At 60.9% G+C, this 57126-nt stretch carries 58 protein-coding genes (2 of these 58 running past the window's edge); 26 read left to right on the forward strand and 32 right to left on the reverse strand.

What is annotated here, in order from left to right; all coding sequences use genetic code 11:
• Both K6301_RS16495 and K6301_RS16500 read left to right on the forward strand, forming a co-directional pair.
• Nucleotides 1-692: the 3' portion of an NAD(P)/FAD-dependent oxidoreductase gene (locus tag K6301_RS16495; protein ID WP_247221593.1), read on the forward strand. It extends 598 nt beyond the left edge of the window; 692 of the gene's 1290 nt are visible here — the last part of the coding sequence; its start codon lies off the left edge, out of view; it ends in the stop codon at nt 690-692.
• Nucleotides 693-739: 47 nt separating this feature from the next.
• Nucleotides 740-1417: a DUF1028 domain-containing protein gene (locus K6301_RS16500; RefSeq protein ID WP_247221594.1), complete on the forward strand. Its 678-nt coding sequence runs from the start codon at nt 740-742 to the stop codon at nt 1415-1417.
• Between the two features lie 69 nt (nt 1418-1486).
• On the opposite strand, the gene purU is transcribed toward K6301_RS16500, so the two are convergent.
• The 7 genes from purU to K6301_RS16535 all read right to left on the reverse strand — a co-directional run bounded on the left by purU (nt 1487) and on the right by K6301_RS16535 (nt 8585).
• A complete protein-coding gene (gene purU, locus K6301_RS16505; RefSeq protein ID WP_247221595.1) occupies nt 1487-2371 on the reverse strand; it encodes a formyltetrahydrofolate deformylase in 885 nt (294 codons plus the stop codon).
• A gap of 78 nt (nt 2372-2449) precedes the next feature.
• Entirely contained in the window at nt 2450-3757 is a 1308-nt protein-coding gene (gene glnT, locus K6301_RS16510) for a type III glutamate--ammonia ligase (RefSeq protein ID WP_247221596.1), read from the reverse strand.
• A gap of 87 nt (nt 3758-3844) precedes the next feature.
• Nucleotides 3845-5173: an FMN-binding glutamate synthase family protein gene (locus K6301_RS16515; protein WP_247221597.1), complete on the reverse strand. Its 1329-nt coding sequence runs from the start codon at nt 5171-5173 to the stop codon at nt 3845-3847.
• 14 nt (nt 5174-5187) lie between these two features.
• Entirely contained in the window at nt 5188-5874 is a 687-nt protein-coding gene (locus K6301_RS16520) for a GXGXG domain-containing protein (RefSeq protein WP_247221598.1), read from the reverse strand.
• Between the two features lie 24 nt (nt 5875-5898).
• Complete coding sequence (locus K6301_RS16525; protein WP_247221599.1) at nt 5899-6804, reverse strand: class II glutamine amidotransferase; 906 nt, start codon at nt 6802-6804, stop codon at nt 5899-5901.
• A 90-nt stretch (nt 6805-6894) separates the two neighbouring features.
• Nucleotides 6895-7563 (reverse strand): helix-turn-helix domain-containing protein, encoded by a 669-nt coding sequence (locus tag K6301_RS16530; RefSeq protein ID WP_247221600.1) that lies wholly within the window; start codon nt 7561-7563, stop codon nt 6895-6897.
• A gap of 47 nt (nt 7564-7610) precedes the next feature.
• Complete coding sequence (locus tag K6301_RS16535; RefSeq protein WP_247221601.1) at nt 7611-8585, reverse strand: GlxA family transcriptional regulator; 975 nt, start codon at nt 8583-8585, stop codon at nt 7611-7613.
• Between the two features lie 90 nt (nt 8586-8675).
• On the opposite strand from K6301_RS16535, the gene K6301_RS16540 reads away from it, so the two are divergent.
• The 13 genes from K6301_RS16540 to K6301_RS16600 all read left to right on the forward strand — a co-directional run bounded on the left by K6301_RS16540 (nt 8676) and on the right by K6301_RS16600 (nt 21745).
• A complete protein-coding gene (locus K6301_RS16540) occupies nt 8676-9926 on the forward strand; it encodes a sarcosine oxidase subunit beta family protein (protein ID WP_247221602.1) in 1251 nt (416 codons plus the stop codon).
• 10 nt (nt 9927-9936) lie between these two features.
• Nucleotides 9937-10212: a sarcosine oxidase subunit delta gene (locus K6301_RS16545; protein WP_247221603.1), complete on the forward strand. Its 276-nt coding sequence runs from the start codon at nt 9937-9939 to the stop codon at nt 10210-10212.
• Entirely contained in the window at nt 10209-13172 is a 2964-nt protein-coding gene (locus K6301_RS16550) for a sarcosine oxidase subunit alpha (RefSeq protein WP_247221604.1), read from the forward strand. The genes K6301_RS16545 and K6301_RS16550 overlap by 4 nt, the downstream gene beginning before the upstream one ends.
• A 15-nt stretch (nt 13173-13187) precedes the next feature.
• A complete protein-coding gene (locus K6301_RS16555; RefSeq protein ID WP_247221606.1) occupies nt 13188-13715 on the forward strand; it encodes a sarcosine oxidase subunit gamma family protein in 528 nt (175 codons plus the stop codon).
• Between the two features lie 280 nt (nt 13716-13995).
• Nucleotides 13996-15144, forward strand: coding sequence for a transporter substrate-binding domain-containing protein (locus K6301_RS16560; protein ID WP_247221607.1), 1149 nt, complete (start codon nt 13996-13998; stop codon nt 15142-15144).
• A gap of 11 nt (nt 15145-15155) precedes the next feature.
• Nucleotides 15156-15776 carry an ANTAR domain-containing response regulator gene (locus K6301_RS16565; RefSeq protein ID WP_247221608.1) on the forward strand — a complete coding sequence of 207 codons (621 nt, stop codon included), beginning with the start codon at nt 15156-15158 and terminating at the stop codon, nt 15774-15776.
• A 216-nt stretch (nt 15777-15992) separates the two neighbouring features.
• Nucleotides 15993-16448 carry an urease accessory protein UreE gene (ureE, locus tag K6301_RS16570; RefSeq protein WP_247221609.1) on the forward strand — a complete coding sequence of 152 codons (456 nt, stop codon included), beginning with the start codon at nt 15993-15995 and terminating at the stop codon, nt 16446-16448.
• Nucleotides 16445-17128, forward strand: a complete 684-nt coding sequence (locus K6301_RS16575) for an urease accessory protein UreF (protein ID WP_247221610.1) — start codon at nt 16445-16447, stop codon at nt 17126-17128. Before ureE ends, K6301_RS16575 begins: the two co-directional genes overlap by 4 nt.
• A gap of 47 nt (nt 17129-17175) precedes the next feature.
• Complete coding sequence (locus tag K6301_RS16580) at nt 17176-17871, forward strand: urease subunit gamma (RefSeq protein WP_247221611.1); 696 nt, start codon at nt 17176-17178, stop codon at nt 17869-17871.
• Nucleotides 17872-17874: 3 nt separating this feature from the next.
• Nucleotides 17875-19587, forward strand: a complete 1713-nt coding sequence (gene ureC / locus K6301_RS16585; RefSeq protein WP_247221612.1) for an urease subunit alpha — start codon at nt 17875-17877, stop codon at nt 19585-19587.
• Between the two features lie 4 nt (nt 19588-19591).
• Nucleotides 19592-20239 carry an urease accessory protein UreG gene (gene ureG / locus K6301_RS16590; RefSeq protein ID WP_247221614.1) on the forward strand — a complete coding sequence of 216 codons (648 nt, stop codon included), beginning with the start codon at nt 19592-19594 and terminating at the stop codon, nt 20237-20239.
• A complete protein-coding gene (locus tag K6301_RS16595) occupies nt 20236-21111 on the forward strand; it encodes an urease accessory protein UreD (protein ID WP_247221615.1) in 876 nt (291 codons plus the stop codon). Before ureG ends, K6301_RS16595 begins: the two co-directional genes overlap by 4 nt.
• Nucleotides 21112-21154: 43 nt before the next feature.
• Entirely contained in the window at nt 21155-21745 is a 591-nt protein-coding gene (locus K6301_RS16600; RefSeq protein ID WP_247221616.1) for a HupE/UreJ family protein, read from the forward strand.
• Between the two features lie 41 nt (nt 21746-21786).
• Here the strand turns inward: K6301_RS16600 and K6301_RS16605 are convergent, their stop codons facing one another.
• From K6301_RS16605 to K6301_RS16655, 11 genes are all read right to left on the reverse strand, one after another.
• Complete coding sequence (locus K6301_RS16605) at nt 21787-24039, reverse strand: nitric oxide reductase activation protein NorD (protein ID WP_247221617.1); 2253 nt, start codon at nt 24037-24039, stop codon at nt 21787-21789.
• 29 nt (nt 24040-24068) lie between these two features.
• The gene (locus K6301_RS16610) at nt 24069-24866 is read right to left on the reverse strand and encodes a CbbQ/NirQ/NorQ/GpvN family protein (RefSeq protein WP_247221618.1); all 798 of its coding nucleotides are present in this window, start codon (nt 24864-24866) and stop codon (nt 24069-24071) included.
• Nucleotides 24867-24963: 97 nt separating this feature from the next.
• Nucleotides 24964-26004: an aliphatic amidase gene (locus K6301_RS16615; protein ID WP_247221619.1), complete on the reverse strand. Its 1041-nt coding sequence runs from the start codon at nt 26002-26004 to the stop codon at nt 24964-24966.
• 27 nt (nt 26005-26031) lie between these two features.
• A complete protein-coding gene (urtE, locus tag K6301_RS16620) occupies nt 26032-26724 on the reverse strand; it encodes an urea ABC transporter ATP-binding subunit UrtE (protein WP_247221620.1) in 693 nt (230 codons plus the stop codon).
• A complete protein-coding gene (gene urtD / locus K6301_RS16625) occupies nt 26724-27473 on the reverse strand; it encodes an urea ABC transporter ATP-binding protein UrtD (RefSeq protein ID WP_247221621.1) in 750 nt (249 codons plus the stop codon). The genes urtE and urtD overlap by 1 nt, the downstream gene beginning before the upstream one ends.
• A 10-nt stretch (nt 27474-27483) precedes the next feature.
• Entirely contained in the window at nt 27484-28632 is a 1149-nt protein-coding gene (gene urtC / locus K6301_RS16630; RefSeq protein ID WP_247221623.1) for an urea ABC transporter permease subunit UrtC, read from the reverse strand.
• Between the two features lie 3 nt (nt 28633-28635).
• Nucleotides 28636-29529 carry an urea ABC transporter permease subunit UrtB gene (gene urtB / locus K6301_RS16635; protein WP_247221625.1) on the reverse strand — a complete coding sequence of 298 codons (894 nt, stop codon included), beginning with the start codon at nt 29527-29529 and terminating at the stop codon, nt 28636-28638.
• A gap of 115 nt (nt 29530-29644) precedes the next feature.
• On the reverse strand, nt 29645-30898 hold the full coding sequence (locus tag K6301_RS16640) for a transporter substrate-binding domain-containing protein (protein WP_247221626.1): 1254 nt from the start codon (nt 30896-30898) through the stop codon (nt 29645-29647).
• 407 nt (nt 30899-31305) lie between these two features.
• Entirely contained in the window at nt 31306-32469 is a 1164-nt protein-coding gene (locus K6301_RS16645; protein WP_247221627.1) for a sensor histidine kinase, read from the reverse strand.
• 940 nt (nt 32470-33409) lie between these two features.
• Nucleotides 33410-34192: an IclR family transcriptional regulator gene (locus tag K6301_RS16650; protein WP_247221628.1), complete on the reverse strand. Its 783-nt coding sequence runs from the start codon at nt 34190-34192 to the stop codon at nt 33410-33412.
• A 3-nt stretch (nt 34193-34195) separates the two neighbouring features.
• The gene (locus K6301_RS16655; protein ID WP_247221629.1) at nt 34196-34972 is read right to left on the reverse strand and encodes an IclR family transcriptional regulator; all 777 of its coding nucleotides are present in this window, start codon (nt 34970-34972) and stop codon (nt 34196-34198) included.
• A gap of 119 nt (nt 34973-35091) precedes the next feature.
• On the opposite strand from K6301_RS16655, the gene K6301_RS16660 reads away from it, so the two are divergent.
• From K6301_RS16660 to K6301_RS16705, 10 genes are all read left to right on the forward strand, one after another.
• Complete coding sequence (locus K6301_RS16660) at nt 35092-36120, forward strand: alcohol dehydrogenase catalytic domain-containing protein (RefSeq protein WP_247221630.1); 1029 nt, start codon at nt 35092-35094, stop codon at nt 36118-36120.
• A gap of 23 nt (nt 36121-36143) precedes the next feature.
• Nucleotides 36144-36605, forward strand: a complete 462-nt coding sequence (locus K6301_RS16665) for a MaoC family dehydratase (protein WP_247221631.1) — start codon at nt 36144-36146, stop codon at nt 36603-36605.
• Nucleotides 36602-38131: an acyl CoA:acetate/3-ketoacid CoA transferase gene (locus tag K6301_RS16670; protein WP_247221632.1), complete on the forward strand. Its 1530-nt coding sequence runs from the start codon at nt 36602-36604 to the stop codon at nt 38129-38131. Before K6301_RS16665 ends, K6301_RS16670 begins: the two co-directional genes overlap by 4 nt.
• Nucleotides 38132-38332: 201 nt before the next feature.
• The gene (locus tag K6301_RS16675; protein ID WP_247221634.1) at nt 38333-39199 is read left to right on the forward strand and encodes a shikimate dehydrogenase family protein; all 867 of its coding nucleotides are present in this window, start codon (nt 38333-38335) and stop codon (nt 39197-39199) included.
• The gene (locus K6301_RS16680) at nt 39196-39864 is read left to right on the forward strand and encodes an amino acid ABC transporter permease (protein ID WP_247221636.1); all 669 of its coding nucleotides are present in this window, start codon (nt 39196-39198) and stop codon (nt 39862-39864) included. Before K6301_RS16675 ends, K6301_RS16680 begins: the two co-directional genes overlap by 4 nt.
• Nucleotides 39865-39877: 13 nt before the next feature.
• Nucleotides 39878-40525 carry an amino acid ABC transporter permease gene (locus K6301_RS16685; protein ID WP_425475441.1) on the forward strand — a complete coding sequence of 216 codons (648 nt, stop codon included), beginning with the start codon at nt 39878-39880 and terminating at the stop codon, nt 40523-40525.
• 44 nt (nt 40526-40569) lie between these two features.
• Nucleotides 40570-41436, forward strand: a complete 867-nt coding sequence (locus K6301_RS16690) for a transporter substrate-binding domain-containing protein (RefSeq protein ID WP_247221638.1) — start codon at nt 40570-40572, stop codon at nt 41434-41436.
• 53 nt (nt 41437-41489) lie between these two features.
• Nucleotides 41490-42278: an amino acid ABC transporter ATP-binding protein gene (locus tag K6301_RS16695; RefSeq protein ID WP_281505895.1), complete on the forward strand. Its 789-nt coding sequence runs from the start codon at nt 41490-41492 to the stop codon at nt 42276-42278.
• A 126-nt stretch (nt 42279-42404) separates the two neighbouring features.
• Nucleotides 42405-43391, forward strand: a complete 987-nt coding sequence (locus K6301_RS16700; protein ID WP_247221639.1) for an aldo/keto reductase — start codon at nt 42405-42407, stop codon at nt 43389-43391.
• 466 nt (nt 43392-43857) lie between these two features.
• Complete coding sequence (locus K6301_RS16705) at nt 43858-44058, forward strand: PhzF family phenazine biosynthesis protein (protein WP_247221640.1); 201 nt, start codon at nt 43858-43860, stop codon at nt 44056-44058.
• Between the two features lie 53 nt (nt 44059-44111).
• On the opposite strand, the gene K6301_RS16710 is transcribed toward K6301_RS16705, so the two are convergent.
• Together K6301_RS16710 and K6301_RS16715 are read right to left on the reverse strand one after the other, a co-directional pair.
• Entirely contained in the window at nt 44112-44924 is an 813-nt protein-coding gene (locus tag K6301_RS16710) for an alpha/beta fold hydrolase (protein WP_247222526.1), read from the reverse strand.
• 206 nt (nt 44925-45130) lie between these two features.
• On the reverse strand, nt 45131-46036 hold the full coding sequence (locus K6301_RS16715) for a LysR family transcriptional regulator (protein WP_247221641.1): 906 nt from the start codon (nt 46034-46036) through the stop codon (nt 45131-45133).
• Between the two features lie 299 nt (nt 46037-46335).
• Between K6301_RS16715 and K6301_RS16720 the strand changes: the two genes are divergently transcribed.
• Nucleotides 46336-47616: an SGNH/GDSL hydrolase family protein gene (locus K6301_RS16720; RefSeq protein WP_247221642.1), complete on the forward strand. Its 1281-nt coding sequence runs from the start codon at nt 46336-46338 to the stop codon at nt 47614-47616.
• Between the two features lie 262 nt (nt 47617-47878).
• Here the strand turns inward: K6301_RS16720 and K6301_RS16725 are convergent, their stop codons facing one another.
• The 12 genes from K6301_RS16725 to K6301_RS16780 form a co-directional block, all read right to left on the reverse strand.
• Nucleotides 47879-48604 carry a hypothetical protein gene (locus K6301_RS16725; RefSeq protein WP_247221644.1) on the reverse strand — a complete coding sequence of 242 codons (726 nt, stop codon included), beginning with the start codon at nt 48602-48604 and terminating at the stop codon, nt 47879-47881.
• Between the two features lie 184 nt (nt 48605-48788).
• Nucleotides 48789-49190: a hypothetical protein gene (locus tag K6301_RS16730; protein ID WP_247221645.1), complete on the reverse strand. Its 402-nt coding sequence runs from the start codon at nt 49188-49190 to the stop codon at nt 48789-48791.
• Nucleotides 49191-49426: 236 nt separating this feature from the next.
• A complete protein-coding gene (locus K6301_RS16735) occupies nt 49427-49930 on the reverse strand; it encodes an ABZJ_00895 family protein (RefSeq protein WP_247221646.1) in 504 nt (167 codons plus the stop codon).
• Nucleotides 49923-50399, reverse strand: a complete 477-nt coding sequence (locus K6301_RS16740) for a hypothetical protein (protein ID WP_247221647.1) — start codon at nt 50397-50399, stop codon at nt 49923-49925. Before K6301_RS16740 ends, K6301_RS16735 begins: the two co-directional genes overlap by 8 nt.
• Nucleotides 50400-50485: 86 nt before the next feature.
• A complete protein-coding gene (locus K6301_RS16745) occupies nt 50486-51016 on the reverse strand; it encodes a peptide deformylase (RefSeq protein WP_247221648.1) in 531 nt (176 codons plus the stop codon).
• Nucleotides 51016-51405, reverse strand: a complete 390-nt coding sequence (locus K6301_RS16750) for a DUF6867 family protein (RefSeq protein ID WP_247221649.1) — start codon at nt 51403-51405, stop codon at nt 51016-51018. The genes K6301_RS16745 and K6301_RS16750 overlap by 1 nt, the downstream gene beginning before the upstream one ends.
• Before the next feature lie 16 nt (nt 51406-51421).
• On the reverse strand, nt 51422-52147 hold the full coding sequence (locus tag K6301_RS16755) for an ABC transporter ATP-binding protein (protein WP_370340505.1): 726 nt from the start codon (nt 52145-52147) through the stop codon (nt 51422-51424).
• Nucleotides 52147-53040, reverse strand: coding sequence for an ABC transporter ATP-binding protein (locus tag K6301_RS16760; protein WP_247216948.1), 894 nt, complete (start codon nt 53038-53040; stop codon nt 52147-52149). The genes K6301_RS16755 and K6301_RS16760 overlap by 1 nt, the downstream gene beginning before the upstream one ends.
• The gene (gene livM, locus K6301_RS16765) at nt 53040-54425 is read right to left on the reverse strand and encodes a high-affinity branched-chain amino acid ABC transporter permease LivM (RefSeq protein ID WP_247216951.1); all 1386 of its coding nucleotides are present in this window, start codon (nt 54423-54425) and stop codon (nt 53040-53042) included. The genes K6301_RS16760 and livM overlap by 1 nt, the downstream gene beginning before the upstream one ends.
• Before the next feature lie 3 nt (nt 54426-54428).
• Nucleotides 54429-55331: a branched-chain amino acid ABC transporter permease gene (locus K6301_RS16770; protein ID WP_247216953.1), complete on the reverse strand. Its 903-nt coding sequence runs from the start codon at nt 55329-55331 to the stop codon at nt 54429-54431.
• A 71-nt stretch (nt 55332-55402) separates the two neighbouring features.
• Nucleotides 55403-56497 carry a branched-chain amino acid ABC transporter substrate-binding protein gene (locus K6301_RS16775; protein WP_247221650.1) on the reverse strand — a complete coding sequence of 365 codons (1095 nt, stop codon included), beginning with the start codon at nt 56495-56497 and terminating at the stop codon, nt 55403-55405.
• Nucleotides 56498-56663: 166 nt separating this feature from the next.
• Nucleotides 56664-57126: the 3' portion of a D-amino acid dehydrogenase gene (locus K6301_RS16780; protein ID WP_247221652.1), read on the reverse strand. 758 nt of this gene lie beyond the right edge of the window; only the last 463 of its 1221 coding nucleotides appear in the window; its start codon lies off the right edge, out of view; the stop codon is at nt 56664-56666.

Raw genomic sequence — 57126 nt, forward strand, 5'->3', positions numbered from 1 at the left:
TTTCCGAAGGCGCCGTCGTCTACGAAAACAGCCCCGCGATACGGTTCGTGCGCAACGGAGTCGACTGGATCGTCGAGACCACCGGGGGCCGCGTGCATGCACCAAAGATCGTTCTGGCGACGGCCGCCTATAGCGGCGATCTCTGGCAGGAGCTGACACGGTCTGTCGTGCCGGTGACATCCTACCAGGCGGCGACGGATCCGCTCGGCGCGCTGGCGGATGAGATACTGCCGAACGACGAAGCCGCGTCTGACACGCGCATGGACCTGCGTTACTTCCGCAAGGACCGTGAAGGACGGTTGGTTTCCGGGGGCGCGCTGACCATCCAGACCGGTGCCGCAAAGCGACTGCCGGCCATGGTGGGCAAGCGTTTGAAAGCAATGTTCTCACGCCTGCCGGAAAACCCGATGACATCCTTCTGGGACGGCCGCATTGCGATGACGATCGACCGCCTGCCGCGTCTGCATCGGCGTGGTGACGGGATTTATGCCTGGATAGGCTGCAACGGGCGCGGCCTGGCGCTTGCCTGTGCCATGGGGCCGGTTCTGGCCGATGCCGTCGAGGGCGTGCCGGACGAGCAACTCGCCGTGATGCCGTCCATGCCGCCAGGCGTGCCTTTTTATCCGGTCGTTTCCCGTTTCGCGCGTCTGATCCTGCCCTGGTACCGATTCAAGGACAGCCGCGAGATCTGAGCAAGCCTTTGCTCCAGAAGCATCCCAGAATAAAGCAAGGTGAGGTTATGACGTTTTCACTTTCCGCACTCGACCGGGAAACCGGTATGTTCGGCATCGCGGTGGCGAGCTCCAGTATCGCCGTCGGCAATCGCTGCCCGTGGGCGCGGGCGGGAACCGGGGTGATCGCCACCCAGCATCGCACCGATATCCGCTGCGGACCGCTCGGGCTCGATTTGCTCGGCAAGGGGTTTTCGGCAAGCGAGACGGTCGACATCCTCGTCGCTGGCAGCGAACATCCCAATCTTCGACAGTTCGCCGCAGTCGACAGGGACGGTCGGACCGCATTCTTCAATGGTCCCGATATCTCTTCCATCGCCACCGCGCATCAGGGCGACGGCTGTGTCTCGGTCGGCAATTTCATGGCCAACGACCAAGTCACGCACGCGATGGTGCGGGGCTACGAGACCGCGGCCGGCATGGCATTCGTGGAACGGCTGCTCGCTTCGCTCGATGCCGGTGTCGCCGCCGGGGGCGAGACGCAGCCGGCCATGGCCGCCGCGCTTCTTGTCGTCGACAAACACGCCTGGCCGCTGGTCGATCTGCGCGTCGATTTCGAACCCGAGCCTGCCACGAAGCTGCGCTCGCTGTGGCAATCCTACGAGCCGATCGTCGACCGGTTCATTACCCAGGTGCTGGAGCCGGCGACCCTCAAGCCGCTGATCAATTCAGCGCTTCAGGTCTGACGAAGACAAACCAACCGGCGGATCCGGAGGTCAAGGAACTGACCGTGACGCCGAAAGGAAGCGTGGCGCTCAGCCCATGCGCTCTGACGCGTAACTTCCCGGGCTGGGAGGGAACACGACCGTCCGGCTGCCGTTGATCAGAACGCGATGATGGATATGTGCATGAATTGCGCGGGCGAGAACCTGGGCTTCCACGTCGCGCCCGAGCGACACATAGTCCTCCGCGGACTGGGCATGTGTCACCCGCACCGTGTCCTGCTCGATGATCGGGCCTTCGTCGAGATCGGCCGTCACATAGTGTGCGGTCGCGCCGATGAGCTTCACACCGCGCTGGTAGGCCTGTTTGTAGGGATTCGCGCCTTTGAAGGACGGCAGGAACGAGTGGTGGATGTTGATGATGCGGCCCGACATCCGCTGACACATCTGATCGGACAGGACCTGCATGTAGCGCGCCAGCACGACGAGTTCCGTGCCGGTCGACTCCACGATGTCCATGATCCTTGCTTCCGCCTGCGGCTTGTTCTCCTTCGTCACGGGAATATGGTGAAAGGGAATGTCCTGATTGACCACGACTTTCTGGTAATCAAGATGGTTGGAGACCACGCCGACGAGATCGATGGGCAGGGCACCGATCCGTGAACGATAGAGGAGATCATTGAGGCAATGGCCGAAACGGGAAACCATCAGGAGCACCTTCATGCGCGTTTCCTGATTATAAAGCTCCGTTTCCATCGAGAACCGATCGGCAATCGGCTTCAGTCCCTCGCGCAAGTCCTCTTCCGTTTTTCCTTCCTCCGAAAGGAAGGAAATCCGCATGAAGAAACGGCCCGAGTTGAGATCGTCGAACTGTGAGCTGTCGACGATATTGCACGCCATATCCGCTAGGAAACCGGAAATCGCAGCGACGATGCCGCGCGTGGACGGGCAGGTGACAGTCAGGACGAAAGTCGTCAAATCGGATCTCCTCACGATGAGTGAAAGATCCCCGCGCCAGTCGACGCGGGGAAAGCGGCCACAAGGATGGTACGAGGACTAGATATCGAGCGTTGTTGCGTGTTCCCAACTCGTGAATTGGGCACAATAGGTGTTCCACTCGCTCGTCTTCAGCTTGAGGTAGGCGGCGGAAAACGCGGTGCCGAGTGCGGCCTGCAACGCTTCGTCCTTTTCGTATTCGCGCAGAGCGTCGAGCAGGTTGAGCGGCAGCTTCGGTGCATTCGTCACCGTGTGGCCGTCACGGTACATGTCTATGTCGTGGTGCGGCCCCGGATCGGCGTTGGAACGGAGGCCGGATAGGCCGGCAGCAATGATGATCGCCTGGAGGAGATAGGGGTTTACGGCCCCATCCGGCAGGCGCAGCTCGAAACGGCCGGGGCCGGGCACGCGCACCATATGCGTGCGGTTGTTGCCGGTCCAGGTGACGGTGTTCGGCGCCCAGGTCGCGCCGGAAATCGTGCGTGGCGCGTTGATGCGTTTGTAGGAGTTGACGGTCGGATTGGTGATCGCTGCCAGCGCCGAGGCATGTTTCATGATACCGCCGAGGAAGGTCTTTCCTTTGGCCGACAGCCCGAACGGCATGGCCTTGTCGGCAAAGGCATTCACTTTGCCGTCGAGATCCCAGACGGAAATATGAGCGTGGCACCCGTTGCCGGTCTTGCCCTGAAACGGTTTGGGCATGAACGTCGCGCGAAGGCCATGCTTTTCGGCGACCGACTTCACCATGAACTTGAAGAAGGAATGTTTGTCGGCGGTCTGGAGCACGTCGTCATATTCCCAGTTCATCTCGAACTGGCCGTTCGCATCCTCGTGGTCGTTCTGGTAGGGCTTCCAGCCGAGCTCCAGCATATAACCGCAGATCTCGGCGATGACGTCGTAGCGCCGCATCACCGCTTGCTGATCATAGCAGGGTTTTTCGGCGGTATCGAATTCGTCGGAAATCATCGATCCGTCGGGTGAAATCAGAAAGAACTCGGGTTCCACCCCGGTCTTGACGCGAAGACCTTGCTCGGCGGCTTCCGCAACGAGCCTCTTGAGCACGACGCGCGGCGCCTGCTCGACCGGCTCGCCGTCCATGATGCAATCGGCGGCAACCCATGCAACGTCCTTCTTCCAGGGTAGCTGGATGACGGACGACGGATCCGGTACGGCAAAGAGATCGGGATGGGCGGGCGTCAGGTCGAGCCAGGTCGCAAAACCGGCGAAGCCCGCGCCCTCTTGTTGCATGTCGGCGATGGCTTCGGCCGGCACGAGCTTGGCCCGCTGGCTGCCGAAGAGATCCGTGTAACTGATCATGAAAAATTTGACGCCGTTCTCCTTGGCGTAGCTTGCAAGGTCGAGTGTCACCGTGTTCCCCTTTTGGATTATCCAGACACTTTCATGAGGTGTCGCCGCCTGCCTTGGGAGGATCAGGCGGCGACGGGTAGAAACTGATTAGAACCCTCCCTTGCCCGGGATCCAGCTGGTGCCGGCCAGCGGCACCTGCGCCATGGCGGACGCCTCGATCGTGAGGGCAACGAGATCTTCAGGTTCAAGGTTATGCAAGTGGTTCTTGCCGCAGGCGCGCGCGATCGTCTGCGCTTCCAGCGTCATCACCTTCAGGTAGTTGGCAAGGCGACGGCCGGCGACAACCGGATCGAGCCGCTTCATCAATTCAGGATCCTGCGTCGTGATACCGGCAGGGTCCTTGCCTTCATGCCAGTCGTCATAGGCGCCAGCGGTTGTGCCCAGCTTCTGGTATTCCTCTTCCCAGTGCGGGTCATTGTCACCGATGGCCACGAGCGCGGCCGTGCCGATGGCCACGGCATCGGCGCCGAGCGCCAGCGCCTTGGCCACGTCGGCGCCCGAGCGGATGCCGCCCGAGATGATCAGCTGCACCTTGCGATGCATGCCGAGGTCCTGCAGCGCCTGGACGGCAGGACGGATGCAGGCAAGCGTCGGCATGCCGACATTCTCGATGAAGACGTCCTGGGTTGCCGCCGTGCCGCCCTGCATGCCATCGAGAACGACGACGTCGGCTCCGGCTTTCACGGCGAGCGCGGTATCGTAGTAGGGCCTGGCACCCCCGACCTTCACATAGATCGGCTTCTCCCAGTCGGTAATCTCGCGCAGTTCGAGGATCTTGATCTCCAGATCATCAGGACCGGTCCAGTCAGGATGGCGGCACGCCGAGCGCTGGTCGATACCCTTGGGAAGGTTGCGCATGTTGGCGACGCGGTCGGAGATCTTCTGGCCGAGCAGCATGCCGCCGCCGCCGGGCTTTGCGCCTTGGCCGACGACCACCTCAATGGCATCCGCGCGGCGCAGGTCTTTCGGATTCATGCCGTAGCGCGAGGGCAGGTATTGGTAGACGAGCGTCTGCGAATGGCCGCGTTCCTCATCCGTCATGCCGCCGTCGCCCGTCGTTGTCGACGTGCCGGCGATGGTTGCGCCGCGGCCAAGCGCCTCCTTGGCATTGCCCGAGAGCGCACCGAAGGACATGCCGGCAATGGTGATCGGCGTCTTCAACGTGATCGGCTTCCTGGCGAAGCGCGAACCGAGCACGACCGACGTGTCGCACTTCTCGCGATAGCCTTCCAGCGGATAGCGCGAGATCGAGGCGCCCAGAAACAGCAGGTCGTCGAAATGCGGCACCTTGCGCTTGGTGCCGGCGCCGCGAATGTCGTAGATGCCGGTTGCCGCCGCGCGGCGGATTTCCGCCAGCGTATAGTCGTCAAACGTCGCGGACTTGCGGGGAGGGGTGAGGGGGTTGTGATAGCTCATGGTTGTCCCTTGCCTCAATACGCGTCGGCATTGTCGATGTTGAAATTGTAGAGCTTGCGGGCGGAGCCGTAGCGCTTGAACTCTTCCGGCTTGACGCCGGTGACGCCGGCCTTCTCAAGCAGCTCTGCGAGCTTTTCCAAATGTTCCGGCCTCAGTTCCTTCTCGACGCAATCAGCCCCCAGGCTTTTGACGGTGCCGCGTACGAAGAGCTTTGCCTCGTAAAGCGAATCTCCCAAGGCATCGCCGGCATCGCCCAGCACGACGAGATGGCCCGATTGCCCCATGAAGGCCGACATATGACCGATGTTGCCGTGAACGACGATATCGATGCCCTTCATCGAGATGCCGCAGCGTGAGGCGGCATTACCCTTGATCACAAGCAGGCCGCCACGACCGGTGGCGCCGGCATACTGGCTGGCGTCGCCCTCGATGACGACGGTGCCGGACATCATGTTCTCCGCGACGCCGGGGCCGGCCGAGCCCTTGACGGTCACGGTGCCGCCGTCGTTCATGCCGGCGCAGTAATAGCCGACCGAGCCGCGGACTTCGACGCTGACGGGGCTGTCAATGCCAACTGCCACCGCGTGGCTGCCGCGCGGATTGACGATCTCGAAGGCGGTGTCATTTGCCCCTTTGGAAAGGGCGTGGAGGGCACTGTTCAGTTCGCGCAGGGGCGTTGTGGAAAGGTCAAATACAGGCATTTTAAGGCTTTCTCGGTTAGCCGATCACGCAGCTTTTTCGTGGTCCCAGAAGTACACGGTCGATGGCTCCGGCTCCCACACGCGGGCGTCCTCGATGCCCGGCAGGTTGACCAGCGCGCGGTACTCCGAACCGAAGGCAACATACTGGTCCGTCTCGGCCATCACGGCGGGCTTGCAGGCGATCGGATCGCGTACCACGCCGAAACCGGATTTCGTGCCGACGACGAAGGTGAAGAAGCCGTCCAGATCATCCAGCGCGCCTTCCAGCGCCTGGCCGAGATCCTTGCCCTTTGCCATCTCCGCCGTCAGGTAGGCGGCGGCCACTTCGGTGTCGTTCTGCGTTTCGAACGTCATGCCTTCGCGGATCAGTTCACGGCGCAGGTTGTTGTGGTTCGACAGGGATCCGTTGTGAACGAGGCACTGGTCGGCGCCGGTCGAGAAAGGGTGCGCGCCAAGCGTCGTCACAGCACTTTCCGTCGCCATGCGTGTATGGCCAATGCCATGGGTGCCACCCATCGAGCGCACGTCGAAACGGGCTACGACGTCCTTGGGCAAGCCGGTTTCCTTGTAGATCTCGATAGAGTCGCCTGCGCCCATAATCCGGATATCCGGACGGATCGATGCAATGGTCGCGCGCGTTGCGGCGATGGCATCGGCTGCCACTTCGATGACGGCATGCGTGCTCTTGACCGTCACCTTGGCATCGATGCCGGCGGATGCGAGCTCGTTGTCAAGAGCAAGGAAGTCCGTTTCGGGATGCGCTGACTGCAGCGTGACCTTGGCCCTTCCTTGTGCCGGCGTGCCGTAGATCGCGATACCGGCCGAATCCGGGCCGCGATCGGTCATTGTGATCAGCATATCCGAAAGCAGTGTTCCAAGCTGCGGTTCGAGGCTCTTGTCCTTCAGGAATAACCCAACAATGCCGCACATACGCGCCTCCATTTGTCTCGCTGACAAATGGCTACCACGCACATCACCCCATATCAACTGGCAGGAATAAATATTTCGTGTTAGGAAACTTTATCGTGCCGGTCGCGACTGTGTCGGGTAGCTGATAATCGAGATATAGCGTGCCGGAAGCTTCAGCAGTTCCTGAGGCCCATGCGGTGCGTCCGCGTCAAAGAAAAGGCTATCGCCTGCCTCCATCCTGAACACCTGGTCACCGTGGCGATAAGCGACCACCCCCTCCAGCATGTAGAGAAATTCCATGCCCTCGTGCTGGAAGGTCGGGAAGATGTCCGACTCGGTCGTGAGCGTGATGAGATAGGGTTCTACCGTCACGCCACTCGAATTGTTGTCGATATGGCCAAGCAGGCTGTACTGGTGGCCGGCGCGCGTGCCGCGGCGCTCGATGTTAACGCCTTCGCCGGCCTTGACGAAGGTGGCATTGCGCGGCTCTTCAAAGCCCCGGAAGAACGCGGTTAGGGGCACGCCGAGAGCCTTGGACAGAGACTGCAGGGTCGTCAGCGACGGTGAGATGTTGCCGTTTTCGATCTTCGAGAGCGCGCCGACCGACATGCCTGTCGCGGCAGCCAGATCGCCGCCGGTGATGCCGAGTTTCTTGCGATAGGCTCGGACCTCGTGACCAATCGCCATTTCCAGGTTCTTTTCGCGCGGTTCGCGTACCGCGTGCGGGTTCTGCGAAAGTGCATTCTGCGCCTTTTTCGAGATCTGCTTTTCGCTTGTCATGTCCCACCGCATTCTTCAGCCAAATATTCCCTACAGGAATACAGCGCTTATTCGTAGGAAAATCTTGCCCGTAGCGCCGTGGGTGTTTCGCCGAAACGTGCCTTGAAACTGGTCGACAGATGCGCAGCACCGGAAAAACCCGTGGCAAAGGCAATCTCCGCGACCGAAAGCGGGCTCTGCTCCAACAGGCGACGGGCATGGTCGAGACGGATATTGCGATAGGTTTGGAGGAAACCACCTGCCATGTGCACGGCAAACAGACGATCGAGATGGCGGACACTGATGCCCGCAAGTTTCGCCATGGCTGCACGATCGAGAGGAACTTCGATCGTAGCCTCCATTTTCTCAAGAACGGTCAAGAGGGCGGGGTGGTGCGTTCCGAACCGCTCGGGCAGGGACCCACGCTGTGGTGCGCCCGGTTCAGCCACGGCCGTATGCAGATACCAGTCACTGACCCGCCGCGAAAAGTGTGTGCCCATGCGTTCGCTGATCATGGCATGCATAAGATCGAGCGGCGCAATCCCGCCCGCGCAGGTGACCCTGTCCCCATCGATCACATATCGCGCGTGGCGCGGTGCAAGAGCGGGAAACGATTCCCTCAGCAGGCTGGCGTGTTCCCAGTGGATCGTAAAGTCTCGGTTGTCGAGAAGGCCCGCTGCCGCCAGAACATAGGCACCGCTCGAGATGCCGCCGATGCGAACACCTTTCCGTCCGAGACGCCGTAGAATGGGGTGGGCGTCCTCGACAGTACTCCAGTCCTTGGGGCCGCCCCCCGCGCAAACGAATACGGTGTGGCATGTCTCTCCCAGCGCGGCCAGTTCTGCGCATTCGACGGTCACGCCCGAGGAACTTGCGACCGGACGGCCGTGAAGCGAAAGCGGAAGGGCCTCATAGAGATCGAGCCCAGCGATGAGGTTTGCCGCCCGCAGCGGTTCCACGGCAGAGGCATAGGACATCAAGGCGAAGTTCTGCACGAGCAGAAATCCGATCCTTTGAGTTCTTTTGGTGTCGGCCGTGGTCATGGCCTGTTTCTATATCATTCTGTCCCTTTTTTGAAAGTACGATGTCGAAAGTGCGTTTACCCTCCGGCCTATGATCGTCGAGGCCTGACCATGCGCTATTCTGCTTTATCCATTCTCCTCAATGGGCTGACGGGCAACCGGTCCTGGCGCTCCGCCTGGAGGGATCCGCAACCCAAGACCCACTACGACGTGATTATTGTAGGCGGCGGTGGCCATGGGCTCGCGACGGCCTATTACCTGGCCAAAGAGTTCGGCATCACCAATGTCGCCGTGCTTGAAAAAGGCTATATCGGCTCCGGCAATGTCGGCCGTAACACGACGATCATCCGATCCAACTACCTGCTCGACGGCAACAATCCCTTCTACGAATTTTCCATGAAGCTCTGGGAAGGCCTGGAGCAAGACTTCAATTTCAACGCCATGGTGTCCCAGCGCGGCGTCGTCAATCTCTATCATTCCGACGCCCAGCGCGACGCCTATACGAGGCGTGGCAATGCGATGCGCCTGCATGGCGTGGATGCGGAGCTGCTCGATCGCGCCGCGATCAAGTCCATGCTGCCTTTCCTCGATTTCGACAACGCCCGCTTCCCGATCCAAGGCGGCCTTATCCAGCGCCGCGGCGGCACGGTGCGACACGATGGCGTTGCCTGGGGGTACGCGCGTGGCGCCGACAGCCGTGGCGTCGATATCATCCAGAATTGCGAGGTGACGGGTATTCGTCGCGAGAACGGCCGCGTCACCGGCGTCGAGACCACCCGCGGCTTCATCGGCTGCGGCAAGCTCGGCCTTGCGGCGGCTGGCAATTCCTCGCGCGTTGCCGAGATGGCGGGCATGAAGCTACCAATCGAAAGCCACGTCCTGCAGGCCTTCGTTTCGGAGGGTCTGAAACCCTTCATCGATTGCGTGGTGACGTTCGGCGCCGGCCATTTCTACGTGTCCCAGTCCGACAAGGGCGGGCTCGTTTTCGGTGGTGACATCGACGGATACAATTCCTATGCGCAGCGCGGAAATCTTGCGACGGTCGAGCATGTCGCGGAGGCCGGCAAGGCGATGATCCCGGCACTGTCGCGCATCCGCGTCCTGCGCTCCTGGGGTGGCATCATGGACATGTCGATGGACGGCACGCCGATCATCGACAAGACGCCGACCGACAATCTCTACCTGAATGCCGGCTGGTGTTACGGCGGCTTCAAGGCCACGCCGGCCTCCGGCTTCTGCTTTGCCCATCTCATCGCCAAGGACGCGCCGCACCCCACGACGCGGCAGATGCGTATCGACCGTTTCGAGCGCGGCTATCTCATCGACGAAAAGGGCCAGGGCGCCCAGCCTAACCTTCATTAAGGATGCCACGATGGCCAGCCTCGTCACCTGCCCGCATTGCGGACCACGCCCGAAAGAAGAATTCACCGTCAGGGGCGCCGCGTTGCCACGCCCGGATCCTTACGCCTCACCGGAGGCCTGGTTCGATTTCGTCTATCTGCGCAATAACCCTCGCGGCGCCTATCGCGAATACTGGCATCACACATCCGGTTGCCGCCGCTGGCTGGTGATCGAGCGCGATACCGCGACCCATGAAATATACACGACCAGTGACGCCGCCGGCCACCGCGGCGAGGTGACCCCATGACGCCCTTTCGTCTTTCTTCCGGCGGCCTGATCGACCGTTCCAGACCGCTTTCCTTCTCCTTCGACGGCAAGGCGCTGAGCGGATTTTCGGGTGACAGCCTCGCCTCGGCGCTGCTTGCAAACGGTCGTCTCCTTGTCGGCCGCAGCTTCAAGTACCATCGTCCGCGCGGCATCCTCACGGCGGGCAGCGCGGAGCCGAATGCGCTGATGACGATCGGCCGAGGTGGACGCACGGAGCCGAACACCCGGGCCACTATGCAGGAGCTCTATGACGGCCTCGAAGCGAGCAGCCAGAACCGCTGGCCGTCGCTTGATTTCGACATCGGCGCCTTCAACAGCTTGTTGTCACCTTTTCTCAGCGCGGGGTTCTACTACAAGACCTTCATGTGGCCGGCAGCTCTCTGGGAGAAGCTGTACGAGCCTTTCATCCGTCGCGCTGCCGGTCTTGGGCGGGCAAGCTACGAGGCGGATCCGGACGGCTATGAAAAGGCTTGGATTCACTGCGACCTTCTCGTCGTCGGCGCGGGAGCGGCCGGTCTTGCCGCTGCCCTTGCCGCCGGCCGCGCCGGTGCGCGGGTTATTCTCGTCGACGAGCATTCGCGTTGCGGCGGCGGCCTGCTACCGGAAACGGTCCGTATCGGTGACGAGAGTGCGACGGAGTTCGTGGCGACGTCACTGGCGGAGCTTGCCTCGCTGTCAAACGTCACAGTGATGCCGCGCACCACGGTTTTCGGCTGGTACGACGGCAACGTCTTCGGTGCCGTCGAACGCGTGCAGAAACATGTACAGGCACCTCTGGAGCGGCTTCCCGTCGAGCGTCTCTGGCGCATCGTCGCCAAAAAGGCCCTCCTGGCGACCGGCGCTGAGGAGCGCCCGCTCGTCTTCGGCGGAAACGATATCCCCGGTGTGATGATGGCAGGTGCCATGCGCACCTACCTCAATCGCTACGCCGTCGCACCTGGCAAGCGGGTCGCGATCTTCACGACCAACGACAGCGGTTACGCGCTGGCACGCGATCTGGAAGCTGCCGGTGCAATCGACGTCATCATCGTCGACAGCAGGGCGGAAGCGGCGGATTTTCTGTATGCCGGCGCGGCGAAAATCATAAAGGGCGCTGTGCTCTCGGACGCGCACGGCGGAAAAAGCCTGTCGGCGATCACGATCATGCGTGAGGGGCGGACGCAAAGGCTTGCCGTCGATGCCCTGGCAATGTCGGGTGGCTTCAATCCTGTCATCAGCCTTGCCTGCCATCGTGGCGGCGGGCCGCAATGGGATGCCAAATCAAACGTCTTCCTGGCGCCGACCGGTCTCAAGGGGCTTACGCTTGCGGGTGCTGCGGCCAATGTCGATGGGATCGCCGCCTGCCTGCAGGATGGCTTTGCCAAGGGTGCCGAATGTGCCGAGGCTTTGGGTTACAGCGCCGCCCGCACGATCGCTCCCGCCGTAACCGACGACTTGGCCTCGACAGCTAAGCCGTTCTGGTCAATTCCGGGCGTGCGCGGCAAGGCCTTCGTCGACTTCCAGAACGATGTTCATCGCAAGGATCTCGGTCTCGCCGTTCGCGAAGGGTATGGCCATGTAGAGCTTGCCAAGCGTTACACGACGAACGGCATGGCTACGGATCAGGGCAAGCTCTCAAACGTCAACGCCATTGCAATGTTGGCGGAAGCGCGCGGTGTATCGCCGGGGGATGTGGGAACGACGACCTTCCGGCCGTTCTACAGCCCTGTTTCCTTCGGCGCTCTCACGGGTACTTCGCACGGCAAGCACTTCCAGCCGGTACGCAAGTCGCCGCTGCATGAATGGGCAAAGCGGAACGGCGCCGTCTTCGTCGAAACGGGCCTCTGGTATCGCTCGTCTTGGTTCCCGCGCGCTGGTGAAACGGCATGGCGCGAAAGCGTCGATCGCGAGGTTTTGAACATCCGCAAGAATGCCGGGCTTTGTGATGTATCCATGCTCGGCAAGATCGAGATCACCGGCACTGATGCTGCGGAGTTCCTGAACCGCGTCTATTGCAACGCCTTCCTGAAGCTTCCGGTCGGCAAGGCGCGCTATGGCCTCATGCTGCGCGAAGACGGCATGATCTACGACGATGGCACCACAAGTCGCCTGGACGAAAACCGCTACTTCATGACGACGACGACGGCCTATGCAGCGGGCGTGATGAACCATCTGGAATTCTGCGCGCAAGCGCTCTGGCCGGAACTGGACGTCCGCCTCGCGTCCGTCACCGACCAGTGGGCGCAGATGGCGGTTGCCGGCCCGAAGTCGCGCCAGATCCTTCAGGCGATTGTCGATACGGATATTTCCAACGAGGCTTTCCCGTTCCTGGCCGCTGCCGAGGTTTCGCTCTTCGGCGGTCAGGTTCGCGGACGGCTCTTCCGCATCTCCTTCTCCGGCGAGCTTGCCTACGAGCTGGCGGTACCGGCCGGCTATGGCGACAGCGTAGCCGATGCCATCATGCAAGCCGGCGCCGAACATGGTATCCAGCCCTACGGCGTCGAGGCGCTGTCGGTGTTGCGTATCGAGAAGGGCCACGTCACCCACAACGAAATCAACGGCACGGTCGTACCGGGTGATCTCGGCTTCGGCCGCATGGTTTCGACCACAAAGACCGATTTTATCGGCAAGCGGATGCTGGAACGGGAAGGCCTAAATGCGCCGGACCGGCCGCAGCTCGTCGGCATCATGCCGCTCGATCCCGCAACGGGCTTCCGCACCGGTTCCCACATCCTCGCAAAGAATGCCGAGGCCACGCTGGAGAACGACCAGGGCTACATCACCTCGAGCTGCTACTCGCCGCATGTCGGCTCCACCATCGGTCTTGCGCTGATGCGCCGCGGGCGGGAACGGCATGGCGAGGAGATCATGGTCTGGAACGGTCTGCGCGGCGAGTTCACGCCCGGACGAATCTGCGCTCCGGTGTTTTTCGACACAGCAAATGAAAAACTCCACGCCTGATTGAAGGAGAACTGGATGTCAGCCTATCGTGTCACGCAGCGCGCCGCCCTGGCCGATCGCAGGCCCGTCGTGCGCACCGGTGTCAGCCTGGAAGCCCTAGCCACGGGCACGGTCCTGCATCTTCTGGCGCGTTCGAATACCGGCTTGCCGGAGATCATCGGCGACGCCGCCCTTTCGGGCCTCTCGCTTCGCTCCGTATCGGTCGGGCAATGGTTTGCCGTAGGCCCGGTCGCTCTGCGGTATGAGGATCTCGACGCAATCGAACAAAAGCTGAAGCCGGTGGCGGACGTCGTCGACCAGAGCCATGGGCGCGTTGGCATCCTCGTGCGCGGCCCGCAAGCGACCCACGTCCTCGCCAAGGGTACGGCTATCGACCTGGCGGATGCTACGTTTCCGGTCGGGCAGTCGACTACGGCACTTATCGGCCATATCGCAGCACATATCACCCGCACGGAACAGGACGCGTTCGAACTCCTCGTGCTGCGTGGCTTTGCCGAAAGCCTGTGGGATGATCTCGTCCGAATGAGCCTCGAGTTCAGCTAGGCGATCGCCGACCGAAGGTATGCGCGCGATGTCCATTATCGATAGGAAGCAGGTTACCGCCGTGAAATCCGTGACCCCAGCGCTCCAGGCAGAAGCGGGTGACAATCGGCTGATTATCGCGTTACGCGGCAGTCCGAACAGAGATTGCAATTCACCTACCGGCGCATTAAACTCGCAAAAAGGAGAACAGGTTCGTTCCCTAAATGGATGGCAAGGAAGCCTCTGACCGCATCGCAATGCGGCGGGGCTTTTTTTGTGCTTTTTTCCCAGGGCGTTGGATATGATGAAAGACGAGTGGCAGGTCGGGGTTCTCTTTTCGCGGCGGGGTGTGACGTCCGCGGTGGAGATCTCCATGGCGAATGCGACGATGCTGGCGATCGATGAGGTCAATGCATCGGGTGGTCCGCTCGGAAAGCCTCTGAAATCCGTCGCGTACGATCCTCAATGTTCACCGAAGAAATATCGGGAACTCGCGGGGCGGTTATTATCAGAGGATGGAGTCAAGACGATCTTTGGGTGTTACATGTCTTCTTGCCGCAAGGCGGTCCTCCCGGAGATCGAAGCCTATCGTGGGCTTCTCTTCTATCCTACCTTCTACGAGGGCTTCGAGTACTCCTCGCGATGCTTTTACAGTGGAGCGGCATCGAACCAGAGCGCAATTCAACTCGCCCAGTTTCTGATGGCCAAATACGGCACACGGTTCGTGCTGGTCGGCTCCAACTATGTTTTTCCGTACGAGTACAATCGCGTCATCACGGACTTGGTGACGCAATCGCGCGGAAAGATTCTTGACGAAATTTACGTGCCGATGGACGCGGAACCGAAGGATTTCGAGCGCGTCATGAAAAAGATCGCAAAACATTCTCCTGATGCCGTGATTTCAACTGTCGTCGGGGAAGGCGCAAAGATGCTCTACGAAGCATATGCCGATGCAGGCTTCGATCCCTCCAGTATGCCGATAGCAGCGATGTCTACCAGCGAGGCGGAGATCCAGACAATGCGTCCGGGTGTGGCGGAAGGCCACCTGACATCCTCGCCGTTTTTTGAAACGCTCGGAACACCTGCCGCGCAAAAATTTGTCAAGGCTTATAAAGCCCGCTTCGGTGCGGATGAACCCGTAACAGCCTCTGCCGAGGCGGCTTACTTCCAGGTGCATCTCTTTGCTAAGGCACTGGAAATAGCAGGCACGGACGATCCCGACGAAATTGCGCGTGCTCTCGGCGGCCTTGAAATCGATGCGCCGCAGGGTCTCGTCAAGATCGATGCCACCAATCATCATGCGGAGCTCTGGCCGCGGATCGGCCGTGTGAACAAACTCGGAAAGTTCGACGTGGTGTGGGAATCTCCATACCGGGTCAAGCCCGACCCGTATTTCGTCGCGCCGTTGCTCGACGACTGGACGAACGAACGTCTCGCGCTGAAAGCATAGGAAGGTAGACCGTGGCCATCCAAGTATTGCGAGATTTGCGCGGATTGCTGATCCAGGTGATCCATGCGCCCGACACGGAAGGAAAGGCGTTGGTGGAGCATCTCCACCGGATGGGCTGCAAGTGCGAGGCGACCTGGCCCTTGCCCGAGGCGATCAATCCGAATGCAAACGTTGTGTTCATTTCCGTGGACCAGGAAAGCCGGCGGCAGATCCTGAAACTGTGCAATGTGACACAGCGTATCCCGCCCACCCTGATCGCGGTGACGTCCTATGAAGATCCCGGCACGCTTCAGGTCGTGCTCGAATGCGGCGCCCTTGCCGTGGTGGAGCGACCGATCCGCCCTTTCGGGCTTTTGACGAACCTCACGATCGCGCGTTCGCTCTGGATCGAGCGCCAGGAGGCGAGTAAGCGGATGCGCAAGCTCGAACGGAAGCTGGCCGGCAACAACAAAATTCTTAAGGCCAAGGAAATCCTGATGGAGACGCAGGGGTTGGACGAGCACGACGCCTACGATACCATCCGCCAGCAGGCGATGGCCAAGCGCATGCCGATGGATGAGCTGGCCGCCGCCATTATCAACGCGCATGAACTGTTGACAGTGCGGATCAACCCCAATAAGAATAAAAGCTAGAGATAAGTTCTCGGTATTATTGCGACTTTCGACAGTGGCGTTGTTGGTCGCGCGGCAGTGTAGCCCGTCCGTTCGGTGTTCCGAGCGACGGGTTTTTTGTTTTACGGCGTCCTGCGCCGGAGACGGTCAGGGTTGACCAGAACCAGCCACCGGGCTGCCCGCAGGGGCGCCACACCATCTTCCTTCAACACAGTGAACTCCCAACAAGGAGCCGCCATGCTGCGCGTCGAATCCATTCTTGGCAGTATTTCCGATCCCCAGATGGCGGAGCGCGTGCATCACGTCTCCCATCACGGGCATGTGGAATTCCTGGAGGTTTCCGGCGACGACCTCGAAAGGCGGCGCTTGATGAAGACGACCGGAACCGGCCTGACCGTCGCCATTGCGCTGCCAAGGGACCAAAAGCTCTTCGACGGAGCGGTCCTCCACCTGGAGAAGAAGCAGGCCGTGGTCGTGCGTTCGGGCCAGCAGCGCTGGCTGCGCTTCGTGCCGACGAATGCCGAGGCCGCGCTTGAGCTCGGCTATCATGCGGGAAACCTGCACTGGCGGGTCAAGTTCGACGGAGAGGCCCTGCTCGTCGCGCAGGATGGCGCGGCACAGACCTATACGGATCGTATTGCACCTCTCCTTTCCTCCGGCCGCGTCAGCGTCACGGAGGTTGCCCCGTCGTGACCGTCAATTCGGCCAGCCTGCTCTTGCTCCTGCAGCATGCGGACAGTGCCTTTCCGTCCGGTGGTTTTGCCTTTTCGCAGGGATTGGAGGCTTCGTCCCTGCATGCGGGAAAGATCGGCCGGCTCGATTTCGAGCATTATCTTCGCAACCAGCTGACCCATCGATGGGCGACGGCGGATCGTGTCGCGTTGTCGCGCGCTCATCGCCTCGCCGACGACAAGGAGGCGACCGTCCGTCTTGATCGAGAGGTCGAGGCATCGAGTACGATCGACATCTTTCGCGCCGCCTCGAAGCGCAACGGCATGGCCTTCCTGACCGCCCACCGTCGCCTTGGCTCGCAGCCTGCAGCTGACTACACAGTCTTCGTGCGGGACGGAACCGCACTGGGGCACCTGCCCGTTGTGCAGGGCCTTGTCTGGAGCGGCCTTGGCATGAGCGAGGCGGATGCGACGGTGGTCAGCGGCTATCAATGCGCGATGTCGCTCGCGACGGCGGCGGTGCGGCTTGGCATCCTGGGGGCGATCGAAGCGCAGGCAGCGCTCGGCCGTCTGCTGCCCGTCATCGAAGACCTGGCGCGCACGCCAGTAGAAGACGACGAGCCGCTGTCCACTTTTACCCCCCTCAGCGAACTGGCCGTGTTGGTGCACGAGACGTCCGGCCAGCGCCTTTTTTCAAGCTGAGAATGCCTTTCCTCTGCCGAAATCGTTTGAACCCGAGGTGATCAAAGATGCTTCTAACACCCACTGAACTTGAACGGCTCACGATCTACACGGCAGCGGAGCTTGCCCGCAAACGGCGCGCCAAAGGCCTCAAGCTCAACTATCCCGAAACGGTGGCCATCATTTCCGACGAAATTCTAGAAGGGGCAAGGGAAGGGCGGTCGGTCGCGGAAATGATGGCGTTGGGATCGCAGATCCTGACACAGGACGACGTGATGGACGGCGTCGCCGGCATGCTCCCCATGCTGCAGGTCGAGGCGACATTCCCGGATGGCACGAAGCTCGTAACGATCCATGAGCCGGTGCGCCCGGTCGCGGGAAAACCAGCCCACTCCCTCGAGCCCGGCCGCCTGCTCGTCGACGACGGCGAAATCGAGCTCAATGCGGGCCGGTCGAATCGGAGCCTGAATGTTGTCAATACTGGCGACCGGCCTGTCCAGATCGGCAGCCACTATCATTTCTTCGAGGTCAACAGGGCGCTGGATTTCGACCGTGAAGCGGCTTTCGGCATGCGTCTCGATATTCCGGCCGGCACGGCCGTGCGCTTTGAGCCCGGCCAGGAAAAGGAAGTCGCGCTGACCGACTTCGGCGGCGAGCGTGTTCTGTCAGGCCTCAACGGCCTCACGAACGGTTTTGCCGGCGACGAGGAAACCAGAAGAAGGGCACTGGCCAAGGCGCGTGACGGCGAATTCCGGGGAGCATAGACGATGGTGAAGATCAGCAAACGTGACTATGCCGCCATGTACGGTCCGACCACCGGCGACGGCGTGGTTCTCGGCGATACGACGCTGGTGGCGGTGGTGGAAAAGGACCACGCTGTCTACGGCGACGAATGCCTTCATGGTGGCGGCAAGACCCTGCGCGACGGGGCCGGCTTGGCTGCCGGTGTTACCAGCGCGGAAGGTGCGCTCGACTTCCTTCTTTGCAACGTCGTCGTCATCGACGCCGTCCTGGGTATCGCCAAGGGGGATCTCGGCATTCGCGAGGGCAAAATCGTCGGCTTCGGCAAGGCCGGCAATCCGGCCATCATGGACGGCGTCGATCCGCGCCTGATCGTCTCGGCGGCGACCACGGTACGCGACTGCGAGGGCCTCATCGCAACGGCCGGCGCGATCGACGTGCATGTGCATTTCGACAGCGCGCAACTCTGCGAGCATGCGATCTCCTCCGGCATCACCACCATGCTCGGCGGATCGCTCGGCCCGATTACCGTCGGTATCGACTGCGGCGGGCCCTTCAATGTCGGAAAGATGCTGCAGGCATCGGAGCAATGGCCGATCAACTTCGGCTTTTTGGGGCGCGGCAATTCCCACAAGCCGGCCTCGCTCGTCGAGCAGCTGAAGACCGGGTGCCTCGGGCTCAAGCTCCACGAGGACTGGGGCACGATGCCGGCGGCGATCGACACCTGCCTCAGCGTCGCAGATGAACTCGATTTTCCGGTCCAGATCCATACCGATACACTGAATGAATCCGGCTTCCTCGAAGACACGCTTGCGGCGATCAGGGAGCGGACCATCCACATGTACCATACCGAAGGCGCAGGCGGGGGCCACGCGCCCGATATCATCCGCGTCGCGGGCGTGCCGTGGTGTCTGCCGTCCTCCACCAATCCGACGAACCCCTACACGATCAACACCTTCGACGAACATCTCGACATGACGATGGTGTGCCACCATCTCAACCCGGCAATCCCGGAAGACGTGGCCTTCGCCGAAAGCCGCATCCGCGCGCAGACGATCGCCGCCGAGGACATCCTGCACGATATCGGCGCGATCTCGATGCTCGGTTCGGACAGCCAGGGCATGGGCCGCATCAACGAGGTCATCTGCCGTACCTGGCAATTAGCCGACAAGATGAAGAAACAGCGCGGCCGCCTGCCGGAGGAAACGACCCGGTTAGGGGACAACGAGCGCATCAAGCGTTACATCGCGAAATATACGATCAACGCGGCACGCACCTTCGGCATCGACAGGTTCGTCGGCTCCCTCGAAGACGGCAAGATGGCCGATATCGTCATCTGGCGGCCGGCCTTTTTCGGCATCAAGCCGGAGCTTGTCATCAAGGGCGGCTTCATTGCCTGGGGCGCGATGGGCGACAGTGCCGCTTCCCTGATGACCTGCGAGCCGCTCCTGCTGCGCCCGCAATGGGGCGCCTTTGGCGGCGCGAAGAACGCGCTGTCCGCCTGCTTCGTCAATCCGCTTGCCATCGAGGCGGACCTTGGCGGACACCTCGGCATGAGCAAAGCGCTGCTGCCGTCCGTCGGCACGCGACGGCTCACGAAGAGGGACATGCTGCACAACGATGCATGCCCGGACATCCGCGTTGACCCGCAGACTTTCGATGTCTTCGTCGATGGGGATCTGGCGACCTGCGAGCCGGCGCGCGAGCTGCCTCTGACCCAGCGCTACATGTTGAGGTGATACGATGAACGCTCATATCCAGTCAAAGACAAGCGCCGTCACCCGGGTCGGCGCGGCCCGGATCGGGATCGGCGGCCCGGTCGGATCGGGAAAGACCGCACTCATCGAGCGGTTGATTCCCGCCTTCGCCGGGCGCGGCATCCCGATCGCCATCGTCACGAACGATCTCGTCACCGCCGAGGATGCCGAGCGCCTCCGGCGTTCAGGGCTGATCGATCCGAAACGCGTCGCTGCGGTCGAGGCGGGCGCGTGTCCGCACACGGTGATCCGCGAGGACCCGACGCTCAACATCGCCGCCGCCGATGAGCTGGAAATCGCCTTTCCGGACGCCGAGTTGATCATCATCGAAAGCGGCGGCGACAACCTCGCCTCCACCTTCTCCCTCGATCTCGTCGACTGGTGGATGTTCGTCATCGATGTCGCGGGTGGAGACGATATCCCCCGCAAGAATGGTCCCGGCCTGATGAAGTGCGACCTCCTTGTCATCAACAAGACGGATCTGGCGCCGCATGTCGGCGTGAACCTCGACAGCATGGTGGCGGATGCGCGGAAAGCGCGGGGCGACAAGCCGATCGCCCTGACAAACTGCCGGGCCGACGAGGGCGTGGAGGCGATCGTCGATCTCGTCGCCACGCAATTGCTCTTCAAATGACGCGGCACTGGTCTCCCCCCGACCCTGCGAGCCTTCCGAAGGATGCCGGTCTCGATTCACGGACCGGGCGCTTCGAGCTGAGCTTCAACCGGCATGGCGATGTGACACGGATCGGCAATCAGTTCGTCTCCTATCCGTTCCACTTCACCCGGCCGTTCGCGCTTGACGGCGACATTCCGGCGTTGCTCACCGCCTATCAGCAATCCTCGTCGGGTGGCCTTTACAGGGGCGACGTTCTGCGCACGCGCCTGACGATTGGCGCGCAGGCGGCGGCGCATGTCACCACCCAGGCGGCAAGCGTGGTGCATGACTGCCAGGGTCGCGCGGCGACGCAGGAAGCGCTCATCGATGTGGGACCAGATGCGTTTATTGCCTATACACCGGACCCGCTTGTCCTCTTCCCGGGAGCATCCATCGATACGCACATTGCAGTGGATATGCATCGCGATGCGGTCGTCTTGCTCCAGGATGCATTCGCCTGGCACGATCCCTCCGAGAAGGGCCGCCGTTTCGATAGGATCGAGAGTGGCGTCAGCGTCCATACACCGGACGGTGGGCTTCTCGTCAGGGAACGGTTTTCCATCACGGGCGACGGACTTGCCACCGCCTTTGCCGGGTCCAGGAACTGGCAGACCGTCAGCAACTTTCTCCTGCTCGGCCCGCAAGACCGGCTGCCGGACCGTGAGCACCTGCGCAGAGAACTCGAAACGGAGGACGCGCTTGCCGGCATCAGCGCGTTGCCCGGCGGGATGGGCTGGTGTGTGCGCTGCCTTTCGACCAATGCACGGGCGGCAAAGCAGCTCGCCTCCACCCTTTTCGGTTCCGCCGTCATGGCCAGGTTCGGCACGCCACCGGCACCGCGGCGCAAATGACGTGCCGCGCCAGATATCAGCAACATCCTAGAAGGGACATTCCATGACAAGGCGCATTCTCTCCACCGCGGCAACGGTTTTCGGCCTCGCCGCCTTTCCGCGGCTGGCTCTTGCCCATACGCAGGGAACGGGCAGCTTTAGTTTCGTTCACGGCCTTGCGCATCCGGTAGGCGGTCTGGATCACCTGATGGCCATGGGGCTCGTCGGGCTTCTCGCCTGGCAGATGGGCGGCGCCTATCGCTGGCAGCTGCCTGTGCTTTTCGTGTCCGCCATGGCACTCGGCGGTGTGCTGGGCATTGCCGGCGTCGGCGTACCGATGTTTGAGCTTGGTATCGCCCTGTCCGTTGTGCTGCTCGGTGCAATGCTTGCGTTCGGCGCGCGCCTGCCCGCAGTGGCTTCGGTCGTGCTCGTCGGCGCCTCCGCGATCTTTCACGGCTACGCCCATGGCGCGGAAATGCCCTCCGCGGCCGATGGTGACTCCTACGCAGTCGGCTTCCTCCTCGCGACGGCTCTTCTCCATGCAGGCGGTCTGGCGATCGGTTTCCTCACGAAGGCAGCCGGGCCGATGCCGGCGCGGCTGATCGGCGGTTTTTCAGCGCTTGTCGGCCTCGGCCTCGTCTTCGGCATTGCCTGAGCAAAACAACCGGCGGGAGATGTCTTCCGCCGGCTCGCCGTTCAGCTGACCGTCAAGCGGAAGTAAAGCTCCGAAAGCCGCGCGGGCAAGTCCGAGACACGCTGAACGAGGGAGGTATTGCGCCGGCCGAAAATGCGGCTGGCGGAGCGGTCGGCATGCTCGCCGAGCGCGATGCAGAAGAGGTCCAGCCCCCGGTCGCGACCCTGGGCAACCGCATGGCGCGCATCCTCGATGAGATAGTCGGGGTCGGTCACGTCACGGTCGGACGGCTCGCCATCGGTTATGACGAGCAGGACCTTGCGAAATGCGGATTGCGACGCTAGCCCGACAGAGACGTGTCGCAACGCTGCGCCCATGCGGGTTGAAAGGCCAGGGGTGAGGCCAGCAAGGCGCTCCGTCACGGGGCCGAAACCCTCCTGAAAATCCTTGATCGTGGCGAGGCGTACATTCTCCGGCCCGTCGGAGGAAAAGCTGTACACGGCGAAGCGATCGCGCAGCCTGTCAAGCGCTTCGGCGAACAGGCCCGTTGCCAGAGCCGCCGTTTCGAGGATCGTCGCGCCGCCCGGGGCGACCGCCGCTTCCGTCGATTGCGAACTGTCGATCAGGACCGTCAACGCCACGTCGCGCTCAATGCGGCGCTTCACGGAGTAGATGCGCGGATCGGGTGTCTGTCCGCTCGCCCTGGCGATCATGGTTTCGACCAGCATGTCGAGGTCGATATCGTCACCTTCCATGCGCCGCCGCCCGCGTTGCGGTCGCCCCATCCGGGCACGGCGGACCAGCGCCGCGATCCGTTCGGCTTCTCGGCGGCGCTCGCCCATCGCGCGGTCAAGCCAGTTGGGGGCGGCAATCGTTGGAACGGTGGCAGCGCGAACGCTTGCCTCGGCAAGCGCGTCGGAATGCAGCCGATAATCCCACTCCCGGTAGACGCCGAGAACCGGCCCCCTGTCATCCTCTTGATCTGCGGGCTGGTGCCTTGCCGATCCAGTCTCGGTCCCGGGCTCGTCTTCGGCATCGTCGGCCTGTTCGATGCGCGCACCTTCGAGCACGATCTCCTGTGGGTCGGGTTCATTTTCCTCGCGCTCGTCCATGTCGAAAAGACCGACGCCGTCGTCGCGATAGATCGGCTCCACGATGTAGGATTTCGCGTCGAATGGAATGCGCATCTGGCCGAGATCGTGCCCGAGCACGCGCGCTATCGTTTCGCAGAAAGACTGGTCTTCCGGCGTCTCGGCAAAGGCCGCCTCGAACAACGCGCGTCCCTTGCCGACCCATTGATCGTCGTCGTTGAAGGATGGATCGGCCAGCGCCCGCGCAAGGCGTGCCATGAGGGCACCGGCAGAGCGCGCGTTTGTCGCTGCCGCCGTGTGGAATGGGAGGAAGAGCGAACGGAGGCCGGAAAAATCCCGGATGGCAAGGCGTTCGACCCGGGCGTCTTCCAGCAGCGATACGAGCGCCATCTGCAAGGGCTTCATCCGGCCGGGCGAAAAACGCCGCGTCGTGAAGCGCTGGTGGCAGAGGGCGTGCACTGCGGCCGCCTCGAAATAGGCCGGTGACCGGTCCCTGGACATCGGCGGGGCGAGGTCCGGCATGAGGATGACGGGGCCGGCGAGGCGTGTTCTTGCCGATGCCCGCCGGGTCTCGGTGACGACGGGCTGGACCATCAGGTCACGGGCGAAGAGGGCGCGGGCAAGGTAGGACAGCCGCTCCCGGTGCGCGTCGAACCGCACGGCCCCTTCATGTGCGGCAAGACGATGACGGGCAGCCGGATCGTCAAGGGCGAAGTAGCGCAGCCGGCTACGGCGGTCGGCGGGATAAAGCCTGACGGCGTCCTCCGCCCAGCCGGGGATGTCGCTCGCGTCCAGCCGGTCGAGGAGAGGCGAAAGACTGGAGGCAATCGCGCCGGTTGCTTCCGGCGCCCGCACGCAGACCGCGGCAAGGCCGGCCAGCAGCGCCTGCCATTTCCGGCCGTCCTCGCAGAAGACCAGCTTTCCGGTGATGGCCTCGATGAGGTCGCCGGCCGCCCGGGCGCCGCTTTCATGGCAGAGGATGCGGACCGCATCCGTAAGCGCCGGAAGGCAGGAGCCGGGCGTCTGCGGCAGGATGCGAGCCTGCAGCATCCACAGAGCGCGCAGCAGTCGGGGGCCGGCATTGACCCGGTAAAGCTGCAGGATACCGGCCCTCCACGCTGCGGCTTCCTCCGCCGACAGGTGCGGTGATATTCTCCGGCTGGCAAAGCGGTAGGCGTCCAGGATATCCGGCCGGTCGCGAAGTTCCCGCTCGATCGGGTCCATCGTATCCGTCCCGCCTGTCTGCTCGGAGGCTAGAGGCATGCGGCCACGACCGAGCGCAGCGCACCGCGAATGTCGACGTCGTCGGTCAGCGGCGATACGATGGCGAGGTCGCAGGCGTCCGCCGGCGCGATGCCACGCGCAATCAGCCGTCCCGCCCGGATGAGCGTACGGGTCGATGCCCCCTCATCGAGCCCCTTGCCGGCCAGGTTTCGCGAGGCCGCGGCGATGGCGACGAGCCGCTTGGCAAGGTCCTCGTCTATGCCGGCCTCGTTCGCGACGATCGCGCGTTCGAGCGTGGCATCCGCATAGGTTAAATCGATGGCGGCGAAACGTTGTTTGGTGGATTCCTTCAGGTCCTTGACGGCGCTCTGGTAGCCGGGATTGTAGGAGATCACCAGGAAGAAGTCGGGATGCGCCGCGACGAGCTCGTTGCGTTTTTCCAGTGGCAAGACCCGGCGCTGGTCGGTGAGGGGATGGATGACGACGGTCGTGTCCTGTCTGGCCTCCACGATCTCATCGAGATAGCAGATGGCGCCGCCGCGAACGGCCTGGGTCAACGGCCCGTCCTTCCAGACCGTGTCGCCGCCCTCGAGCAGGAAGCGCCCCACGAGATCGGCCGCGGTCATGTCTTCGTGGCAGGCGATCGTCACGAGTGGCCGGCCGAGCTTCCAGGCCATGTGCTCGATAAAGCGCGTCTTGCCGCAGCCCGTCGGCCCCTTCAGCATCAACGGCACGCGTTCGGCATAGGCGGCCTTGAAATAGGCCGTCTCGTCGCCGGTGGGGGCGTAAAAGGGCTCCTGCGTGATTGCGTATTGATCGAGGCTCATGCGTGTCTTCCGATACGGTCGCGCCTTCCCTGAAAGCCCGCGCCGGCAACCGGGCGCAGGAAGTTCCGAGCAGGGAACGCAAATCAGGTGGCGCGTCTCAGCGATGACCTGAGGCGATTTTCGTCGGAATGCCTTCGATCGGGCAATCCTCGACCCCCGGCGCGCTGCGTGTCATGGCTTCGACCATGTCGCGGGTACCCTCCGGATCGTTCGTCCATTTGCGGTAGAATTCGAAGGGAAGGGCGCAGGTGCCGCGCGGATCCTCGCCGGAATTGATCATGCCGGTGTAGCCACGATGCAGCAGCTTGTAGAGATGGTTCTGGCCCTGTCCCTTGGCGCGAGCCTCGCGGATCAGCGGGATCGACAATTGGGCGAACTGGATGCCCATCTCCTCGGTGCCGCACTCGCCGAGCGTCCGGCCATCGAAGCCGACGATCGCGGAATGGCCGAAATAGGTGTAGACACCATCGAAACCGGCGGCGTTGGCGACAGCGACATAGCTGTTGTTGGCCCAAGCCATGGCTTTCGCCATGACGATCTGCTGTTCCTTGGCGGGATACATATAGCCCTGGCAACGCACGATCAGTTCAGCGCCCTTCATCGCGCAGTCGCGCCAGATTTCCGGGTAGTTGCCGTCATCGCAGATGATCAGGCTGATCTTCATGCCCTTCGGCCCTTCCGAGACATAGGTGCAATCACCGGGATACCAGCCTTCGATCGGCACCCATGGCATGATCTTGCGGTATTTCTGGACGATTTCGCCCTTGTCGTTCATCAGGATCAGCGTGTTGTACGGGGCCTTGTTCGGATGATCCTCATGGCGTTCACCGGTCAGGGAGAAGACGCCCCAGCATTTGGCCGTGCGGCAGGCCTCGGCGAAGATTTCCGTCTCCTCGCCGGGGATCTGGGACGCGGTTTCGTACATCTCCTTCGGATCGTACATGATCCCGTGGGTCGAGTATTCAGGAAAGATCACGAGATCCATGCCGGGCAGGCCCTGCTTCATGCCGACGACCATGTCGGCGATCTTGCAGGCATTGGCGAGGACCTCCGACCTGGTGTGAAGGCGCGGCATCTTGTAGTTCACGACCGCGACGCCGACGGAATCGCTGGTCGAGACGATGTCTCCATGTTGCATGCTGGTGCCCTTTCCTCTTGTGAAAAACTAGACGGCGATGTGACGATGGATGAGCTCGTCCGTGAGGCCTTCGATCGATCCCGTTGCGACCGCGCGGCCTTTTTCCAAGAGCGCGAAATGGTCGCCTGCCTTGCGCGCGAAGGCGACGTTCTGCTCCACGAGCGCGATGGACAGGCCTTCCTCCCGGTTCAGCCGGATGATGACGTTCTGGATATCCTCGACGATATTGGGCTGGATGCCTTCGGTGGGCTCGTCGAGAAGCAGGATCGAGGGTTTTGCGGCAAGGGCTCTCGCAATCGCGAGCTGCTGCTGCTGTCCGCCGGAGAGAAGGCCGCCGGGCCTGTCCATGTTGTCCTTCAAGTAGGGAAACAGCTCCGGCACCAGTTCCGGGATCTTCCGTCCCGACGGCGAGGCAAAGCCTCCCATCAGGATGTTCTCGCGCACCGAAAAATCCGGAATGATCTGGCGACCCTGCGGGACATAGGCAATGCCGGCGCGGGCGCGGCGATGCGTCGGCTCCGATGCAAGGTCCTGCCCTTTGAGCATGATGCGTCCGCTCGACTTGACGGACAGTCCCATGATCGTCTTCAGAAGCGTCGTCTTTCCCGTGCCGTTCCGTCCGACGATTGCCGTTATCTTGCCGTCCGGAATCCTTACGGTCAGGTCATGCAGGGCGTGGCTGCGACCATAGAAACTGTTGACCCTCTCAAGTTCCAACATCACACGATCCCCTTCGATCCGAGATAGGCATCGCGCACGGCCTGGTTCTTCTCGATATCTTCGACGTTGCCTTCGGCAAGCACCTTGCCGAGATGCATCACGGTGATGCGATTGGCGATTTCCTTGACGAAGGCCATGTCATGCTCGACGACCACAAGCGTGTGGGCGCCGCGCATCTGCTTGATGATCTCGGCCGTCTTCATTGTCTCGGCCTCCGTCATGCCGGCGGTCGGCTCATCGAGCAGGATGACCTTCGGCTTCTGCGCGATCAGCATGCCGAGCTCCAGCCATTGCGTTTCACCGTGGCTCAGCGTTCCGGCCTCGGCGCTCTGCCGGTCGGCGAGGCCGACGAGATGAAGGATCTCGTCCGTGCGCCGTCTCGCCGCGCCCGGCAGGGCAAAGCGCAGGTTGGCGAAGACGCCGGGGTTCGGCGATGCCGCCACTTCCAGGTTCTGGCGCACCGTCAACTCGCGGAACACGCTCGGGATCTGGAATTTGCGCCCCAGGCCGGCACGGGCGATGGCGTGCTCGGGAAGGCCGGTAACGGCAGTATCGCCGATATAGACGCGGCCCGCCGTCGCCGGCGTCTTGCCGGAGATGAGGTCCATCAGCGTGGTCTTGCCGGCGCCGTTCGCGCCGAGCAGGACGCGCAGTTCGCCGGCATCGACGACGGTCGAGACGTTGTCGACGGCCCTGAAGCCCGAGAAATCGACGGTCAGGCCGTCAATGGTAAGACTTGCTGTGCTCATGGCTGCCCCCTTAGTTTGCGCGGGCCGGCGCGGTCTCGCCGGCATCCGCCTGCCGCCCCTTGGGGGCGGGCGTGCGCACCAGGAGATCGCCGAGACGGTTGATGAGGCCGGCAATGCCGCGCGGCAGGAACAGGACGGCGAGGACGAAGGCAAGGCCCATGACCACCTTCCATGCCTCGACGAGTTGCGGTGTTTCGCTGACCGTCGCCTCGATCATGTTGATGAGGATCGCGCCGATGCAGGCACCGAGCAGGGAATTGCGCCCGCCGACGGCAGCCCACACGACCATGGTGATGGAGAAGGCAAGATCCATGAAGGTCGGCGAGGCGAACTCTGCGGCGACGACGTAGAGCATGCCGGCATAACCCGCGATCGCCGCCGAGACGCAGAAGAAGAAGATCTGGTAGGCGGGCACGTCGAAGCCGAGGAAGCGTGCGCGCCGGTCGTCGTCACGAATGGCCTGCAGGATGAGGCCGCTGCGTGTTGAGACCAGGAGGCGGGTGGCGAGCAGCACGACGATCAGGCTTATCGCGATAAGATAATAGGTCGATACGTAATAGGGATCGAATTCATGGCCGAATACGGTGAGGTAGCCGAGGTCGGTCAATCCGTTGAACCCGTTGGTGAAGGGCTGTGCCTCGACCACCAGAAGCCGGACCAGCAGAACGACCGCCAGCGTGATGATCGAAACGAAGACACCGGATATGCGCTTGCGGAAGATGATGGAGCCGATGACGAAGGCCACCGCCGTCGGGATCACTAGGCTCATCGCGACACCCACGAACTGACTCTTGAAGGGGATCCAGAAGAACGAGCCGCTTGTGATGCAGCAAAGGTCGATCGGTGCGCCCGGCTCGGCGTTCCACAACATGAAATCCGGAATGGGCATGTCCGAGCCCTGGGCAAGGCTCGTCGGGCTCGCGAGCTTCATCGACATTGCGATGGCATAGGCACCGAGGCCGAAGAACAGCCCCTGGCCGAGATTGAGAATACCCGCATAGCCCCAGCAAAGCGCCATGGCGATGCCCAGCATGCCGAAGACAAGGAACTTGGAGAAACGGTTCAACCAGAACACGTCGAAGTAAAGGGGTGCGGCGAGGATAAGGAGGATGAAAACCCCATAGGTCGCAAGCGAGAGCGTATTTTTTGAAACCTGCATCGATCAGCGTCCCTTGTAGGAGAACAGGCCCGAGGGCTTCCACACGATGATGGCGACGACCACCGCGAAAATGACGGCGCGGGCGATGATGTCGTTGCTGACGGAGGCGGTCAGGCCATTGATCTGGCCGAGCAATCCGGCCGACAACACGGTGCCGAGCAGGCTGCCGACGCCACCTGTGACGACCACGAGGAAGCCGTCGACGACCATCGGCGTACCCATGTCCGGGAAGACCGTCTTGAAACCCGACATCATGACGCCCGCAACACCGGCAAGGCCGGAACCATAGGCAAATGTCAGTGCGTTCACTCGCGCGACGTCGATGCCGCAGGCAGCTGCCATGTCGGGATTGCGCATGATGGCGCGGACCTGGGCGCCCAGTGACGTACGATACATCAGGAACCAGGTCAGCAACGTCATGACGATCGTCACCACGATGATGAAGGCGCGGTAGAGGCTGATCTGTTCGCCGCCGATGGAGACCACGCCTGACAGATACTCCGGCACGCGGACATTCTGTAGGCCGGTTCCAAGGCCATTGATCGTGATGCCGAAGAAGGCAAGTCCCAGGGAAAGCCGCACGGCCTGCTGGAGCAGGATCGCGACGCCCCACGTCGCCAGCAGCGTGTCAAGCAGCCTGCCGTAGAGGCGGCTGACGATCGTTCGCTCGATCGCGAAGCCGACCAGTGCCGTGACGACGAAGGCGATAGGAATGGCCGCAAGCAGGCCAACCCCGAGATAGATCGACGCGAGCACTGTCGTATAGGCGCCGATCATCACCATTTCGCCATGCGCCATGTTGATCACGCCCATCGCGCCATAGGTGATGGCAAGGCCCAAAGCCACCAGCAGCAGGACGGAACCGATGCTCAGGCCGATGAAGATGGTGTCCAGCATATGGACTCTCCCGGTTCAGGTTTTCGAATGCAGTCATGCCGCCGGCGATCCCGTGCGCGGCGGTTTGCCGGGGGCCGGCATCAGCGCGATGCCGGCCCCGGACGCTGAAGCCGGATCAGCCGGGCAGCTTGGACGTATCGAGGCCCGATGCTGTGCAGAAGAGGTTGTCCTGCTTTTCGCCGTAGGCGACGTAAGGCAGGGGATATTCGGGCGCGGCATAGGCGTCGACGATCTTGCCCTGGCCATCTGCCTGCCATTGAGCGATGCGCGGGGTGAGGGCGGTGTGCAGGTTCTCGGCCTCGACGGTGACCTTGCCGCCGGGAGCGTCGAAGGTCTGGCCGCCGACGCCGGCACGAACGGCTTCCGTCGTCGTGTCAGCGGATTTCTCCACCGCCTGTTTCCACAGATAGACCTGGAAATAGGAGGATTCGAGTGCGTGGTGGGTCACGGCGTTTTCGTCACCGACGAACTTGCGGTAGCGCGCCACGAAGTCCTTGTTTGCAGGCGTGTCGATCGCCTGGAAGTAGGGGAAGGACGTGTAGCTGCCTGTGGCATATTCCGCGCCCATGGCGGCGATTTCGATTTCCGACGTCACTGTCGCGCAAATCGGCAGGGTTTCGTGGGAAAGGCCCTGGTTCTTGAATTCGCGATAGAAGGCGATGACCGAATCGCCGACGACGTTCGAAAGCACGACGTCGCAGCCCGAGCTCTTGATCTTCGAAACCATCGACGCCCATTCGGAGTGACCGAGCTCGAGATACTCGTCGGCGACCCATTCGCCGCCGTTCTGCTCGATCAGGACCTTGGAGACCTTGGCCATTTCGCGCGGGTAGATATAGTTCGAGCCGACGATGAAGAACTTCTTCTTGCCGAGCGTCTTGATGATCCAGGGAATGAAGTTCGAAAGCTGCTGGTTCGGAACAGCGCCGGTATAGACGACATTCTTCGAGCATTCGAAGCCTTCGTAGTAAGTCGGGTAGAACAGCAGGCCGTTGCGGCGCTCGAAGACCGGAAGGACGGCCTTGCGGCTTGCCGAGGTGTAGCAGGCGAAGACCGAACTGACGCGATCCTGAAGCAGCAGCTTGGACGCCTTTTCGTTGTAGTTCTTTGGATCGGATGCACCGTCCTCGGCGATGACCTCGATCTGCTTGCCGAGCACGCCGCCGGCGGCGTTGATCTCGGTGACCGCCATCCGCGTCGCATCGTTCAGCGAGCGTTCGACGATCGAAAGGCCGCCCGTCAGCGAGAAGATGGACCCGACCTTGATCGTATCGGCCGCGAAAAGCTGCCGGGGAAGGATGGTGGGGGCTGCGAGCAGGCCGGCAACGCCTGCGGATGTCGAAAGAAACCGACGACGATTCATGGACATAAAGGTTCTCCGCCTCTGAAGGATTGGGTTTTTTTGTTTGGAATGGGTAAAGCTTCCCCGCGCGCAGCGCAGCCAGGGGCTCCGGCGTATTCATCGAGGGGCTGGCAGACGATCACCGACATCCCTGTCGGAAACAGAAAAAGCCCAAGCAACTCGTCAGAGTGCTCAGGCTTCCTTGCCCTGCGCGAACGACAACACTGTGTTCCGCGCGAAATATGCCTCTATCTAAAGAGGCTTACACTTGAAGCCAACCATTTTTTACGGATCGATGCAAGCCTTTTTTGCAGTGCGGCATAGATTGGCCTGGAGAGGCGAGACGCTCACGATGTAAAACGAAAAGCGCGCTTTATTGCGAACGTGGATGGCGGCATCGTCTTCAGCTAGCACATGACCCGGAACGAACCGCGCTATCGCTGGAGCATGGATGAGGGCATGTCGAGCGTTACGATCAGCCCGTCAGCCAGGAAATTTCGATCGAGCTTTCCCATAAGCTGCGCCTCGACGGTCCTCGTAACCATTCGGGTTCCGAATCCTTTTCTGGACGGCTCGTGCGTAAGCGGAGGCCCGCCAACTTCTCGCCAGACGATCTGGAACGTCTCACCGTCGCAGCGGCACGTCAGATCGATGTAGCCATCGACCGTCGAAAGCGCTCCGTATTTGGCCGCGTTGGTTGCAAGCTCGTGGATGACAAGGGCGAGGGCTGAGGCCGCTTTTTCGCCGACGGACATTGCCGGGCAGGAGACGATGACCTGTAGGTCGTTGCGCTTGAAGGGTGCGAGCAGCGCATCGATCAACCCTGCAAGTCCGCCGTTAAAGCCATCGCCGTCTGGTTTAACTTCGATGATGAAGTCGTTGGCCTTGCTGAGCGCCTGGATCCGTCCGGTGACACTTTGCACGAAGCCTTCGAGATCGGTCTCCGTTCTCGATGACACGATGAGCAGACTGGAAATGACCGAGAAAATATTCTTGATACGATGAGCAAGCTCACCTTGGATAAGCGCCCGCTGCGCGTCGAACCGCGCCATTTCGGCAACTCGCTCGCGAAGTGTTATCTGCTCTTCCACGAGTTTGGCCAAATCCTCGAGAATTTCCTGATCGCGTGCCGTCCACTGGCGCGGCACCGAGTCGATGGCGCACAGCGATCCAAGGACGTGCCCGTCGTCATTGACAAGGGGAACACCGAGATAGGCGCGAACACTCAATTCGGGAATAGCAAGATTATCGCAGACCAGAGGGTCGAGGGTGGCATCTTGTATCACGAGCGGCGCCGCCCTGGACACGACATGCTGGCAAAATGAGTGCGTCAGCGGTGTTTCGCGCTCTGTCTTCCATGGTTCGGGCAGGCCGAACGTGCTTTTGAAGAATTGCCGCCTGGCATCGACGAGCGAGACAAGCGCGACCGGCACTGACAAGGTCGTCGCGACCAGCCTTGTAAGACGGTCAAAGCGTTCCTCGGGGCCGCTGTCCATCAGATCAGTCTGATAAAGCGCGCTCAGCCGATCTTGATCCACATCCAGTTGGTGCTTATCGGGTTGTTGGACAGGTGGTTGAGCATCGTGTGTTCGGGTCAAGTCGTGTCCTTGGATATTGTTCAAGATCTGTACAAGCCGACACGGTGACAGTCGTTGCCCACTTCAAGCGTTCAATTAGATATCAGGCACGTCGAAAGCAAGGCCATGGCTGGAAATAGGCCTTCTTGAACAAATCTGGGCGGCAATACTCACCCAGCATTCCGGCTAATGTCAGGAATGTGTTCTTGATTTCGGAAGCAAGTCTGATCGGTCCAGACGTTTCGGCTTGGCAAAACAACAGCCAGCTTTTGCGCTAATAACACCGCCAAACCAGAATGGCATAGCGACACGAAAATGCGACAAAGTCACGAATGAAGCGTCGCCAACAATAATCTAGTCCCCACGTCGATTATTGCGATCGATTTCTTGAGCGACGCTTCATGTAACGCGTACTGACGTTTTGACAGAAGGCTTAGGCGAACTTCCATACGTTGGCAGGCATGAATGTTCCTTTTCTACGATGGAAATACTCGTCACAGAACCGCTACTACGGTCGTGCCTCACGAAGGCGAAGAATATTGCCACCTATTGATCAATCACTTGCCCATTTAAGATCTCCGGCCCGGCCGATGCCTTCGCTTGCGTTCAACTTGAAACAGCTCGGGGCGGGCACTGGTCAATCTGGGCGCGGTATGCACGCCGCCTCTGGTTCCGTTTTGCAATATTTTAGAATCGTTCAGCGATGCAGGCGTGCGGCCGCCATCGTGGATAGATATCGAGATGGCGAGGAATTCGCAAAACTTCTTCTCCAATCTTGAACACTAGCGCACGAGTTTGTCCTAAAGCATATACCAAAGAATTGAGAGCGCAGTAGCAGCTCTTCTCGCTTTCATCCGCGGCGCTTCGATGAAATGGACCGGAGGAATGCGTGTAGCCCTGTCACAACTTCACGCGTAATGTGACCCGACTGAACGAGGTGAGGGCGGGTTAGCTACCGGCTTTAGATCATGCTGAACAAGGGGGAGGAAGCGCTTGATGCTGCCAGTTCCCTTGCGCTTGCGCTTAGCCAGGGGAATACCTCCCTCATGCGTGACTCATTCAGCCGCATTGCTGGGCCAGCGACACTCAGGGTACCGATCGGCACATTGCCGGGTTGCCTCACAATTGCCACGGCCATCGCAGATGTCCCAATCGTATAGCTGTCCCTTACGCTCGCAAACCCTCTCTCTCGCGCGCATGAAATTGCGTCCAGCAAGGCGTCGATGGTCCTAGGTGCGCCTGGGCCGACGTCCGGGCGAGCAAAGTCCTCGTGCTCCATCATCCGTCGGATCTGATCGTCGGACAGGCAGCAGAGCCAAGCTTGGCCGTTGGCGCTTGCCGGCAGATAAACGTCCTTACCTGCTTCGGGATTGTAGAGCAGACCGCTACGAGCGCCCTGCGATTCTGCGACCCATGTCAGCTTTTCGCCGGATATGATGGCCAGCCGGACCAGTTCGCCGGTCTTTTTGGCGAGATCGTCCAGAATCGGCTGCACGAGATCGGTCACACCGGTTGCGCCGAGAAACGCAAGTCCTAAGGCGGGCAGTTTTGGGCTCAACCGGAATGCGCCCTCTTTTCCGGATAGCGAGCCTAATATGTACCCAGAGGCGACAAGGCTCGACAGGACACGAGTCGTCGCAGGTAAGGGAATTGCAAGCTTCGAGGCGATCTCGGGCATCTTTAGCCCCCACGGATGGCCTGTCAGAAGCTCAAGGATGGCAATGCTGCGGATGCGACTGGACATGGATCAGGCCTGCTCAAAAATCGGGAGGTCGAATCCAGTTTCCGCAACCGCTTTGCATGCGTCCTTCAGCGCATCGGCGAACTGATCCATACGCTCGCTCGTCATGCGGATGGTCGGTCCCGCGACGCTGATGGTTCCAAGCGGGATTCGCGAGCCGGGCCGAAGAACGGGAGAGGCCATCGCCGATGTTCCATCGACCCAGACGTCAAAAATTCTTGCGATGCCAGTTTTGCGGGCACGTTCCACGTATTCGAACAATTGCCGGATGGTTCTGGGCGCATTTTTTCCTGCGCCTTCCTGGTTCATGCCCTGTCTTGCCACGAGCTGCAAAGCTTCGTCTTCCTCAAGAACGGAAAGGTAGGCGTGCCCGTTCGACGTCGCCGGTAAATAGACCTCGATCCCCTCATCTGGATTGTAGAGAAGCCCTCCGCGCGCGCCCTGCGCCTTAATGAGGCGGAGCAGTTTGCCGCGGTCGACGACCGCAAGCACGACAAGTTCACCCGTCTGTTCGGCGAGCCGGTCTATGATGGGCTGGAGGCGTGATGAGACGTTCGCTGCCGAGAGATATTCGTAACCGACGGCAACAAGCTTAGCCGTGAGCCGGTAGGCACCGCCGTCATAGTCCTGCCTCACATACCCTTCGTCTCTGAGGTCGGCCAGGAGTCTGTGGGTTGCGCTGCGTGGTATCGACAGTTGATCGGCGATTTCAGACAAAGGCAGGCCGAATGCATGTCTTGCCAGTATTTCGATAACCGATACCGCTCTATCCGTTGGTTGCATTCCGCCCCTCAAAATTTCAGCCACACTATTCCAAATGGAACGCGTTGTCACTCTGATTGACAAACTGGAACTGGTTCCATATGAAACTGGTTCCAATATACGCATTCGGGGAGGAGTGCATGAGAGCTGTGAAATTTCGCTCCTTTGGAGAGCCTGATGTCTTGACCTGCGAAGAGGTGGTCGTGCCTCCCGTTGCGTCGGGAGAGGTGCTGGTCAAGATCGCATGTTGCGGCGTGTGCCACCTTGATCTTATCCTGCGGTCCGGCCTTCGCTCTCGAATGACTTTGCCGCGCGTGCTCGGCCATGAATTGGCGGGAGAAGTGGTTTCCGTAGGGGCGGGGGTTGATGCGTTTGCGGCTGGCGACCGCGTGACTGTTTTCAATTTTCAGGCCTGCCTTGAGTGTGACGACTGCCTGCGCGGGCATCCTTCGCTTTGCCGCTTCGCCAAGGGCGACATCGGTCAGACACGCGACGGCGGATACGCCGAATATGCAGTCCTCCTGGCCAGCAATCTCGTCAAGATACCGCACGGCCTTGCCATGGAGGCCGCGTGTTTCGCCGCCTGTGTCTATGGACCGCCCTATAAGGCGATACGGCAAGTGGGCAATCTCCAGGCGGGGCAGGCAGTTGTCATAACCGGTGCGAGCGGCGGCCTGGGCCTTGCTGCAATCCAGATCGTGAATGCGCTCGGTGGGCGAAGCATCGCCATTACCAGCAGTGCTGCAAAAGCCGAGCTTCTGAAAAGCAAGGGCGCAAGCGATGTCATCATGAGTGAAGACGGCGCGTTTGGCGACGACGTGCGCCGGCTTACGGACGGCCGCGGCGTTGATCTGGTCGTCGAACTTGTCGGTTCGCCGACCTTCGCCGGCACGCTGCGCAGTCTCGCACCCGGCGGCCGTTGTGCGCTGATCGGTGAGCTTCATGGCAAGCCGGTTTCCATCAATCTCGGTCTCCTGATCATCAAGGAGTTCCGTATCGAGGGTGTCCAGAGCGCGTCGCGGCACGAAGTTCGCGAAATTCTGGAGTTCATGAAAACACATGCTCTCACGCCCGAGATCTGGCGGCGCCTGCCGCTCGAAGAAGCAGCCTTCGCGCATAGGCAATTGCAGGCGCGCGAGGCGGTCGGCCGGGTTCTTCTAATTCCATGATACATACAGCGGAGGTGGGAACGATGCTTCCCGGACGGTATTTCGACGATCTGACTCTTGGCCAGGAAACGCTCACGCCGCGCGTGACCGTGACGGAAGGGCATATTTTGTCCTATGCCGGCGTGGCTGGCGACTTTTCGCCAATCCATATGGACAACGTCTACGCGCAGACCACGGAATTCGGTGGCCGTATCGCGCACGGTCTGATGGGTCTCTCCCTGACCGACGGTTTGAAAGTCCAGTCCGCTACATTCAAGGACGGGATCGCGCTCAGCTGGTCATGGTCCTTCAAGAAGCCGATCCGTATCGGTGATACACTTCAGGCGCATATCCGCATCAAGGAAATGCGCCCGTCTAACAGCAAGCCCGGCATGGGCATCGTCGTGATGGATATCGACCTGGTCAACCAGAATGGCGAAGTCGTTCAGAAAGGCGAGCACGGACTGATGGTTCCTCGTCGTCCCGATGCCGGAGTTGCGGCATGACACGCAACAAGTTCATGACCGCAGACGATGCCGTGAAACTCATCCGGGACGGCGACACGGTTGCTCTGATCGGCGGCGGCGGCGGTCTGATGGAGGCGACCCATACGTTCCGTGCAGTCTCGCGTCGCTTTCTCGAAACCGGCGCACCGCGGAACCTGACGGTCGTGCATGCACTCGGCATCGGCGACAAGAAACAGGAAGGCATGAACCACTTTGCCCATGAGGGCCTTGTGAAGCGCGTCATCGGCGGGCACTGGGTGTGGTCTCCAAAGATGCAGGAGATGGCGCGCGACGAGAAGATCGAAGCTTACGTGATGCCAAGCGGATGCGTCATGCAGCTTTATCGCGAGATTGGCGGAGGACGACCGGGTTTGTTCACCCATGTCGGGCTTGGAACCTTCGTCGACCCGCGTCAGCATGGCGGCAAGATGAACGCGTCCGCGAAGGAGGACCTCGTGGAGGTCGCGACGATCGGGGGCAAGGAACTTCTCTGGTACAAGTCGTTTCCGATCAACGTGACCATCATCCGCGGATCGTTCGGTGATGCTGACGGCAATATCAGCCTCGACCAGGAAGCAGCGAACATCGATGTCTACGCGGCTGCACTCGCTGCGCACAATTCCGGTGGCATCGTCATCGCCCAGGTTCGAACTGCCGTCGATACGAACTCTCTGCCGGCGCGTTCGGTGCGTGTGCCGGGCGCAATCGTTGATGCCGTCGTGGTCGATCCCGATCAGCGTCCAAGCTACGATCTGCCTTACGATCCGACACTTTCAGGAGAGCGCAGGGGACCTATCGCACTGAGCCCGCCGGAGGCGCTGAACGTGCGCAGCCTGATCGCTCGGCGCGCCCATCGCGAACTGCGTGACGGTACCGTCATCAATTTCGGTGTCGGCATCGGCGAGGGTGTGGCCAAGCTTGTCGCAGACCGTAATGAAGTCGACCGGTACTATCAAACGATCGAACACGGGACCTATGGTGGCTCGCTTCTCGTGGGCCTGCTGTTCGGTTTTGCGCGCAGCCCGTCCGCAATGATCGACGGACCGTCGCAATTCGACTTCTATGCCGGCGGCGGCCTCGACATGGCGTTCCTCGGCTTTGGTGAGCTCGACGCCGTCGGTAACGTCAATGTATCGAAACTCGGCGGGCTGACCGTGGGCCCGGGCGGCTTCATGGATATCGCGCAAAATGCCAAGCGCGTGGTTTTCTGCGGAACGTTCGACACGAAGGGCTCGGATGTCCAAATCTCGGCCGGCGGCATCAAGGTGCGGAAAGCCGGACAGGTTCGCAAGCTGGTAAATTCAGTCGAGCAGATCACCTATTCAGGCCGGGAGGCCTTTAAGCGCGGACACTCTGCGGTGTTCGTCACCGAGCGTGCGGTATTCGAGCTTGTAGAGGATGGACTTGTGCTGACGGAAGTCGCCCCCGGCATCGATATCCAGAATGACGTGCTCGACCAAATGGACTTCAAGCCGCTCATTCCCAAGCCGCCTGCATTGATGGATTCGAGTCTGTTCGCGGAATAGTGAAAACCGCGTCGATCAATGAGCGATCGGGGCATGCTTACTGTGACTGCAGATACGCCCGCGGTTGGAGAAGACTGATGGAAGGAGGAGCCTGATGACATTCTGCACCAATGCGCATTGCCATGACGGCCTGTTTGGCAAAAAGCGCGAAGAACGCGGAAATGCACTATGCCGCACTGCCCTCCTTCCGGGGGCTGTGAGATGACGCGGCAGCTCGTTCCAAGCCCTGACGGCGCCACGCAGGTTTTCATCATCATCGGTTATCCTGTGTCGCAGGTGAAGGCGCCGCAGCTCATGAACACGGCGTTTGCGCAAAGCGGAGCCAATGCGACGATGGTTCCCATCGAAGTCGGGCCTGCGCAGGCTCCGGCGCTCATCGAGGCGTTGAAGTCGGCCGCCAATGTCGGCGGCTTTCTGGCAACGATACCGCACAAGTTCGAGCTGCTGAAACACGCCGACGGTGCCGGTCCGGTCGCGACAGCGGCGGGCTGCGCCAATGCCTTGCGACGCGAGCCTGACGGTCGCTGGTCGGCGGAGAACTTCGATGGCATCGGGTTCGTAACAGGGCTGCTCGCTTCCGGCGAACCGATCGAGGGCAAGACCGTGTTCGTCTACGGCGCCGGTGGCGCCGGGTCGTCGATCGCTGCGGGCGTCCTAAAGGCGAATGCCGCTTGCGTGCATGTGTCCGATTTGTCCACGACACGAGCACAAGATCTTTGCGAGCGGCTGGATCGGCTGTGGCCGGGTAAGGTGAAACATGCGGTCGCGGGCGAGCATCGCGACGCTGACATCGTCGTGAACGCGACGCCCGTTGGTCTCGATGAGGCTGATCCGCTCCCTTTTTCGCTCGATGGGTTAAACCCCAATGCCCTCGTCGCCGAAATCATCATGAAGCCCGCTGAAACGCGCCTTCTGCTTGAGGCGCACAGGCGTGGATTTCGAACGCTTGCCGGCATGCGAATGCTTGAGCCGCAGATCGATCTCTACCGCCGCTTTTTCCGCATACCCGACCCGGATGTGCGATCCGATCCGCTCCACGCCATTGCTGGCCGAGGAACCATGCCGTGACCTATCAATTCGACTTCGGAGTTCTTCTCCCCTACTGGCCGCAGTTTCTGCATGCCTGCCTGCTGACGCTCTGGCTCGCCGCGACCGCCGTCGTCTGCGGTTTCGTGATCGGCATCGCCACCGTGCTGGCGCGACGCAGCGGAATGGCCGTGCTGCGTGCGGTCGCGCTTTCCTATATCGAGGTCATCCGAAACACTCCGTTCCTCGTACAGGTCTTCTTCATCTTCTTCGGCTTGCCGACGATCGGGATCAGTTTCACGCCCTGGACGGCAGCTTTCATCGCGTTGAGCCTGAATTGCGGAGCCTTCTCTGCCGAAATCATTCGTGGCGGAGTCGATTCCATTCCACGCGGCCAGTTTGAAGCGGGTGCTGCGCTTGGCCTCACCCCGCTCCAGGTGTTCCGATATATCATCCTGAAGCCCGCCTTGCGGATCATCTATCCCGCGCTTTCGGGGCAATTCATTCTTGCCCTGCTGACCACCAGTATCGTCTCCTCGATTTCCGCCGAGGAGCTGACATCGACCGCCCAGCTTATCGATAGTGACCTGTTCCGAAGCTTCGAGATCTATATCGTGGCGACCCTTCTCTATTTCGCGCTGTCAATGATTTTCTCCTTTATCTTTAAGGGAATAGATCGCGCATTCTTCTCCTATCCGATCAAGTGAGGCGACGGGAATGATACGTGATTTCGGTCTACTGGAAGTTATGTCGATCCTTCAGGGCATGTGGACAACGCTCGCCCTGTCCGCCGTGGCGTTCATCGGAGGAGGGGTGTTCGGCACCCTGGTGGCTCTTGCCCGGACATCCGCATGGAAATGGCTGCGCGCGCTCGCAGGCGCCTACATCGATTTTTTCCAGGGCACGCCGATGCTGATGCAACTGTTTCTCGTCTACTACGGCTTGCCCGTGTTCGGCTACCACGTCAGCGCATGGACGGCGGTGGCAATCGGCCTGACACTCCACGCCAGCGCGTTTCTCGGCGAGATATGGAGGGGCGGCATCCAGGCGGTGCCGAAGGGACAGAGCGAGGCGGCTTCCGCGCTCGGTCTCGGATATGTCAGCAGGATGCGCGATGTCGTGTTGCCGCAAGCCGTCAAGCTTTCCTTTGCCCCGACGATCGGATTTCTCGTGCAGTTGATCAAGGGAACGTCGCTTGCCGCGATTATCGGCTTCGTCGAGCTGTCGCGCAGCGCGCAAATCGCGGCCAGCACGACATACAAGCCGCTCATTGCCTATGGCCTCGCCGCAGCGTGCTACTTTGCGATCTGCTTCCCGCTCTCGCGCCTAAGCGCTCGCTACGAACGACGGTTCGCCACGAACACCTAAATAAATCGACCGCGGCACGACGCCGCTTCCAAGGAGGAGAAAGCATGACCGAAATCAACAAGACACTTCTGAAAGGAATGAACCGACGCCTGTTTCTGGGTGCTGCGGGTGGAGCCCTGGCCCTGACGCTGATGCCATCCATCGCCGCCGCTCAGAGCGTGCAGGAGATCAAGGACCGCAAGGTTCTGAAGGCCGGGGTCCAGGTCGCACAGGTTCCCTGGGGTTACACCGATGAATCCGGCAAGCTGACCGGCTTCGATGTCGAGTTCGTGCGGCTGATCGCAAAAGAACTCGGCGTGGACGTGGAATTCGTTCCCGTCACGCCGGCCAACCGCATCGCGACGCTTCTGACGGGACAGGTCGATATGTTGGCAGCTGTCATGGGAATCTTCCCCGACCGCCAGAAGGTAGTGCTCTTTTCGCGTCCCTACTGCAACAATGACAACGTGTTCATCGGCCGGGCCGATCTCAAGGCAAGCGGTTGGGACGATCTCAACGGCGCACGCGTAGGGGTGCCGCGCGGCACTCCGCAGGACAAGGCTGTAACGACGGCAAACCCGGCGGGCGCGACGATTCAGCGCTTCGACGACGATGCCTCGACGGTTCAGGCGCTTATTTCAGGTCAGGTCGACATTATTGGAGCCGCGTTCACGCAGCTCGGCAATATCGAGAAGGTCGCAGGACCGGGCAAGTTCGAGCAGAAGTTCGTCCTGTCGCGTGTCTTCAACGGCGTGGCGGTACGGCCTCAATCGCGCGAATTCGCTGACCATTTGAACGGCGTGATCGGCAAGCTGATCGAAAGCGGCGAACTGTCTGCCCTCTACAAGCAGTGGATCGGCAAGGATATGGTCGCCGAACTGCCGACGACCGGCGAGGGCGATGCTCCCCTGCCTGTCGAGATTCCCAACTGAGCGTACCCAGTCGGACCGGCTGATGCCGGTCCGACCACCCGGCAGGAGATATAATGGCATCCGCACAAATTCACGCCCATGTCGCCGATACGCACAAGGCAAACGAAGAGCCGATCATCACGATAACCGGCCTGCAGAAATATTACGGCGCGTTCCACGCCTTGAAGAACATCAATCTCGAGGTAGCCAAAGGTGAGCGGATCGTGATCTGCGGTCCGTCGGGTTCGGGTAAATCGACGATGATCCGATGCGTCAACCGGATCGAGGAGTTTGAGGCAGGTAGCATTGTCGTCGACGGGATCTCTCTCGGCGAGAGCCTCAAGAACGTCAACGCCGTGCGTGCGGAAGTGGGGATGGTTTTCCAGCAGTTCAATCTCTTCCCCCATCTGACGGTTCTCGAGAATTGCATGCTCGCGCCGATCCGGGTCCGCAAGGTTCCTCGCAAGGACGCTGAGGCCATCGCCATGACATATCTCGAGCGTGTCCGCATTCCCGATCAGGCCAACAAATATCCGGCACAGCTGTCCGGCGGCCAACAACAACGCGTTGCGATCGCGCGTGCGCTCTGCATGACGCCAAAGGTCATGCTGTTCGATGAGCCCACTTCCGCGCTCGATCCGGAAATGGTCAAGGAAGTGCTCGACACAATGGTCAGCCTTGCACAGGAAGGCATGACGATGCTTTGCGTCACGCATGAGATGGGGTTTGCCCGGAGTGTGGCCGATCAGTTGATCTTCATGGATGGCGGCGAGATCATCGAAAAGGCGCCCCCTGAAGAGTTCTTCTCCGCTCCGAAAAGCGAGCGTACCCGAAACTTCCTTGGCCAGATTCTCAACCACTAGAGACGTCGGGTACCGTCTCGGTTTTGCGTAGCAGACGGTTCGCTCCTCCATAAGCGGGGGGCATAGGATGAACAGGCGCGGGACGACCGCACCTCCAGTCAGAATTCCAGAATTGAGAGCTTGAAGATGGACTATATACGCCTTGGCAATACCGGTCTTACGGTTTCCAGGCTCTGCCTCGGCTGCCTCGCCTATGGCACGCCGGGCGTCGGCCCACAGACGTGGTCGCTATCCGAAGAGGAATCGAGACCCTTCATCAAGAAGGCGCTGGATGCCGGGATCAATTTCTTCGACACGGCGAACACCTATTCCTTGGGCGCGAGCGAAGAGATCGTCGGGCGCGCACTCAAGGATTTCGCGCAGCGTGAGGACGTCGTCATCGCGACCAAGGTGGGCCTGCCGATGCGTTCGGCGCCGAACGGGGGAGGCCTTTCACGCAAGGCTATCATGGCGGAGGTCGATGGCAGCCTGCGGCGGCTCGGCACGGATTACATCGATCTCTACCAGATCCATCGATGGGACTACACGACGCCGATCGAGGAGACGATGGAGGCGCTGCACGACGTCGTCAAGGCGGGTAAGGCGCGCTATATCGGCGGATCTTCGATGTTCGCCTGGCAGTTCAGCAAGGCGCTCCATGTGGCGCGAATGAATGGATGGACGCCCTTCGTTTCCATGCAGAACCAGCTCAATCTGCTATATCGAGAGGAAGAGCGTGAAATGCTGCCGCTATGCGAAGACCAGAAGATCGGTGTCCTCCCGTGGAGTCCGCTCGCGCGAGGCCGCCTCTCGCGCGCGCCTGGCAATGCTGGAGACAGTGCTCGGGCCGATCAGGATAGTTATGGTAACAGCCTGTTTAAGGATTCAGTCGTAGCCGATCGGAAGGTGGTGGAAGCGGTCGGCTTGGTTGCCGAAAGGCGCGGGGTGCCGCAGGCCCAGATCGCATTGGCCTGGGTTCTTCAAAAGAAACCGGTCACTGCACCAATCGTCGGCGCCACGAAGCTGCGTCATCTCGATGATGCAGTCAACGCAATAAGTATCCAACTCGACCAGAAAGAATTAAAGGAGCTTGAAGCGGCTTATGTTCCACACAACGTGACGGCGTTTTCGTAAGGGAACGACTGGGTTCGATGCCGCGCAACGCGTTCGCGCTCATTGCCTTGCCGGGTCGGTATCAAAGACTCGCATGTACGTCTTGATTTAAATCTAGTGGCCTGTGAGTATCGATGCTGCGAAGCGGCCAAGATCGCCGTCCGCCTCGTCACCTGTCCGCGAGACGCCGATGGCACCGACAATCTCGTCGCCGGCATTTACCAGGAGGCGACCATTACGTGGCATGCCGTTTGGAATGCAAAGGAGCGAGAGCCGGTCTTGGCCTTCTACAACGTCCTGAAAGTCCTTGGCGTCGCGGCGGAAAGTATGGCTTGAGAGTCGCGAATCGCCTTGGCTGCGTTCAGTGGGAGCTAAGTTTTCTTTGTGAACATGGGTTCCATCAGGACAGTATGACGTTCATGCTTCGCAGCCAGACGAAATCGCTATCTGTGTCGGCGCGAGGCTTATATTGGCATCCCACCAGTGCGTGTTACTCGAGGACCTGGCGACCGGAGCGGCCGCCGCGGCGTTCGCAGGAACGCTTCGCGATCTGCGCACGCTCGAGAGCGGTACGATTACCATCATGCAAGGGGAGGACATGGGACAGCCCTGCCGGATCGAGGTTGAGCTTACGCCCGAGCGCGGCGCGCCGGTCCATGTGCGGGGCACGTCCTCCGTCATCAGCTGATTGTTCTACAGACGTCTTCGTCCAGGGCAAGTCGCCGCCGGTTCCGCGTGGCCTCAGCTGAGGTTTTTCGAGACCTCTGCCACCAAGACTTCCGGCCGGTCTTCTTGCATCAGATGTCCGGCTTGTGGAACGGTGATCAACGGGCGGTCGGATATCATTGCGGCGAGGGCCTTTCCCTTCTCATGGGGGATCCATTCATCTTCAAGACCCCAGAGCACAGTGACTGGGCAATCCATTCGACCGTAACGTACTTCGACTTCGTCCGTGAACCGCTGCTCCATCTGAGCGATCTGCCGGTAGAATGCAGGCCGCCCCACCGGTCCGAGCCATGGCGCGCTGTAGATCTCCAATGCTTGTTCGGACAAGGAATTATAGGCTGCCGTCTGCAAATAGGCTCGCAGCAGCGCCAGGTGCATGTAGTCCGGCATTCCCGAGAAAGCCGCCTCATGCTGCCGGACATGCTGGACGAAGGCCGATCCCCAGGGAGCGAGGGCAACGGCATCGAATATTGTGAGGGAGCGATAACGCAGACCGTTCAGATAGTAGCCGCGTAGCGCTGTGGCGCCGCCAAAATCGTGCGCCAGTACATCGGGGCGTTCAACGCCCCATTCCGCGAATAGGCATGCGAGCACCCGGTTCTGAATCCCCAAAGACACGTCCTGCCCTTCGCGCGTTTCGGATAACCCGTAGCCGACCAGATCGAAGTAATAGACGGTCCTCCGGTCGGCGAAGTGCGGCACGATCCTGCGCCAGACCTGCGATGAGAAGGGGGTTCCATGTATCGCTACCAGAGGAGGGCCACTCCCCACCTTGCCCCAACGAACGGCGTTTCCCTCAAAGCTCGTGGTATAGGGAAGGTCCAGCATGGCAGTAGCCCCATGTTCGTTGAGTGGCACATGGATTGAAGACCATGGATGGCCGTATTGCAAACGGCTAACACTGCGATCACCGACGATCTTGACCGGCTTGAGACGGACACTCATCGGAGGAACGCGCCTGCGGACATCCCGATCTTCGCGCACGTCAAACACGCCCCGAGAGACTGCGCAGCATCTTCGGCTTGCGCTGACCTCTAGTTCACGCGAGCGTGTTGGGTAAGAAAATCCAGCACGACCCGCACGCGCGATGGAAGTGGCCCCCCTTGGCCGACATAAACGGCATGGAAGGCCTCTTTGTCGCCCGGGTTGAGATGTTCAAGAACCGGTGATAACCGCCCGGCGGCAATGTCCTCGCGAACGGTGAATGAGGTGAGGCGCGCAAGGCCGACACCTGCAAGCGCAAGACGCCGCAGGCCTTCGCCGTCGCTCGCCTGCACGCGTCCTGTCGCCGGTACCACGATCGTCTTTGCATCCTCCAAGAGCGGCCAGCCATCGATAGCGCGCACATATCCGAAGCTGAGACGCGTGTGGGCGTCGAGCTCGGCGACAGAACGTGGTTCGCCGCAGCGTTCGAGATAGGCCGGCGCGGCGACGATGGTCAGGGCGGTCTCGCCGAGCTTGCGGGCGATGAGGCTTGAGCTTTTGAGCGGCCCGGCGCGGATCGCGACATCGGCGCGCTCGGCCAGCAGGTCGACGACTGCGTCGGTCTGCGTGATGTCCAATGTTACGCCCGGATGCCGCGCCAGGAAATCCGGCAGGACGGGCGCGAGGATATGATTGAAGTAGGATGCGCTTGTGTTGATCCGCACGCGGCCCATCGCCTGCTCGCCGGCGCCAGCTGCGCGCTCGGCATCTTCAATATCCGCGAGGATGCGTGTTGCGCGTTCGTAGAAGGCGCATCCTTCCGGGGTGAGCAGCAGTTGCCGTGTGGAGCGGTTGAGCAATCGCGCTCCAAGCCGCGTCTCTAGCCGTGAGATCAGTTTGCTCACCGCGGAGGGCGTCATTTTCTCCGCGCGCGCGGCCGGTGAAAATCCTCCCAGTTCGACCACGCGCACGAACACCTCCATCTCGCCGGATCTGTTCTGGTGAAGGCCCGCCATATCTCACAGGATCCTTTCGAGCGATGCGCCAGTGTTCTTCTTTGCGACGAAATCCCGTCACCTTAATCCAGGCGCCTATAGAATTAGATTCACAAATGATGTTCCAGGACGCACTCTACGTCATCGTTCCGGGCTGGTCTATCTTCTATGTGTCGAAGCATCGCGGGGCGTAAAGCCCCGGTGCCGGCATCACTGCCGCCCTTTGGAGCACTCGCTAAAAGCACGCCTTGCTCGGGGCCCAAAGCACCAGTCTCAACCCAGCCGGGGCTGGAATGCCGTTCATAAGGATCGAACATTCAATGTCCCTTCATTCCTTCACAGCCATTGCACGCTTGAGACGAATCCGGTCGGCCCTTCTAGCTGCCGCCGTGGCGCTCACTGCCACCTTGTCATCGTCGGCTACGTTTGCCGACGACCGCAGTTGGGCCACGACCTGGATGGCCAGTCCGCAACCGGTGTGGGACCGCGATTTCCCGCTCCCCACCAAGCTTCCCGCATCGGTGACGGATCAGACCTTCCGGCAAGCCGTCCGCGTCAGTGTCGGTGGGTCACGCGTGCGACTGGTCTTCTCCAATACCTATGGCGACCGTCCATTGCGGATCGGCGGCGCGAGCATCGGATTTGCGGGAGACAACGGTGCTGTCGCAGCGGGCTCACTTCGCAAGGTTACCTTCAGCGGCAAGGACGACATCGTCGTTCCGCCAGGGGCGCCCGCCATCAGCGATCCGCTGCTCCTCACTGTCGATGCACAGGCAAAGCTCGTCGTGTCGATCTACCTGCCCGACAAAACGCCCTTGACGACCTTCCATTGGGACGGTCGTCAGACGGCTTGGTTCGGCAAAGGAAATCAGACGCAATCGGAGGGCTTTGCCGCAACGGAAACGACGGACGCCCGCGTCTTTCTCAGCAAAGTTATGGTCGATACGCCGAACGAGGGCACAGTGGTCGTCATCGGGGATTCGATCACCGACGGAAACGGTGCGACGGTCGATGCAGACACGCGCTGGACAGATGTCCTCGCCAAGCGACTTACGCCGGAGCGGATCGCGGTTTTGAATGCGGGCATTTCCGGCGGACGGCTGCTTCGCGACAAGATGGGCGTGAATGTTGCCGCGCGTCTGGAACGGGACGTGTTCGCACAGCCGAAGGTGAGGGCCGCGATTCTCCTGATCGGCATCAACGATATATCCTGGCCTGGAACGGCCTTTGCTCCAGGTCAGGCGCGTCCGACTGCAAAGGAAATGATTGCCGGCTACCAGCAGATCATCGCGCTCGCGCAAGCACACAATATCCGGCTGGTCGGGGCGACCCTGACGCCGTTCAAGGGCGCGCTGTCGGGAACGCCGCTCGATGGCTACTACAAGCCCGAAAAAGATGCGCTGCGCCAAGAGATTAACCGCTGGATCAGGACGAGTGGCGCATTCGACGCTGTTGTCGATTTTGACGCGCTGTTAAGGGATCCGGCGGATCAGTCACGGATCGCCCCCGCCTTCGATTCCGGAGATCACCTGCATCCCGGCGACGCGGGCAATCGAGCGATGGCCGAGGCCGTCGACCTGGACGAATTGCTCGGACGCTAAACCTATCCGCTCATGACGAAGGAGCATGTGATGGAATATCGCTGCTTCGGTTACATCCGGCCTCAAGGGACTGGTTGTCAGCGTCGACCATCAGCGGACGTAGTCTACAAACGAAGTAACCGCGTGCAGGGCATTTGGCATTTTACGCCGCCGGTCGAGCGTCCGGCGGCCTGTCGCCTGTTCCTCTGGCATTGTCAGCGAGCGCTTCCAGCGCGGCGATATGCCCGCGACTGGGATAAGGGCGGCGCCGACACAGGTGCTGTCATTCGCATTGCTCGATATTGCTGTCAGCGGCGGTACCAGCCATTTCGGCGCCCACCATTGCGATCTTGTGCATGTCAGCATCCTTGGCGTCGAGCGCCTTGCCGTACTGCTTGATCTGGCGCGCGAGCGCTGTTGCAGCCAGTCTGCAGTTCAATTCGAGTTTCTGGTCCTTTCCCATGCCGGCAAGAACGGTACCGAGCGCACCGAGCGTCGCCTTGTCTTTCGCCTCGAAGGCGGCCAGGGATTGACCACGGATATCAATGAGTGCGTCGCGCACCGATATTTCTTCCTGCTCTTGCGCGCTTGCCGGATCGCCCGTCTCCGCGCCGGTATCATCGGCTTGCGTGGCATCTGCCGGCGCCTCGCTTGGCGTTGCGCAAGCCTCACGCTCGATCTGCAGTTTCTGTTCCGCCGCCTGCCTGGCTGCGTCCAGACCTTCCCGCATTTCCTCTGGGACAGCCGCCGCAGCGTCCGTGGTGACCGTCGTCGATGCAAGCGACTGCATGGATGCGATCACGGCCTGGCACGCAGCAGACAGGCCATCGGTTTTCACCAGCGGCTCGAATTCAGCCACGAGATCGAGGAGTTGTGTACTGTCGGCGGCACGGACCTGTTCCATCAAGGCGTCCGCCTTGTGCAACGTCTCGAGATCGACGGCGGACTGCGCCAATGTCAACGTAGGGATAAGGAACATCGCGGTTGAGAGAAAAGCCATACGAAGCATTTTGAAAACCTGAATTTCGATGGTTGGAATTGCTGCCGGGCGCAGGGGCACTGTGCGCCGCGGCCATACGGGTTGACGTCGAGGAGGCGCTATCGCGGGGGCGGCTTGGCGTCCCGCTCCTTCACGATAATGCAGGTCTGCGCCGGCGCAACGCTTTGCGGAACGCCGGTTCAGTCGCACCCGGTCAGAGATTGTTCTCGAGAACCTTTGTAAGCGCCGCGACGCGGGCGTCGATGTCATCGACATTCGTATAGGGTTTCCAGTTCACCCTCAGCGTTCCATCCGCGAAGGTGATGCCATCCGCATAGTTGGATACGGGCGCTGTGGCTTCATCGTAGGATATGACAACGGATTTCAGCTTCGCCCGAAGCGCGTCCTTGCCCATTGCATCGGACGTGATGGCCGAGAGCGCTTTGATGACAGGGTCGATGATCGGTTTGCGCAGATAATCGTCAAGCGCGTAAGAATCCGCATAGCCCTTAATCGCGAGGCTGTCAGCGTCGAGCGAAACAGCGACGGGAAAACCGGCGGCATCCTGGATCTGCTTCTCCAGCGACGGCCAGACATCCTTCGAGTATGCTGCCATTGCCCTCCGCTCCGCAAGCCCGCCTTCGCTCTGTGCCTGTGCGGCAACAGGGAGCATGAGCAGAGCCGTCGTGAGTATTACCATCCTCGGATATTTCGGCATTCCATGTCCTCACTCATTCAAATGTTGTGCCCACGTTTTCGACGCGGTGCACCCTTCAATGCGTCCCGCGATACCATCATCGTGCGATGACGATCTGCAGGACACACGCAAGCTATACGTCCGAAATCACTCGTTTATTCTCGTTTGGCGTGTTTCTGGGCCTGCGTCCTTGCGGAACTGGCGCCGACGGAAAAACCGAAACGGCTGAGCAGAAGGTTGACCACCGTCACGAGAGCCAAAATCGCTGCCATCAACCACCAATGATCCAAAATGATCGAGAGCCCTCCCATATAGTCATAAAGCGGATCGGTGATTTCCTCCCCATTGCTCGTGGCCGTCAGGATCAGGAGGAGGACCGAAACCGCCAGCAGCGCCAGGGCGAAGTTGATCAATGTAAATTGAGCAGCGATGCGCCAGGAGAACATTTTCGTCGGAAGTTCTCCCCGCCGTTTATAATGGCGATCTCCCGCGATCATCGCACATCCCCAGACCAGGATCGAATTCATCACGTGCCCCGGCATCGAAATGTTCGAAAGAAAGGAAAGCGCGATATCGATGATCAGGAAGAGGATGGTGGCGCCGATCAGCCAGCATGTGAATTGTATAAGAACCTTTCGTTCTTCTGCGCGATCAGACATTTTTGGGACCTGCCGTTTGGCGAAGAGAATCGCAATGGCGGAAGTACTGCTTGGCATTGCAGGCGAGCGTCAAGGCTTCACCGCCATGGCGATTTCCGCGTGCCCGGACGACCAGCGTCGCACCCGCCACGAACGGTCCAACGCCGATGTAGTGCCAGTCATTCTCGGTCAGGTCCGACCAGGCCAATGTGGGCTTTCCCGGAAATGTGATGCCGTCGCGGGAGAGAATCACAAATGGTGAAGCGACATGCCTCCATAGCGGCAGCACGCGTATGCAGAACAGCAGGACTGCGAAAGCGGCCAAACCGCATATCCAGTAAAATGCCTGGTCGAGCGGTTCAGCGTCACGCGCGAGAAATCGTTGAAGGGCAATCCAGCCAAGGACCAGAGCAAATCCCAAAATAATGCCAGACATGACAAGCAACTTTGGCACGGAACGAAAAATCTTTATCTCAGAGCTTTTCTGCATCTCCAACTTCCATTCTGCATCGCAATAAAGCGCTGTGTGTCAGCGCCGATTTAGGGTTTTCGGCGTGGCCGCGCTGCATTCCCTTTCTACGCGGCTGCTTGTCTCAAGGATGGATGAACGGCGCGGCCCATCATTTCGCGCGCAATGATCGCGCCCGGGCTCACCAGCCGGTCCACCATCAAGATTCCGTCCAGATGGTCGACCTCGTGCTGAACCAGCTGCGCCTGGTCGCCCGACAAGCGAGGAAAGCGGATGGGTTGACCCGTTTCATCCATGCACTCGAAGGAGATTTCCCTGTGTCGCATGACAGCAGCGCTGGCGGACGGCAAACTGAAGCAGTCGTCCCAAAGCGGAAACATGTCTTCCGAACGCCAGGTAATGATCGGATTGATCGCCAAAAACGTTCCCATCGACCCATTGAACGCAATCATGCGGTATGTGGACCCGATCTGCGGTGCGGCGAGGGCGTTGCCGAACCCAAACCGCTCCTTGAGGTGAATGAGCGTATCGAAAAGGTCCTTGGCATCGCCTTGCCAACCTTTGTTCTTCACATCGATCTCGACGGCCCGCTCACGCAGGCGTTCGTCGCCGAACAGCACAATCTCTCTGATAGCCATTATTCGTTCACCTGTTTGAAATTACTGGTTATTCTTGAATTATCATGGATGCTTTTCCATGTGAATGCAGAGCTTCTGTGTACCAGCCAGTAGTAGTTCCGGGTCATCTGCCGTGTGAGGTAGTATCGGTAAGCCGACGTCCCGATCATAAGGAGCACGGCGGTGTCCACGATATAGTACTGCGGTGTGAGCATGGTTCCGTTGAACAGGGCGTGGTGGATGAATCGGATGGCGACGCCGAGGAGGAGGGTGTAGATGACGAGGGTCCGGTAGGGCTGCCAGCCCTCGGCGACGCTCTTTCCGGTGCGCCATGCGGTCCAGCCGCCCATGATGACGGTGATGAACAGGAACTGCCAGACAGACGGCTCCTCGTAGAGAATTCCCTGCATTGTCCGTCTCCTTGTCCTAGTGCCTGCCGCCTTCGAGATAGGCCGCGCGCACTTCCGGATTGGCCAGAAGCTCCTTGCCCGAGCCGCTCATCGTCACCTTGCCGTTGACCATCACATAGGCGCGGTCCGACAGCTTGAGCGCGGCAAAGGCGTTCTGCTCCACGAGGAACACGGTCAGGCCCTCTTCCTTATTCAGCACCTTGATGGCGTCGAAGATGCCCTTGACGATCAGCGGCGCCAGGCCCAGCGACGGCTCGTCGAGAAGCAAGAGCTTGGGACGCGCCATCAGCGCGCGGCCGATCGACAGCATCTGCTGTTCGCCGCCCGAGAGCGTGCCGCCGCGCTGCGACTGGCGCTCCTTGAGGCGCGGGAAGAGCGTGAAGATCTTCTCCACGTCCTCGTCGAAATACTTCAGGTTGTCGAGGCTCGCGCCCATCTGGAGGTTTTCGTAGACGGTCATGCGCGGGAAGATGCGGCGTCCCTCCGGCGACTGCGCGATGCGGCGGCGCGCGATGAGATGCGTCGGCAGGCGGGTGATGTCCTCGCCGTCGAAGGTGATGGTGCCGTTGCGCGCCTGGGGGCTGCCGCAGATCGTCATCATCAGGGTCGACTTGCCCGCACCGTTGGCGCCGATGAGGCTGACGATCTCGCCCTTCTGCACCGTGACATCGACGCCGGCGAGCGCGCGGATGTTGCCGTAATAGGTTTCAACGCCCTGGACGCTGAGAAGCGTATCGCTCATCAGTGCGACCCTCCCGCCGTGCCCTCGATCTCCTCGATTTCCTCGATCACCTCTTCGACCTCATCATCTTCCACACCGAGATAGGCCGCGATAACCTTCGGATCGTTCTTCACATGGTCCGGCGTGCCGTCGGAGATCTTCTGCCCGTATTCGAGCACGACCACATGGTCGGAGATCTCCATGACGACCGACATGTCGTGCTCGATGAGCAGGATCGACGTGCCGCTGTCCTTGCGGATGGAGCGCAGGAGTTCGTTCAGCGCGAGCGATTCACGCGGGTTGAGGCCCGCCGCCGGCTCGTCGAGGCACAGGACCTCCGGTCCCGTGCACATGGCGCGGGCGATCTCCAGGCGCCGCTGGGCGCCGTAGGGCAGATCGCCGGCCGGGTCGTCGGCACGCGCGATGAGATCGGCCTTCTCCAGCCAGTGCCGGGCGACCTCGATGGATTCGGCGGCGGCCTTCTTGTAGCCGGGCAGGCCCAGAAGGCCGAGGACGGTATAGCCGGACGCCTTCATCAGCGTGTTGTGCTGGGCCACCAGCAGGTTCTCCAGGACGGTGAGGCCCGAGAAGAGCCGGATGTTCTGGAAGGTGCGCGCCACCTTGGCATCGCGGGTGATCTCGAAGTCGTTCAGGCGCTCCAGCAGGAACTCCTTGCCGCCCTTCTGGCGCATGGTGATCATGCCCATGGTCGGCTTGTAGAAGCCGGTCACGCAGTTGAAGACCGTGGTCTTGCCCGCGCCGTTGGGGCCGATCAGCGCGGTGATCTCGCCGCGCTGCGCCTCGAAGGAGAAGTCGTTGATGGCCATGAGGCCGCCGAAGCGCATCGAGAGATGCTCGACCTTGAGAATGGGGTCAGCCGTCATCGTGTTCGTTGTCATGGTTGCGGACACCATCAGCCGTGTCCTTCCTTGGTGAAGCTGCCGGAGACCGCCTTGCGTTCCTTCAGGAAGGCGGTCGGTTCACGGCTGCCGACGAAGCCACGCGGTTTCCAGACCATCACGATGACCATGGCGAGGCCGAAGATCAGCATGCGGTAGAGTTCCGGCGTGAAGTCGGGACCGAAAATGGCCTTGAGGAAGGTCATCTCGCGCAGCAGTTCCGTGCCGCCGACCATCACGACGGCCGCAACCGCAATACCGACGAGCGAGCCCATGCCGCCGAGGACCACGATGGCCAGGATGATCGCCGATTCCAGGAAGACGAAGCTTTCCGGCGACACGAAGCCCTGACGCACGGCGAAGAAGGAGCCGGCGAAGCCGCCGAACATCGCGCCGATGGAAAACGCCGTCAGCTTGGTCGTGACCGTGTTGATGCCGAGCGAGCGGCAGGCGATCTCGTCCTCGCGCAGGGCTTCCCAGGCGCGCCCGATCGGCATGCGGCGCAGGCGGATCGTGACATAGGCGGTGAGCAGCGCCAGCGCCAGGATGAGATAGAACAGGAAGATCTTGTAATAGGCCGACGACATCGGCAGGCCGAAGGCCTTGGCGAAGTTGTTCGGCGCGCTGACGTCGAACGACCAGATGCCGAAGACGGAGGCCTTGGGAATGCCCGAGACGCCGAACGTGCCGCGCGTCACTTCCGTCCAGTTGATCAGCACGAGGCGGATGATCTCACCGAAGGCGAGCGTGACGATGGCGAGGTAGTCGCCCTTCAGGCGCAGCACCGGAAAGCCGAGGATCATGCCCCAGAAGGCGGCCAGGATGCCGGCGAGCGGCAGCAGGATCCAGAAGGACAGCCCGAAATACTGCGACAGCAGCGCGTAGGAATAGGCGCCCACCGCATAGAAGGCGACGTAGCCGAGGTCGAGCAGGCCGGCCAGGCCCACCACGATGTTGAGGCCCCAGGCGAGCATCACGTAGATGAGGATCTGGATGCCGAAATTGTCGACCCATTTGAGCGAGCCCTGCACGCCGAACAGCATGACCATCAGCGGCGGATAGATCAGGAGCGCGACGATGGCGATCTTGCTGAAGTTGCGCTTGAAGAAGCTTTCGTCCGCCTCGGCCGGCGCCTTGGCGGCGGCCTTGCGGGCCTCCATCCACGGACGGATATAGGCGACCGTGAGGAAGCGCCCGACGGCGGCGACGGCGACGAAGATGGCAAGCAGGCCCCAGCGCTGGTTCAGCACCAGCTCGTTGCGGATGTTCTGCGTGGTCTCCAGACCGACGAAGAGCACGAACAGGCCAAGCGCCACGATACCGGCAAAAATGCCCTCGCGCAGAGCCCGCGCCGTCAGGTTACCGCCGGCGCTCTCGGGAGAGTGGGAAATGTTGGACATGGATCAAACCTTCTCGACTTCCGGTCGTCCGAGAATGCCGGACGGCTTGAAGATCAGGACGATGGCGAGGATGGAGAACGTCGCGACGTCCTTGTAGTCGATGGTGAAATAGGCCGACCACAGGCTCTCGATGAGACCGATGAGCATGCCGCCGAGAACCGCGCCCGGAAGCGAGCCGATGCCGCCCAGGACCGCGGCCGTGAAGGCCTTGACGCCCGGGATGAAGCCGTCGGTGAAGACGGTCACGCCGTAATACATCAGGTACATGGTGCCGGCGACCGCCGCCAGCGATGCGCCCATGACGAAGGTCACGGAGATCGTGCGGTCGACGTCGATGCCGAGCAGCGCCGCCATCTTGCGGTCCTGTTCGGTCGCACGCTGCGCGCGGCCGAGCGCCGTCTTGTTGACGATGTACCAGAAGGTCGTCAGCAGGATCGCCGTCAGGAGCATGATGATGATCTGCTTGAGCGAGATCGCGATGCCGAAGACATTGTAGACCGACGACACCAGCGGCGGGATCGGCTTGTTGCGAGGGCCCTGCGTGACCTGGATGAAGTTCGACAGCGCAATCGACATGCCGATCGCCGTGATCAGCGGCGCAAGGCGGAACGAACCGCGCAGCGGCCGGTACGCCATCTTCTCGATCGTCCAGTTCCAAAGCGACGCCGTCAGCATCGCGGCCACCATCATCACCAGAAGCAGCAGCACGACCGGAAGGCCGACGAACACGCTCGTCAGGATCAGGAACGTGATGAGAGCGGCAAACCCACCCAGCATGAAAATATCGCCATGGGCGAAGTTGATCATGCCGATAATGCCGTAAACCATGGTGTAGCCAATGGCTATCAAACCATAAATCGAGCCAAGAGTCAGCCCGTTAACGAGCTGCTGGACGAAATACTCCACGAGCTATTCCTCGCCTGAAGAAACGGAAGGAGCTGCCCGAGCTCTATAATCGAACTCGGGCTGAGGCGGCCTCAGTTTTCTACGAACTTTCCGTCCTCAAGCTTGTAGAACACGAAGTCCAACTTCTTGATGTCGCCCTTTTCGTCGAATGTCAGAGGGCCCAGGACCGTGTCAAACGCCATGCCTGAATGGATTTTCTCGGCAACCTTCCCGGCATCCGCCGTTCCGACCGCCGTGATCGCCTGTGCTATGACCTGCACACCGGCATAGGCATAAAACGTGTTTCCTTCCGGGTTCACGCCCTTGTCGACGAAGTGCTTGAGCACATCCTTGGCGGCCGGATTTTTGGTGGGATCGCTTCCAAAGGTGACCAAGGCGGAGCCATTCGCCTGAGGCCCGGCGATTGCCGCGAATTCCGAGCTGAAGAGACCATCGCCGCCGAGGAAAGGTGCCGACATCCCGCTTTCACGCATCTGTCGGACGATCAGCGCACCTTCGGTGTAGATGCCACCGAAATAGACGACATCGGCATTGGTTTCCCGGATCTTGGAGATCAGTGCCGAATAATCTTTCTCGCCGACGGTGATGCCTTCGTAGCCGACCTCCACGAGACCGCCGGCATTGACCCCTTTCTTGACTTCTTCGGCAATGCCGAGACCATACTGCGTCTTGTCATGAACGATGAAGAGCTTCTTGTCCTTATAGGTCTTCAGAAGGTACTCCGCAGCGACAATGCCCTGCTGATCGTCGCGCCCGCAGGTGCGGAAGACATTTGTCAATCCGCGCTCGGTGAGCATGGGATTTGTCGAGGAGGGCGAGATCATGACCGTTCCCGCCTCGGCATACACCTCCGACGCCGGAATGGACGCGCCGGAATTCTGGTGGCCGATCACGAACTTGATGCCTTCAGCCACCATACGGTTGGCAACTGAAATCGCCTGCCGCGGGTCGCCCGCATCGTCTTCAAACTGCACACGGATCTTCTCGCCGAGAACGCCGCCTTTTTCGTTGATGTCGGCAACGGCCTGATTGACCCCGTTCCGGGACTGATCGCCCAGCGCGGCGCTTCCGCCCGTCAAAGGGCCGGCAAATCCGATGATCAATTCCGCGTTTGCGGTACTGTTCAAAGCGAGCAGCACAGCGGCGGAGAGAAAGAACTTTTTCATTGGGAACCCCTCTTGTTTAGCATTTTCTGGGATAAAACGTAGTCAGCAGATCCGGAATAATCGCGCCAAAGTGCGGAATTTCATGGCTCTTACGGTGCAATCAGATGAGTGAAACGCATCGTTTGCTTCATCTGGCCTGCGGTTCGTTCGGCGGCCACGCGACGCGTCAATCGCCTGACGCAACGACGTCCGCGATTGTCTGTGCCGTGGCGCAACTCAGCGTCCAGCCGAGATGACCGTGCCCGGTGTTGTAGAAGACCTGCCTTCTTCGGCCACGCCCCACGCGCGGCATCATGTTCGGCATCATGGGTCGCAGGCCTGCCCAGGGTATGACGCTGTTGGTGGGAACGCCGGGGAAACGCCGCGCAGTCCAATCGACAAGTGGCTTGATACGGTCGCGTCTTATGTCGAGATTGTAGCCATTGAATTCGGCGGTTCCTGCAACGCGTAGCCGTGATGGTCCGAGCCGGCTGGTAACGATCTTCGCCGCCTCATCGAGCAGGCTCACCCACGGCGCGCTGCTTTGCGCCTCGGATGTGTCGAGATTGACGGTGATGGAATATCCTTTGACGGGATAGATATCGACGCTTTCGCCAGCAAGCCGGGCGAGGCGCCGGCTCTCGACGCCT

Source organism: Shinella oryzae, assembly GCF_023038235.1.
GTDB lineage: Bacteria > Pseudomonadota > Alphaproteobacteria > Rhizobiales > Rhizobiaceae > Shinella > Shinella sumterensis.

Excerpts from the sequence above, each read along its gene's own strand:
- K6301_RS16580 (WP_247221611.1), top strand. The coding sequence starts at position 17,176 with ATGCTTCTAACACCCACTGAACTTGAACGGCTCACGATCTACACGGCA.
- K6301_RS16535 (WP_247221601.1), bottom strand. The coding sequence starts at position 8,585 with ATGACCACGGCCGACACCAAAAGAACTCAAAGGATCGGATTTCTGCTC.
- urtD (WP_247221621.1), bottom strand. The coding sequence starts at position 27,473 with ATGAGCACAGCAAGTCTTACCATTGACGGCCTGACCGTCGATTTCTCG.
- K6301_RS16720 (WP_247221642.1), top strand. The coding sequence starts at position 46,336 with ATGTCCCTTCATTCCTTCACAGCCATTGCACGCTTGAGACGAATCCGG.
- K6301_RS16560 (WP_247221607.1), top strand. The coding sequence starts at position 13,996 with ATGATGAAAGACGAGTGGCAGGTCGGGGTTCTCTTTTCGCGGCGGGGT.
- livM (WP_247216951.1), bottom strand. The coding sequence starts at position 54,425 with ATGTCCAACATTTCCCACTCTCCCGAGAGCGCCGGCGGTAACCTGACG.
- K6301_RS16735 (WP_247221646.1), bottom strand. The coding sequence starts at position 49,930 with ATGTCTGATCGCGCAGAAGAACGAAAGGTTCTTATACAATTCACATGC.
- K6301_RS16760 (WP_247216948.1), bottom strand. The coding sequence starts at position 53,040 with ATGGTGTCCGCAACCATGACAACGAACACGATGACGGCTGACCCCATT.
- K6301_RS16515 (WP_247221597.1), bottom strand. The coding sequence starts at position 5,173 with ATGAGCTATCACAACCCCCTCACCCCTCCCCGCAAGTCCGCGACGTTT.
- K6301_RS16670 (WP_247221632.1), top strand. The coding sequence starts at position 36,602 with ATGACACGCAACAAGTTCATGACCGCAGACGATGCCGTGAAACTCATC.
- K6301_RS16615 (WP_247221619.1), bottom strand. The coding sequence starts at position 26,004 with ATGCAACATGGAGACATCGTCTCGACCAGCGATTCCGTCGGCGTCGCG.
- K6301_RS16775 (WP_247221650.1), bottom strand. The coding sequence starts at position 56,497 with ATGAAAAAGTTCTTTCTCTCCGCCGCTGTGCTGCTCGCTTTGAACAGT.
- K6301_RS16520 (WP_247221598.1), bottom strand. The coding sequence starts at position 5,874 with ATGCCTGTATTTGACCTTTCCACAACGCCCCTGCGCGAACTGAACAGT.
- K6301_RS16525 (WP_247221599.1), bottom strand. The coding sequence starts at position 6,804 with ATGTGCGGCATTGTTGGGTTATTCCTGAAGGACAAGAGCCTCGAACCG.
- K6301_RS16605 (WP_247221617.1), bottom strand. The coding sequence starts at position 24,039 with ATGGACCCGATCGAGCGGGAACTTCGCGACCGGCCGGATATCCTGGAC.
- K6301_RS16500 (WP_247221594.1), top strand. The coding sequence starts at position 740 with ATGACGTTTTCACTTTCCGCACTCGACCGGGAAACCGGTATGTTCGGC.
- ureG (WP_247221614.1), top strand. The coding sequence starts at position 19,592 with ATGAACGCTCATATCCAGTCAAAGACAAGCGCCGTCACCCGGGTCGGC.
- K6301_RS16730 (WP_247221645.1), bottom strand. The coding sequence starts at position 49,190 with ATGGCAGCATACTCGAAGGATGTCTGGCCGTCGCTGGAGAAGCAGATC.
- K6301_RS16660 (WP_247221630.1), top strand. The coding sequence starts at position 35,092 with ATGAGAGCTGTGAAATTTCGCTCCTTTGGAGAGCCTGATGTCTTGACC.
- urtB (WP_247221625.1), bottom strand. The coding sequence starts at position 29,529 with ATGCTGGACACCATCTTCATCGGCCTGAGCATCGGTTCCGTCCTGCTG.
- K6301_RS16540 (WP_247221602.1), top strand. The coding sequence starts at position 8,676 with ATGCGCTATTCTGCTTTATCCATTCTCCTCAATGGGCTGACGGGCAAC.
- K6301_RS16710 (WP_247222526.1), bottom strand. The coding sequence starts at position 44,924 with ATGCTGGACCTTCCCTATACCACGAGCTTTGAGGGAAACGCCGTTCGT.
- K6301_RS16650 (WP_247221628.1), bottom strand. The coding sequence starts at position 34,192 with ATGTCCAGTCGCATCCGCAGCATTGCCATCCTTGAGCTTCTGACAGGC.
- urtC (WP_247221623.1), bottom strand. The coding sequence starts at position 28,632 with ATGCAGGTTTCAAAAAATACGCTCTCGCTTGCGACCTATGGGGTTTTC.
- K6301_RS16695 (WP_281505895.1), top strand. The coding sequence starts at position 41,490 with ATGGCATCCGCACAAATTCACGCCCATGTCGCCGATACGCACAAGGCA.
- K6301_RS16550 (WP_247221604.1), top strand. The coding sequence starts at position 10,209 with ATGACGCCCTTTCGTCTTTCTTCCGGCGGCCTGATCGACCGTTCCAGA.
- K6301_RS16640 (WP_247221626.1), bottom strand. The coding sequence starts at position 30,898 with ATGTCCATGAATCGTCGTCGGTTTCTTTCGACATCCGCAGGCGTTGCC.
- K6301_RS16725 (WP_247221644.1), bottom strand. The coding sequence starts at position 48,604 with ATGCTTCGTATGGCTTTTCTCTCAACCGCGATGTTCCTTATCCCTACG.
- K6301_RS16690 (WP_247221638.1), top strand. The coding sequence starts at position 40,570 with ATGACCGAAATCAACAAGACACTTCTGAAAGGAATGAACCGACGCCTG.
- K6301_RS16755 (WP_370340505.1), bottom strand. The coding sequence starts at position 52,147 with ATGAGCGATACGCTTCTCAGCGTCCAGGGCGTTGAAACCTATTACGGC.
- K6301_RS16530 (WP_247221600.1), bottom strand. The coding sequence starts at position 7,563 with ATGACAAGCGAAAAGCAGATCTCGAAAAAGGCGCAGAATGCACTTTCG.
- K6301_RS16545 (WP_247221603.1), top strand. The coding sequence starts at position 9,937 with ATGGCCAGCCTCGTCACCTGCCCGCATTGCGGACCACGCCCGAAAGAA.
- K6301_RS16700 (WP_247221639.1), top strand. The coding sequence starts at position 42,405 with ATGGACTATATACGCCTTGGCAATACCGGTCTTACGGTTTCCAGGCTC.
- K6301_RS16745 (WP_247221648.1), bottom strand. The coding sequence starts at position 51,016 with ATGGCTATCAGAGAGATTGTGCTGTTCGGCGACGAACGCCTGCGTGAG.
- K6301_RS16675 (WP_247221634.1), top strand. The coding sequence starts at position 38,333 with ATGACGCGGCAGCTCGTTCCAAGCCCTGACGGCGCCACGCAGGTTTTC.
- K6301_RS16610 (WP_247221618.1), bottom strand. The coding sequence starts at position 24,866 with ATGAGCCTCGATCAATACGCAATCACGCAGGAGCCCTTTTACGCCCCC.
- urtE (WP_247221620.1), bottom strand. The coding sequence starts at position 26,724 with ATGTTGGAACTTGAGAGGGTCAACAGTTTCTATGGTCGCAGCCACGCC.
- K6301_RS16655 (WP_247221629.1), bottom strand. The coding sequence starts at position 34,972 with ATGCAACCAACGGATAGAGCGGTATCGGTTATCGAAATACTGGCAAGA.
- K6301_RS16715 (WP_247221641.1), bottom strand. The coding sequence starts at position 46,036 with ATGGCGGGCCTTCACCAGAACAGATCCGGCGAGATGGAGGTGTTCGTG.
- K6301_RS16665 (WP_247221631.1), top strand. The coding sequence starts at position 36,144 with ATGCTTCCCGGACGGTATTTCGACGATCTGACTCTTGGCCAGGAAACG.
- ureC (WP_247221612.1), top strand. The coding sequence starts at position 17,875 with ATGGTGAAGATCAGCAAACGTGACTATGCCGCCATGTACGGTCCGACC.
- K6301_RS16555 (WP_247221606.1), top strand. The coding sequence starts at position 13,188 with ATGTCAGCCTATCGTGTCACGCAGCGCGCCGCCCTGGCCGATCGCAGG.
- K6301_RS16740 (WP_247221647.1), bottom strand. The coding sequence starts at position 50,399 with ATGCAGAAAAGCTCTGAGATAAAGATTTTTCGTTCCGTGCCAAAGTTG.
- K6301_RS16750 (WP_247221649.1), bottom strand. The coding sequence starts at position 51,405 with ATGCAGGGAATTCTCTACGAGGAGCCGTCTGTCTGGCAGTTCCTGTTC.
- ureE (WP_247221609.1), top strand. The coding sequence starts at position 15,993 with ATGCTGCGCGTCGAATCCATTCTTGGCAGTATTTCCGATCCCCAGATG.
- K6301_RS16600 (WP_247221616.1), top strand. The coding sequence starts at position 21,155 with ATGACAAGGCGCATTCTCTCCACCGCGGCAACGGTTTTCGGCCTCGCC.
- K6301_RS16595 (WP_247221615.1), top strand. The coding sequence starts at position 20,236 with ATGACGCGGCACTGGTCTCCCCCCGACCCTGCGAGCCTTCCGAAGGAT.